51 protein-coding genes and 1 pseudogene (2 of these 52 only partly in view) are annotated in these 56,071 nt (G+C 61.7%); 23 read left to right on the forward strand and 29 right to left on the reverse strand.

The features are described 5' to 3' along the window. On the forward strand, positions 1-1,508 hold the 3' portion of the coding sequence (locus tag AC07OT_RS23775) for a lipase family protein (protein ID WP_495109191.1). The gene continues 643 nt to the left of window position 1, outside the view; the window shows 1,508 of its 2,151 coding nt (coding positions 644-2,151); its start codon lies beyond the left edge, outside the window; the stop codon is at positions 1,506-1,508. A 9-nt stretch (positions 1,509-1,517) separates the two neighbouring features. Here the strand turns inward: AC07OT_RS23775 and codA are convergent, their stop codons facing one another. The 6 genes from codA to AC07OT_RS23805 all read right to left on the reverse strand — a co-directional run bounded on the left by codA (position 1,518) and on the right by AC07OT_RS23805 (position 7,886). After that, positions 1,518-2,753 carry a cytosine deaminase gene (codA, locus tag AC07OT_RS23780; RefSeq protein WP_027603134.1) on the reverse strand — a complete coding sequence of 412 codons (1,236 nt, stop codon included), beginning with the start codon at positions 2,751-2,753 and terminating at the stop codon, positions 1,518-1,520. A gap of 27 nt (positions 2,754-2,780) precedes the next feature. Next, on the reverse strand, positions 2,781-3,986 hold the full coding sequence (locus tag AC07OT_RS23785; RefSeq protein ID WP_495109192.1) for a PucR family transcriptional regulator: 1,206 nt from the start codon (positions 3,984-3,986) through the stop codon (positions 2,781-2,783). Next, on the reverse strand, positions 3,983-5,245 hold the full coding sequence (gene codB / locus AC07OT_RS23790) for a cytosine permease (RefSeq protein WP_495109193.1): 1,263 nt from the start codon (positions 5,243-5,245) through the stop codon (positions 3,983-3,985). Before codB ends, AC07OT_RS23785 begins: the two co-directional genes overlap by 4 nt. A 190-nt stretch (positions 5,246-5,435) precedes the next feature. Further along, the gene (locus AC07OT_RS23795) at positions 5,436-6,059 is read right to left on the reverse strand and encodes an NUDIX hydrolase (RefSeq protein WP_495109194.1); all 624 of its coding nucleotides are present in this window, start codon (positions 6,057-6,059) and stop codon (positions 5,436-5,438) included. A gap of 314 nt (positions 6,060-6,373) precedes the next feature. Beyond that, complete coding sequence (queD, locus tag AC07OT_RS23800; protein WP_003237990.1) at positions 6,374-6,730, reverse strand: 6-carboxytetrahydropterin synthase QueD; 357 nt, start codon at positions 6,728-6,730, stop codon at positions 6,374-6,376. Between the two features lie 76 nt (positions 6,731-6,806). Next, positions 6,807-7,886, reverse strand: a complete 1,080-nt coding sequence (locus tag AC07OT_RS23805) for a patatin-like phospholipase domain-containing protein (protein ID WP_495109195.1) — start codon at positions 7,884-7,886, stop codon at positions 6,807-6,809. A 194-nt stretch (positions 7,887-8,080) separates the two neighbouring features. On the opposite strand from AC07OT_RS23805, the gene AC07OT_RS23810 reads away from it, so the two are divergent. Genes AC07OT_RS23810 through AC07OT_RS23825 form a run of 4 tightly spaced genes read left to right on the forward strand, consistent with a single transcriptional unit; the run spans position 8,081 to position 10,678 of the window. Beyond that, on the forward strand, positions 8,081-8,383 hold the full coding sequence (locus AC07OT_RS23810; RefSeq protein ID WP_495109196.1) for a PepSY domain-containing protein: 303 nt from the start codon (positions 8,081-8,083) through the stop codon (positions 8,381-8,383). Beyond that, positions 8,383-8,694, forward strand: coding sequence for a PepSY domain-containing protein (locus tag AC07OT_RS23815; protein WP_027603140.1), 312 nt, complete (start codon positions 8,383-8,385; stop codon positions 8,692-8,694). Before AC07OT_RS23810 ends, AC07OT_RS23815 begins: the two co-directional genes overlap by 1 nt. After that, complete coding sequence (locus tag AC07OT_RS23820) at positions 8,694-9,362, forward strand: response regulator transcription factor (RefSeq protein ID WP_027603141.1); 669 nt, start codon at positions 8,694-8,696, stop codon at positions 9,360-9,362. Before AC07OT_RS23815 ends, AC07OT_RS23820 begins: the two co-directional genes overlap by 1 nt. Further along, entirely contained in the window at positions 9,359-10,678 is a 1,320-nt protein-coding gene (locus AC07OT_RS23825) for a sensor histidine kinase (protein ID WP_495109197.1), read from the forward strand. Before AC07OT_RS23820 ends, AC07OT_RS23825 begins: the two co-directional genes overlap by 4 nt. A gap of 173 nt (positions 10,679-10,851) precedes the next feature. Here AC07OT_RS23825 and AC07OT_RS23830 read toward each other — a convergent pair whose 3' ends face one another. Together AC07OT_RS23830 and AC07OT_RS23835 are read right to left on the reverse strand one after the other, a co-directional pair. After that, positions 10,852-11,607: a methyl-accepting chemotaxis protein gene (locus AC07OT_RS23830; protein WP_371263343.1), complete on the reverse strand. Its 756-nt coding sequence runs from the start codon at positions 11,605-11,607 to the stop codon at positions 10,852-10,854. A 102-nt stretch (positions 11,608-11,709) separates the two neighbouring features. Continuing rightward, positions 11,710-13,053: pseudogene (locus AC07OT_RS23835) on the reverse strand (methyl-accepting chemotaxis protein); the annotation flags it as partial. Positions 13,054-13,237: 184 nt separating this feature from the next. Here AC07OT_RS23835 and AC07OT_RS23840 point away from each other — a divergent pair. From AC07OT_RS23840 to AC07OT_RS23860, 5 genes are all read left to right on the forward strand, one after another. Continuing rightward, positions 13,238-14,557, forward strand: a complete 1,320-nt coding sequence (locus AC07OT_RS23840; protein ID WP_193603598.1) for a Na+/H+ antiporter family protein — start codon at positions 13,238-13,240, stop codon at positions 14,555-14,557. 61 nt (positions 14,558-14,618) lie between these two features. Then, positions 14,619-16,298 (forward strand): methyl-accepting chemotaxis protein CtpM, encoded by a 1,680-nt coding sequence (gene ctpM, locus AC07OT_RS23845; RefSeq protein WP_115488752.1) that lies wholly within the window; start codon positions 14,619-14,621, stop codon positions 16,296-16,298. A gap of 101 nt (positions 16,299-16,399) precedes the next feature. Beyond that, positions 16,400-17,068: an RraA family protein gene (locus AC07OT_RS23850; protein WP_495109198.1), complete on the forward strand. Its 669-nt coding sequence runs from the start codon at positions 16,400-16,402 to the stop codon at positions 17,066-17,068. Next, positions 17,065-17,724, forward strand: a complete 660-nt coding sequence (locus AC07OT_RS23855; RefSeq protein WP_115488750.1) for an RraA family protein — start codon at positions 17,065-17,067, stop codon at positions 17,722-17,724. Before AC07OT_RS23850 ends, AC07OT_RS23855 begins: the two co-directional genes overlap by 4 nt. Further along, positions 17,721-18,929: a pyridoxal phosphate-dependent aminotransferase gene (locus tag AC07OT_RS23860; RefSeq protein ID WP_495109199.1), complete on the forward strand. Its 1,209-nt coding sequence runs from the start codon at positions 17,721-17,723 to the stop codon at positions 18,927-18,929. The genes AC07OT_RS23855 and AC07OT_RS23860 overlap by 4 nt, the downstream gene beginning before the upstream one ends. Here AC07OT_RS23860 and trhP read toward each other — a convergent pair. Beyond that, the gene (gene trhP / locus AC07OT_RS23865) at positions 18,926-20,245 is read right to left on the reverse strand and encodes a prephenate-dependent tRNA uridine(34) hydroxylase TrhP (RefSeq protein ID WP_495109200.1); all 1,320 of its coding nucleotides are present in this window, start codon (positions 20,243-20,245) and stop codon (positions 18,926-18,928) included. The two genes, AC07OT_RS23860 and trhP, sit on opposite strands and share 4 nt — an antisense overlap. A 161-nt stretch (positions 20,246-20,406) precedes the next feature. Here trhP and AC07OT_RS23870 point away from each other — a divergent pair, with 161 nt between their 5' ends. Further along, positions 20,407-21,474, forward strand: a complete 1,068-nt coding sequence (locus AC07OT_RS23870; protein WP_108574784.1) for an AI-2E family transporter — start codon at positions 20,407-20,409, stop codon at positions 21,472-21,474. Positions 21,475-21,477: 3 nt separating this feature from the next. Here the strand turns inward: AC07OT_RS23870 and AC07OT_RS23875 are convergent, their stop codons facing one another. The 3 genes from AC07OT_RS23875 to AC07OT_RS23885 form a co-directional block, all read right to left on the reverse strand. Further along, positions 21,478-21,660, reverse strand: a complete 183-nt coding sequence (locus tag AC07OT_RS23875; RefSeq protein ID WP_027603151.1) for a hypothetical protein — start codon at positions 21,658-21,660, stop codon at positions 21,478-21,480. Between the two features lie 91 nt (positions 21,661-21,751). After that, the gene (locus tag AC07OT_RS23880) at positions 21,752-21,946 is read right to left on the reverse strand and encodes a hypothetical protein (protein WP_027603152.1); all 195 of its coding nucleotides are present in this window, start codon (positions 21,944-21,946) and stop codon (positions 21,752-21,754) included. A 233-nt stretch (positions 21,947-22,179) separates the two neighbouring features. Next, a complete protein-coding gene (locus AC07OT_RS23885) occupies positions 22,180-22,533 on the reverse strand; it encodes a hypothetical protein (protein ID WP_027603153.1) in 354 nt (117 codons plus the stop codon). A gap of 156 nt (positions 22,534-22,689) precedes the next feature. On the opposite strand from AC07OT_RS23885, the gene AC07OT_RS23890 reads away from it, so the two are divergent. Further along, a complete protein-coding gene (locus tag AC07OT_RS23890) occupies positions 22,690-23,508 on the forward strand; it encodes a shikimate 5-dehydrogenase (RefSeq protein ID WP_495109201.1) in 819 nt (272 codons plus the stop codon). Between the two features lie 136 nt (positions 23,509-23,644). Here AC07OT_RS23890 and AC07OT_RS23895 read toward each other — a convergent pair whose 3' ends face one another. Beyond that, complete coding sequence (locus AC07OT_RS23895) at positions 23,645-24,295, reverse strand: YceH family protein (RefSeq protein WP_065926946.1); 651 nt, start codon at positions 24,293-24,295, stop codon at positions 23,645-23,647. Positions 24,296-24,411: 116 nt separating this feature from the next. Here AC07OT_RS23895 and AC07OT_RS23900 point away from each other — a divergent pair, with 116 nt between their 5' ends. After that, the gene (locus AC07OT_RS23900) at positions 24,412-24,921 is read left to right on the forward strand and encodes a DUF1993 domain-containing protein (RefSeq protein WP_065939363.1); all 510 of its coding nucleotides are present in this window, start codon (positions 24,412-24,414) and stop codon (positions 24,919-24,921) included. A 64-nt stretch (positions 24,922-24,985) separates the two neighbouring features. Here the strand turns inward: AC07OT_RS23900 and sstT are convergent, their stop codons facing one another. After that, positions 24,986-26,206 carry a serine/threonine transporter SstT gene (gene sstT, locus AC07OT_RS23905; RefSeq protein ID WP_495109202.1) on the reverse strand — a complete coding sequence of 407 codons (1,221 nt, stop codon included), beginning with the start codon at positions 26,204-26,206 and terminating at the stop codon, positions 24,986-24,988. A gap of 232 nt (positions 26,207-26,438) precedes the next feature. On the opposite strand from sstT, the gene AC07OT_RS23910 reads away from it, so the two are divergent. Then, positions 26,439-27,596 (forward strand): MFS transporter, encoded by a 1,158-nt coding sequence (locus AC07OT_RS23910; RefSeq protein WP_495109203.1) that lies wholly within the window; start codon positions 26,439-26,441, stop codon positions 27,594-27,596. A gap of 4 nt (positions 27,597-27,600) precedes the next feature. On the opposite strand, the gene nhaR is transcribed toward AC07OT_RS23910, so the two are convergent. Next, positions 27,601-28,503 (reverse strand): transcriptional activator NhaR, encoded by a 903-nt coding sequence (gene nhaR, locus AC07OT_RS23915; protein ID WP_141157237.1) that lies wholly within the window; start codon positions 28,501-28,503, stop codon positions 27,601-27,603. Positions 28,504-28,637: 134 nt separating this feature from the next. Here nhaR and AC07OT_RS23920 point away from each other — a divergent pair, with 134 nt between their 5' ends. The 4 genes from AC07OT_RS23920 to mnmH all read left to right on the forward strand — a co-directional run bounded on the left by AC07OT_RS23920 (position 28,638) and on the right by mnmH (position 31,897). Beyond that, a complete protein-coding gene (locus tag AC07OT_RS23920; RefSeq protein WP_027603160.1) occupies positions 28,638-28,889 on the forward strand; it encodes a hypothetical protein in 252 nt (83 codons plus the stop codon). 29 nt (positions 28,890-28,918) lie between these two features. Beyond that, a complete protein-coding gene (locus tag AC07OT_RS23925; RefSeq protein ID WP_065926954.1) occupies positions 28,919-29,668 on the forward strand; it encodes a TerC family protein in 750 nt (249 codons plus the stop codon). A 94-nt stretch (positions 29,669-29,762) separates the two neighbouring features. After that, entirely contained in the window at positions 29,763-30,797 is a 1,035-nt protein-coding gene (gene selD, locus AC07OT_RS23930) for a selenide, water dikinase SelD (protein WP_027603162.1), read from the forward strand. Beyond that, positions 30,797-31,897, forward strand: coding sequence for a tRNA 2-selenouridine(34) synthase MnmH (gene mnmH, locus AC07OT_RS23935; protein ID WP_495102280.1), 1,101 nt, complete (start codon positions 30,797-30,799; stop codon positions 31,895-31,897). The genes selD and mnmH overlap by 1 nt, the downstream gene beginning before the upstream one ends. Here mnmH and AC07OT_RS23940 read toward each other — a convergent pair. Both AC07OT_RS23940 and AC07OT_RS23945 read right to left on the reverse strand, forming a co-directional pair. Beyond that, positions 31,887-32,942, reverse strand: coding sequence for a permease (locus AC07OT_RS23940; RefSeq protein WP_027603164.1), 1,056 nt, complete (start codon positions 32,940-32,942; stop codon positions 31,887-31,889). The genes mnmH and AC07OT_RS23940 overlap by 11 nt on opposite strands. A 45-nt stretch (positions 32,943-32,987) precedes the next feature. Beyond that, entirely contained in the window at positions 32,988-33,689 is a 702-nt protein-coding gene (locus tag AC07OT_RS23945) for a histidine phosphatase family protein (RefSeq protein WP_065939354.1), read from the reverse strand. A 253-nt stretch (positions 33,690-33,942) separates the two neighbouring features. Here AC07OT_RS23945 and AC07OT_RS23950 point away from each other — a divergent pair, with 253 nt between their 5' ends. From AC07OT_RS23950 to hemB, 3 genes are all read left to right on the forward strand, one after another. After that, positions 33,943-34,641: a glutathione S-transferase N-terminal domain-containing protein gene (locus AC07OT_RS23950; RefSeq protein WP_495109204.1), complete on the forward strand. Its 699-nt coding sequence runs from the start codon at positions 33,943-33,945 to the stop codon at positions 34,639-34,641. Positions 34,642-34,644: 3 nt separating this feature from the next. After that, positions 34,645-35,484, forward strand: coding sequence for a PhzF family phenazine biosynthesis protein (locus AC07OT_RS23955; protein ID WP_495109205.1), 840 nt, complete (start codon positions 34,645-34,647; stop codon positions 35,482-35,484). A 118-nt stretch (positions 35,485-35,602) separates the two neighbouring features. Continuing rightward, entirely contained in the window at positions 35,603-36,577 is a 975-nt protein-coding gene (hemB, locus tag AC07OT_RS23960) for a porphobilinogen synthase (RefSeq protein ID WP_027603168.1), read from the forward strand. Positions 36,578-36,997: 420 nt separating this feature from the next. On the opposite strand, the gene AC07OT_RS23965 is transcribed toward hemB, so the two are convergent. Both AC07OT_RS23965 and AC07OT_RS23970 read right to left on the reverse strand, forming a co-directional pair. Continuing rightward, positions 36,998-37,381 (reverse strand): hypothetical protein, encoded by a 384-nt coding sequence (locus AC07OT_RS23965; protein ID WP_495109206.1) that lies wholly within the window; start codon positions 37,379-37,381, stop codon positions 36,998-37,000. 1 nt (position 37,382) lies between these two features. After that, positions 37,383-42,044 (reverse strand): RHS repeat-associated core domain-containing protein, encoded by a 4,662-nt coding sequence (locus AC07OT_RS23970; RefSeq protein ID WP_495109253.1) that lies wholly within the window; start codon positions 42,042-42,044, stop codon positions 37,383-37,385. A 332-nt stretch (positions 42,045-42,376) separates the two neighbouring features. On the opposite strand from AC07OT_RS23970, the gene AC07OT_RS23975 reads away from it, so the two are divergent. After that, complete coding sequence (locus AC07OT_RS23975; protein WP_495109207.1) at positions 42,377-43,462, forward strand: DUF1615 domain-containing protein; 1,086 nt, start codon at positions 42,377-42,379, stop codon at positions 43,460-43,462. Here the strand turns inward: AC07OT_RS23975 and AC07OT_RS23980 are convergent, their stop codons facing one another. From AC07OT_RS23980 to AC07OT_RS23995, 4 genes are all read right to left on the reverse strand, one after another. Continuing rightward, positions 43,463-44,257 (reverse strand): DUF4349 domain-containing protein, encoded by a 795-nt coding sequence (locus AC07OT_RS23980; protein WP_495109208.1) that lies wholly within the window; start codon positions 44,255-44,257, stop codon positions 43,463-43,465. A 377-nt stretch (positions 44,258-44,634) separates the two neighbouring features. Next, entirely contained in the window at positions 44,635-45,816 is a 1,182-nt protein-coding gene (locus AC07OT_RS23985; RefSeq protein ID WP_141157243.1) for an acetyl-CoA C-acetyltransferase, read from the reverse strand. Positions 45,817-45,827: 11 nt separating this feature from the next. Then, entirely contained in the window at positions 45,828-46,487 is a 660-nt protein-coding gene (locus tag AC07OT_RS23990; protein WP_032886654.1) for a CoA transferase subunit B, read from the reverse strand. A 34-nt stretch (positions 46,488-46,521) separates the two neighbouring features. Next, the gene (locus AC07OT_RS23995) at positions 46,522-47,220 is read right to left on the reverse strand and encodes a CoA transferase subunit A (RefSeq protein ID WP_032886653.1); all 699 of its coding nucleotides are present in this window, start codon (positions 47,218-47,220) and stop codon (positions 46,522-46,524) included. 133 nt (positions 47,221-47,353) lie between these two features. On the opposite strand from AC07OT_RS23995, the gene AC07OT_RS24000 reads away from it, so the two are divergent. Beyond that, positions 47,354-48,259: a LysR family transcriptional regulator gene (locus AC07OT_RS24000; protein WP_027603175.1), complete on the forward strand. Its 906-nt coding sequence runs from the start codon at positions 47,354-47,356 to the stop codon at positions 48,257-48,259. A gap of 62 nt (positions 48,260-48,321) precedes the next feature. Here AC07OT_RS24000 and AC07OT_RS24005 read toward each other — a convergent pair whose 3' ends face one another. From AC07OT_RS24005 to AC07OT_RS24030, 6 genes are all read right to left on the reverse strand, one after another. Beyond that, positions 48,322-48,651 (reverse strand): hypothetical protein, encoded by a 330-nt coding sequence (locus tag AC07OT_RS24005; protein WP_025854475.1) that lies wholly within the window; start codon positions 48,649-48,651, stop codon positions 48,322-48,324. Positions 48,652-49,115: 464 nt separating this feature from the next. Continuing rightward, complete coding sequence (locus AC07OT_RS24010; protein WP_495109209.1) at positions 49,116-49,979, reverse strand: NAD-dependent protein deacetylase; 864 nt, start codon at positions 49,977-49,979, stop codon at positions 49,116-49,118. A gap of 8 nt (positions 49,980-49,987) precedes the next feature. Beyond that, positions 49,988-50,428 (reverse strand): CBS domain-containing protein, encoded by a 441-nt coding sequence (locus tag AC07OT_RS24015; protein WP_027603177.1) that lies wholly within the window; start codon positions 50,426-50,428, stop codon positions 49,988-49,990. 119 nt (positions 50,429-50,547) lie between these two features. Further along, positions 50,548-52,497 carry a DNA topoisomerase III gene (locus AC07OT_RS24020; protein ID WP_495109210.1) on the reverse strand — a complete coding sequence of 650 codons (1,950 nt, stop codon included), beginning with the start codon at positions 52,495-52,497 and terminating at the stop codon, positions 50,548-50,550. Between the two features lie 231 nt (positions 52,498-52,728). Beyond that, positions 52,729-54,351, reverse strand: a complete 1,623-nt coding sequence (locus AC07OT_RS24025; protein ID WP_027603179.1) for an MFS transporter — start codon at positions 54,349-54,351, stop codon at positions 52,729-52,731. A gap of 113 nt (positions 54,352-54,464) precedes the next feature. Continuing rightward, positions 54,465-56,071, reverse strand: the 3' portion of a protein-coding gene (locus AC07OT_RS24030) for a GMC family oxidoreductase (RefSeq protein ID WP_495109211.1). It continues 61 nt past the right edge of the window; only the last 1,607 of its 1,668 coding nucleotides appear in the window; the start codon falls outside the window, past its right edge — the gene reads right to left on this strand; the stop codon is at positions 54,465-54,467.

The raw sequence follows: 56,071 nt of genomic DNA on the forward strand, positions 1-56,071 counted from the left end.
TGTATCAGTTGGCTTTGTTTGCAGCGTTGAGTTACTGCGATTTTGGGCAGGAACCCTCAAAGAAACCCGTTGATAAAGTCCATTTCCCGCTGGACCCCAGCGTTGGGAACCTGTTTGGCAAGCAACTGTCTGGATACCGTGAAGCCTGGCGAGTTGATCCCGAGCAAACCCGGCGATTTCTCCCTCTTTATGAAGATGTCCCTTATTCCAGGCGTTTCGAAATCCTGCCCTTCGACCCTGAGTTGTACCTGCAAAATCGCCCGGAGTTGGGCGAGAAACAGGAACATCCCGCAAGCTTGCACTTCTTTGATGACGAAAAAGACGGCACTGACACCCAGGCGTTCATCACCCATCACGATGAGGTGATCCTGATTTCAGTGCGCGGAACGTTCAGCACGACCGACGCACTACGGGATGCAAACGCCCATCAGGTTGCATTCGCCGACGGGGTCGGCAAGGCGCACGAGGGTTTCTATCAGGCTTACCGGGCTGTGCGTGACTTCGTGCTGCGTTACCTCAGTCAATTTCACATAGGCCAACGAATAGTTATTTGTGGTCATAGCTTGGGCGGCGCAATTGTGTTGTTACTGGCAGAAGCGTTACGTCGTATTCCTGAGCGTAACTACAACATCCTCCTCTACACCTACGGCGCCCCCCGCGCCGCCGACGCCGAGTTCACCGCCGGCGCTTCCACGTTGGTGCACCACCGCATCGTCAACCACAACGACCCGGTCCCCAGCGTCCCGGCCCCTTGGATGAACACCACCGCCAAACTCTGGATCCCCGGTGCCGTCACGCTATTCAGCGCCCCTACAGCGGGGGGCCTGCTGTTCGCCGCAGGCCTGGTACGTATTGGCGGCAACCCCTACCAACACCACGGCGATCAACAGCACTTCATGCCCATCGTGCTCCCGGACGGTACGCATTCCTCCGTGCTGTGGAGGCCGGGCTGCGAGTCCATTGAAGAAGCCGGCCGCAACCGAGCCTGGCAAACGCGCGGTGACATGCCTGATCGCGAAGGCCTGATCAAACAGTTGGTGCAATACAAACAGCATTTCATGACTGCCAGCTACATCCCCGCCGCCTGGGCGACGTTGCGTCGCTGGCAACAGGCTGTGGATAGCAATGGTCCTCTGGTGACCCAACGGGAGTTTGAACGGCTCGACCATGCCCTTGCGACCATGCGCAAGCAACTGCAAGACAAGCGGCGTGAACTGACTCGACAGCGCCCGGCCAACGACCGTGCCTATGAATACCATGAGCCGCTGAACGCTGAGATCGACCGCCTGCACACCAGTCGCGAACGCCTGCAAACCCTGCGCTGGCGTCGTCTTGAAGCGCGTGATGTCTACGGCAGCCATAGCCACTCCTCCAACCTGCAACCCAGTCTCAAGCGCTGGTTCCGCCATCGTGAAAACCAGGCGTTGCCTCAGGTCGCGAGCATCCCTCCCGCTGCGCAGAGTGAGCTGGGGAGGGCACAGCCGCTGGATCTCGACTCAATCGTCTGACCTGCGTGCTTAGACAAACTCCACCTGCGCCGGCTGGCGTTTCATCAACACCTTGCCGTGGCGAATCGAGTACAGCGGCAGCCCTTGGCTGCGAATCACCTCGTAGTCGCTGTCGGCCGAGAGGATCAGCAGGTTGGCCGGGCGCCCGGCTTCTAGGCCGTAACGGTCACCCAAGGCCATGGCCTTGGCGCTGTTGTCGGTCACCAGGTCGAGGGCGCTTTGCAGGTTGCGGTAGCCGAGCATATGGCAGATGTGCAAACCGGCTTCCAGCACGCGCAGGATGTTGCCGTTGCCCAGCGGGTACCAGGGATCGACGATGGAATCCTGGCCGAAGCACACGTTCATGCCGGCCTCCAGCAGTTCGTTGACCCGGGTGACACCACGGCGTTTCGGGAAGCTGTCGAAGCGACCCTGCAGGTGGATGCTTTCGGTGGGACAAGAGACGAAGCTGATCCCGGAGTGCCCCAGCAGGCGGAACAGTTTGGCGCAGTAGGCATTGTCGTAGGAACCCATGGCCGTGGTGTGGCTGGCGGTGACGCGGGCGCCCATGTCGCGGCTGCGGGCTTCTTCGGCGAGTACTTCGAGGAAGCGTGAGTGCGGGTCGTCGGTTTCGTCGCAGTGCACATCCACCAGGCAGCCGGTGCGTTCGGCCAGGTCCATCAGGAACTTCACCGAACTCACGCCTTGATCGCGGGTGTATTCAAAGTGGGGGATGCCGCCGATCACATCGGCGCCCAGGCGAATGGCTTCTTCCATCAGTTCGCGGCCGTTGCGGTACGACTCGATGCCTTCCTGGGGAAAGGCGACGATTTGCAGGTCGATCAGGTGCGAGCTTTCTTCGCGCACTTGCAGCATGGCCTTGAGCGCCGTGAGGTCGGGGTCGGTGACATCGACATGGGTGCGCACATGCTGGATGCCATGGGCGGCGAGGGCCTGGATGGTCTTTTTGGCGCGGGTCCTGGTGTCTTCCTCGGTGATGGTGGCCTTGCGTTCGCCCCAGCACTCGATGCCTTCGAACAGGGTGCCGCTCATGTTCCAGCGTGGTTCGCCGGCGGTGAGGGTGGCATCGAGGTGTATGTGCGGTTCGACGAAGGGCGGTATCACCAGGTTACCGGCTGCGTCCAGGTCATTGGGCCCCACTGCCGGCGCTGTTGTTTGTGGGGTGATGCTGGCGATCCGGCCGTGTTCCAGGTGCAGATCATGCAGGCCTTCACGGTTGCGCAGGCGGGCGTTGATGATGTGCATGGGTAAGTTCCTCTTGGCTAAAAACAATCAGGCAGACAGCCGCCAGATCATCAGGGCGATGCCGATGTCCAGGCGGTCATAAGCGTTATCCAGTGTCAGACCGCACAGGGCTTCGATGCGCTGGACACGGTGTGTCAGGGTATTGCGGTGCAAGGCCAGGCGCTGGGCGGCAGCCACAAGGTTACCATTCTCGTGAAACCAGGCTTCCAGGGTCGGCATCAGGCTGGGGCCGTGGTGCAGGTCGTGACGCAGCAGCGGGCCCAGGCGTTCATTGAGGAATTGGTCGAGCAGGGCGCGATCACGCACACCGCTGAGCAGCTTGAGCACACCCAGTTCGTCATACACGCACAGTCCGGCACGCTCGCTGAAGCGTCGTGCGGCCACCAATGCCTGGCGTGCTTCGTCCTGCGCCTGGGCCAGGCGCGCGGGTGGGTGTGCAGCGGCGCTCAGGCCGATAAACAATTTCAGCGGCGCCAGGCGCAGGTTGAGCGGGTTAAGCCAGTTGGCCAGTTGCTGGCGGTTGGCCAAGGCCGTGACGGCATCCGGTGCCGGCAGCAGCAGGGTCCATTGTCCGGCGCGCCCTAGTACCGGCAGTACCGCCGATAATTGACGCAAGCGCCGACTGATAGCGTCGTGTTGCCGCGCCAACTGCGCCTCCACCTGTGCCGCGTCCCCCTGGGCAAACAGCAGCTCACTGCCTTCCAATTGCAGTTGGGCGACCTGCCAATGCCCGGCCAGTGGCATATTCAATTGCACGGCCCGATGCAGCAGCAAATCCAGGGATTGATAATCCCCGCTCAGCAAGCGCTCCAGCACGTCGTGCCGCGAGCGTCCCAGTTGCTCGGACTGGATCAGCGCCGAACCAATCGCCTGGGTCACCAGCACCATTTTCAGCGAGTAGGGCTGCTCGATCAGCGGCATGCCGGCGGCTTCGGCGGCGTCGAGCAAGCGCTGGGGAATCGCCTGGATATACGCCGCTCCCGTCAGGATCACTAACCCAGCCACTTGGCGCTCACAGGCTTCGTCCAGCAGTTGCAGGAGGTTGGCCTCATCCCGTGGGTGGTTGATGCCGGTGACGAACACCAATTCACCGCCCAGCACCCACTCGGCGATCCCGCTGTTTTCCGCCACATAAGGCCAACGCACGACGTTATCCAGGGCGGCAGCCCCGGCGCGCAGGCGCATGGATTCCAGCCCCGGCAACGCCAGTACCTCCGCAATGGTCAGGCTCATGCCCGGGCATCAGCCAAAGGTACGCGCAGCACGGCGGAGAGCGCGACGTAGGTCAGCGACGCGGCAGCGATGCCCACCAACGGCGCGACCCACGGCGAGTTGAACGCCAGCACGGTACCCACCGCGTACGCCACCAGCCCGGCCCAGTTGAAGGCTGGCAGGCGCGCATCCGCCAGGCGCGGGTAGTGGCCGCGCCAGCGGTAGAAGAAGTCCGCCATGATCACCCCGCCAATCGGCGGAATCACCGTGCCCAGCAGGATCAGGTACGGCACCAGCATGTCGTACATGCCCAGCAACGCCAGCAAGGTGCCGATCACCGCACCCGCCAAGGTCACGGTTTTGCGGCGCTTGGTGCGCAGCAGGTTGCAACCGGCCACGGCGAAGTTGTAGATGGTGTTGTCCTGGGTGCTCCAGATATTGAGCAGCAACATGGCCATTGCCGCCATGGCGAAGCCTTGCAGCAGCAACACTTCGACCACGTCGGGCTGTTGGTAGACGATCGCGCCATAGGCGCCGATCAGCACCATCAAACCATTGCCGATAAAGAACCCGATCAGGCTGGCCAGCACCGCGACCTTGGCCGAGCGGGAAAACCGCGTCCAGTTGGTGGCCTGGGTGGCGCCGCTGACAAACGTGCCGAACACCAGGGTGATCGCCGTGGACAAATCCAGCTCGCCGGTCGGCACCACCGCCAGCAGCCCGTCCAGCCCGCCGACTTTCACCGTGGCGACCCACATCGACAGCAACAGCAACAGGCCCATGGCCGGTACCGCGATGTAGGAAAGAATCTCCAGCCCGCGATAGCCCACGTAGGCCGTGGCGCAGAACACCAGGCCGAACAGCACCATCAACACCAGCACGCTGCCCTGGCTCAGCTCGAAATACTTGCCCAGCACCACGGCCGCCGTGGCGGTGCCCCAGGCGTACCAGCCGATCTGGGTGAACCCGAGGATCAAGTCACTGAGCTTGCTGCCCACCTCGCCAAAGCAGAAGCGGCCCATCAACACCGAGTTCAACCCGCTCTTGAACGCGATGTAACCCAGGCCTGCGGCGTAGATACCCAACAGCAGGTTACCCAGGGCCACCACGCCGAGCATCTCGGTGAAACTGAACGCCACTCCGAGCTTGCCGCCGGCAAACATGGTCGCGGTAAAAAAGGTAAAGCCCAGCAGCACCATGGCGGTCGACGCCAGGCCTTTGCGCGCATGCATGGGGACTTCGCTTAAGGGGTAATCGTTGCCCGGTTCTTGCTGCGTCATGTGCGTGCTCCCTGAATGAGTGACGCAGGCCTGTTGCACCGGGCGTGCCAAATCACCGGCAGTGACAGGCGCACGGTCGCCGCTGTGCACTGTGCACAGTATTTATAGCCAAACAGGCGGGGAACGCAGGCGGGAGTGTTCGTTGTGCCCAGTCGGGCACGAAAGCGGTGCAGCAGTGATACAAATTGGATCAGTCGAACAGCGTCTGCGTGGTCTCGCCGCGATGAAAGGCGAACGCCGCCTCCAGATCACTTTCGATGGTGCGCCCACGGGACAGCGGCGGCAGCTCGTCCAGGCTGAAAAAGCCCACCCCGGTGGTCTCGAACCCGGCCACCGGCGCCAGTTGATCCACCCGTTCACACAGGAAATACAACTTGTAGAAATCCCGCACATCCGGCCGGTACAACCCCTTGGCCTTGTGGGTGACGCTATACAGTGCCCGCGCAGTCACGCTCAGCCCGGCTTCCTCGCGAATTTCCTTGATGATGTTTTCCGCCGCCGACAACCCGATATCGGCATAACCACCAGGCAGCGCCCAGCAACCGTCGGTGGCCTCGCGCACCAACAGAATCCGCTCACCCTCGATCACCGCGCCACGTACGTCGACCATCGGCGTCGAATAGCGCTGGGCGAAATCCGACACCAGCCCGGTGATGCGCTCCAGGGGCACATTGCCCAGCTGCGCCAGCATGCTGTGGGCAATCTCGGCGATTTCTTCCAGGCGTTCGCGCTCGAAATCATCGGTGCAAAAGTGCAGCCCCGTGGAGGCCAAGGCTTGCAAGCGTTTGGCCTGGGCCAGCCAGGTAGTTTCCATGGACATCTCCTCGGTCGCGAAGAAGGGCAAGGTTGGAAGGGTGCTACGGGAGGCACAAAAAAACCACCGCAAGGGTAATGCCGATCAGTTAAGAGATAGAACGGGCAAACAGTAACCTGTGGCGAGCGGGCTTGCCCCGCGTTGGGCTGCGCAGCAGCCCCAATAAGAGCGCTGCAGTGTGCCAGGCAGGTCCGGGACTGTGTTTTAGGGCTGCTGCGCAGCCCAACGCGGGGCAAGCCCGCTCACCACAGTTACAGTGTTCCTCCTTAACTGACTGGCATTAACCGCAAGGGTGGTTTTTTAACAGCGCAGGCTTACTCGCCGCGATAGATGCAGCCACTGGTGCAGGTCTCGTGGATACGGATCGCACTGAGCTCCGGCAGCAGCGGCTTGAGTTCAGTCCAGATCCACTTGGCCAGCACTTCGCTGGTGGGGTTTTCCAGGCCTGGGATGTCATTGAGGTAGTTGTGGTCGAGGCGTTCGTAGAGCGGCTTGAAAATCGCCTTGATCTCCGAGAAGTCACGAATCCAGCCGGTATGGGGATCCAGGTCGCCACTCAGGTGGATCGCCACCTTGAACGAATGCCCATGCAGGCGCCCGCACTTGTGGCCTTCCGGTACGTGGGGCAGGCGGTGGGCGGACTCGAAGGTAAACTCTTTGAAGATTTCCACAGTATTTTCAGCTCGGTCAGGTATCTGGCAGGCGGCGAGTTTAACAGCTTGATCCCATGCCGCGCATACCGCTGGGTCAAAGCGCCTGCAAGCGCTCGCCAAGGCCACCGTTATCGGCCAGTTGCAGAAACTCATCCCCCAGTCGCCGGCTCTCGCTCATCGCGGTTTGCCAGTACTTGTTGCGGCTCGGGTCGTCGCCCATGAAGCGCTTGAAGTCGCTGCGGTCCGGCAGTTTGCCGTGGGGCAGGCGGGCCAGGTAGTCCTTGGACGGCGCCAGCAGCAACACATCCTGCAAGCCGTGCGGGTTGCTGCGCCGCCATGGCAGGCCCTTGTCGAACCAGCCGGGGATGACCCGGTCGGTGAAGTGCGGGTACAGCACGATGTCGTCGCCGTGGTAGGGCAGGTCGAGGTGGTAGTCCAGCAGGCCGCCGTCGCGGTAAGTGCCGGTGCCGGCTCCGGGCAGGTCGCGCACGCCTTGCATCACCATGGGGATTGATCCGGACGCCAGCAGCGCCTGGCGCAGGTTGCCCATGTCCAGCGCAAGGAAGCGCGAGGGGAAATCCTTCAGCGGGTGCACCGGCGGTGCCTGGCGCGGGTCGTGGATGATCAGTCGCTCGAAATGCCGTGCCAGCCGTGCACGGCCGCGCAGGTTGTCGGCGATCACCGATGACAGGCCCAAACCCAGGCGCCCGCGGTGGTCATCGGCGAGCAGGCCGTGGCTTTTGACCACCATGATGTTCAGCCGGTAGTCGGGGTTGTCCAGCACCCGCGCATCGCGGCCGGCCAGCAGGTCGTCGAGCATGCGCTGGCAGCTGTGGCTGACTTCGGCCATGGTCACGCCTTTGGCAAAGCGTTGTTCGTTGTACAGGCGGCCGAGGTCCAGCAGGCCTTGCACCGGGTCGGGCAGGCAGGCGCTGGCAAACCGCCAGGAACCGATCGATGCACCGATCAGCGCCCGCTCCCGTGGCGCACGCGGCAGCCAGTCGCCGAACAGCGCCAGGTCCAGACCCTGGATCCCCAGCGCCTTGGGGCCGCCGGCCGCTCCGGGGAGTATGCCGACATCCGCAGGCTTGAGGCCCTGTTCGCGAATGCGCGCAAAGGCGCGTTTGCCGGCCTTGAGGGTCAGGGCGGGGAACTTGATGTGGATGGCTGTCATACCGGTCTCTGTTGAAGCGAGGTGCAGGCGCAAGCGTGCTCGCGAAAAACGTTAACGATACCGCGTGAATCCTGAATAAGCATCGTAGCCTGTCGCACGTGCTGGAAATTGCCATGGTGGCAATTCAGTTTCAGTTAAGTTGTAGCCGCTACCGTGGCCGGTGTAGGAAAAACATCGTGTAACGGAGACTCATCATGAAACGCCTCACTGCTCTGGTCGCCGCCGCTATCATCGCCTCCACGGCGACCCAGGCCGGAGCCGTGGACCCCGACAAACCACTGACCGTGCCCGCCACTGTTACAATTGTTGCGTTCGACCAGCTCGAAGCCACAGCCCAGGCCCTGCACCCCGGTTCAATACTGCTGGACACCGACCTGGACGAGGCTTACGGCAAGTATGTCTATGAAGTCGAACTGCAAGATGCCGACGGCATTGAATGGGAGGTCGAATTGGACGCGCTCACCGGGCAGGTTCTCAAGAATCATCAGGATACGTAATGAAGGTAAATTTACGCGCCGGCAGTCGAGTGGCGTTGGTGCTGGTGGTGTTCTGCTCAGGCTTGCAGGCCCGCGACCTCAACCAGGACGAAGCCTTGGCGCTGCGCCAGCAGGGGGTGATCCTGCCTCTGGAGCAACTGTTGCAGCAGGCCATGGCGCGGTATCCCGGCTCGCGCCTGCTGGAAGCCGAGCTTGAGAAAAAGCACGGCCAATATGCCTACGAAGTGGAACTGGTGACCACCGACGGCGTGGTGCGCGAGATCAAACTCGACGCCACCAACGGTGTACTGATCAAAGATGAGGAAGACTGATGCGCCTGCTCCTGGTGGAAGACAACGTACCCCTGGCCGATGAACTGCTGGCCGGCCTGCAGCGCCAGGGTTATGCCGTCGACTGGCTGGCCGACGGCCGTGACGCCGCGTATCAGGGCCGCAGCGAACCCTACGACCTGATCATCCTCGACCTCGGCCTGCCCGGTTTGCCCGGCCTTGAGGTGCTGGCGCAATGGCGCGCCGCCGCACTGGCCACCCCGGTGTTGATCCTCACCGCCCGCGATTCCTGGGCCGAGCGTATCGAAGGGCTCAAGGCCGGTGCCGACGATTACCTGAGCAAACCCTTTCACCCCGAAGAGCTGCACCTGCGCATCCAGGCGCTGTTGCGCCGCTCCCACGGGCAGGCCAACCAACCCACCTTGCAGGCTGCCGGCCTGCACCTGGACGAAGGCCGCCAGTGCGTGCTGCGCGATGGCGACGAGATCCAACTGACCGCCGCAGAATTTCGCCTGTTGCGCTACTTCATGTTGCACCCCGAACAGATCCTCTCGAAAAGCCACCTGGCCGAGCACCTGTACGACGGCGAGACCGAGCGCGACTCCAACGTGCTGGAAGTGCACGTCAACCACCTGCGCCGCAAACTCGGCCGCAGCGTGATCGAAACCCGGCGCGGCCAGGGTTACCGGTTTGGCGCCAGCCCTGCATGAAGTCGATTCAGCGCCGCCTGAGCCTGGGCCTGATCAGCGTGATGGTGATCGTCGGCGTGGTGCTGGCGCAAACCAGCCTATGGTTGTTCGAGGCCGGTTTGCAACGCTACCTGGAAGCCGGGTTGCGCAACGATGCCGAGAACCTGCTGGTCGCCCTGGTACGCGGGCCCAACGGTGTGCAACTGGATGAGCAGCGCCTGTCGCCGGCCTACCAGCGGCCGTTTTCCGGGCATTACTTCCGCATCGATTTTGCCGACACTCACTGGCGCTCCCGTTCGCTGTGGGACCAGGAATTGCCCCGACTGCCCGAGGCCGGGCTCAAGGGCAACCTGCAATTGGGCCCCGAAGGCCAGCAATTGCTGGTCCTGCGTTCGGACTACAAGCGCTTTGGCCAATCGATTTCCATCAGCGTGGCCCAGGACTACACCCCGGTGCGGGAAAGTTTTCGCCTGATGCGTCGGATCGGCCTGGTGCTGGGGCTGGCAGCACTGCTGCTGGTGTTGTTTTTGCAGCGAGTCACCGTACGTCGCGCCTTGCGCCCGCTGGAAAACGCGCGTAACCAGATCGCCCAACTGCAACAAGGTCAACGCTCGCAACTCGACACCCAGGTGCCGCTGGAACTGGAGCCACTGGTCGCCCAGATCAACCACCTGCTGGCCCACACCGAAGACAGTCTCAAACGTTCGCGCAATGCCCTCGGCAACCTTGGGCATGCGCTGAAAACCCCGCTGGCGGTGCTGTTGAGCGCCGCCTCGAGCGAGGCGCTCAAGGATCACCCCGAACTGAGCAAACTGCTGCGCGAGCAATTGGAGCAGGTGCAGCAACGCCTCAACCGTGAACTCAATCGCGCCCGGCTGGCCGGCGAAACCCTGCCGGGTGCCTTGTTCGACTGTGAACAAGAACTGCCCGGCCTGCTCGCCACCTTGAACATGATCCATGGCGAACACCTGGACCTCAGTTACCACGTCGCGCCGGGACTGCAATTGCCCTGGGACCGCGAGGATTTGCTGGAGCTGCTCGGCAACCTGCTGGATAACGCCTGCAAATGGGCGGATGCAGAGGTGCGCGTGAGCGTCAGCGAGACGCCGCACGCTTACCTGCTGTCGGTGGAGGATGACGGTCCCGGGATTCCCGAGGCCCAGCGTGACCAGGTCTTCAGCCGCGGTGCACGCCTGGACGAACAGATCGACGGCCATGGCCTGGGGCTGGGGATCGTGCGCGACATTGTCGAGGTGTGGGGCGGGGTGTTGCAGTTGCAGGAGAGCGAACTGGGCGGGCTCAAGGCGCTGATCGAATTACCTAAACGCCATGGCTGACACGCCGTAGATCAAAATGTGACAGGGCCTTTCTGTGGCGAGCGGGCTTGTCGAATCGTCGCACCGCCCGCGTTGGGCTGCGCAGCAGCCCCAATGGATCTCCAGTGAACCCGTCGGGGGACAAGCCCCCTCACCACAGTAAGCCCCTCCCACATTGGACTTGTCTTCGACCCTCAGACGCGGAACTGGTCCATCAACCCCTGCTGCTGATTCGCCAGGCTGTTCAATGCCTGGCTCACCCGCGCCGACTCATTGGCCTGTTCCGACAACGACTCGGTCACATCGCGAATGGTCGCCACATTGTGGTTGATCTCTTCGGCCACCGCGCTTTGCTCTTCGGCGGCGCTGGCGATTTGCAGGTTCATGTCGCTGATGACCGTGACCGCATCGCCGATCTGGCGCAGGGCGGTAACGGCCTCGCCGACCTGTTCGACGCTGCCCTGGGCCTGGCGATAGCTGTTGCCCATGGAGCCGACGACCTCTTCGGTGCCGCTCTGCAATTGTTCGATCACCAGGCGGGTTTCCTCCACCGACTCCTGGGTACGCCGTGCCAGGTTGCGGACCTCGTCGGCGACCACGGCAAACCCTCGGCCGGCCTCACCGGCGCGGGCGGCCTCGATTGCCGCGTTGAGCGCCAGCAGGTTGGTTTGCTCGGCGATGCCGCGAATCACTTCGAGCACGGAGCCGATCTTCTCGCTGTTGGCGGACAAGCCTTCGACCTGGGCCATGGCGGTGCTCATATCGGCCGCCAGTTGGCCGATGTTGGTGGTGGTGCGGTCGATCACTGTCAGGCCGTCGCGTGTAGCCTGGTCGGCATCCCGCGCGGCATGGGCCGCCTGGGCGGCGCTGCGGGCCACGTCCTGGGCGGTGGCGCTCATTTCGTGGGAGGCGGTGGCCACCTGGTCGACCTGGCGGTACTGCTGCTCCATGCCGGCGCTGGTTTGCGTCGCAATCGCGGCGGACTGGTCGGCGGTACCACGGGCGTCCTGCACCGAGCGTTTGACTTCGGCAATGATGGGTTGCAGCTTGTCGAGGAAACGGTTGAACCAGCCGGCGAGCTGGCCCAGTTCGTCCTGTTTGTCATACGCCAGGCGGCGGGTCAGGTCGCCTTCGCCGCTGGCGATGTCTTCAAGCATATGGGCCACGCCGAGGATCGGTCGGGTCACGCTGCGGGCCATCAGCCAGACCAGGATCAGGCCGATCACGGCGGCCAGCAGGCCCAAGCCCAATTCCAGCAGGGTGCCGCGGGTATTATCGGCGTCCATCTGGGTCTTCAGTGCTTCAGCCGGCCCCACCAGGACTTTTTCCGGTACATCCAGCAACACGCCCCATGGCTTGCCGTCGGGAATCGGCGCGAACGGCGCCAGCACCTTGAGTTGATGGTCGGTGCGCAGGCTGCGGGTCTGTGTCCCGCCGGCCAGGGCGCTGATCAATTGCGCGCCGCTTTGCGTATCGACCTGATCCAGGCGTTTGCTCAACTGGCTGGCGTCCGCGCTGTAGCCGGCAAGCAAACCGGTGGGGCTGAGGATGCTGACCTGGGTCTGGCCGTCATACAGCTTCTGGCTGGCCTGCTGGCTCACGGCCTGCAGGCTGTTGAGGTTGATGTCCACCGACAGCGAAGCGATCACCTTGCCATTGACCGTCAACGGAAACACGATGCTGGTCATCAGCACGTTTTGCCCGTCGATCACATAAAAGTACGGTTCGATCACACACGGCTTGAGGGTGCTGCGCGGGCAGGTGAACCAGGCGTTGGCCGGTTCGCCGCTGGGGCCGACGCGGGTGTCGGACATGTCGCTTTCCGGCAGTGCCATCGACGTCAGCGTGCCCGGCGTCGGCTGCGACCAGTACAGGGCGAAGCGGCCCTTGTCGTTGCTGCCCAGTTCGGCCTGGCCGGCGAACAACTCATCCTTGCCATCCAGCGCATTGGCTTCGAATACCAGGGACAGCCCCAGCAGTTCCGGGTTGGCCTGCAGGGCGGCCTTGACCTGGCGGGTCAGGTCTTCGCGGGTGTCGAAGGCGTCGAGGAAGCGTTTTTCGGCTTGCTCACGCAGGAACAGGACCTGGCGGGAAAACCCATGCCCATATTGGTAGGCGTCCATGAATTGCCGGCGGATGCCCGCGGCCTGCACCTCACCTTGGGCCTCGATGCGAGCCTGGGCCGCCTCATCGAGCATCTGCATGCTGGAAGCCTTGACCTGCTCGGAACTCTGCGCCATGCGGTACAACGACAAACCCACCAGCAGGGTCACGATCCCCAGCAGGCACAGGCCGGCGAGCAGGGTGATTTTCCATTGAATGGAGAGCTGTCTGAGGGACATCGGCACATCCTTACCTGAAAACACATAGAGCCCGGTTATCGGCCGATCTGGCATTTTCTTTATTCATACGATCAATTTAAACCTGAAAGCGGCGCCGCTTTTTGACATGGGGCGCGACCTGCTGCACAGTGCGCGCCCTCTAATAAGACCTCCTTCAAGCCTGCACGCCAGCTGCCATCCGATGGCTGCCCGGGCGCGGGCATGCCTGTTTTGTATGTTTCTGCTTGAGGTAACCATGATTAACGCAGTCATCGCCGCGGTCGGCACCATGCTGGTGCTCAGCCTGTCCCGCGTGCATGTGGTCATCGCCATTATTGTCGGCGCCCTGGTGGGCGGCCTGACCGGTGGCCTGGGCATCGAGGCCACGCTCAAGGCGTTCAACGGTGGCTTGGGAGGGGGGGCGACCGTGGCCTTGTCCTACGCCTTGCTCGGCGCTTTCGCCGTGGCGATTGCCAAGTCCGGCCTGGCCCACGCCCTGGCGGACAAGGCCTTGCTGCTGGTCGACCGTCAGGAAGCCAGCGGCGGCAACCACGTCAAATGGCTGCTGATCGGCCTGCTGTGGGTGGTCGCGATTGCGTCGCAGAACATCCTGCCGATCCATATCGCGTTTATCCCGTTGCTGGTGCCGCCCCTGTTGTATGTGCTGACCAAATTGCAGTTGGACCGCCGCCTGATCGCCTGCGTGATGACCTTCGGCCTGATCACGCCGTACATGTTCCTGCCGGTGGGCTTCGGCAATATCTTCCTCAACCAGATCCTGTTGGCCAACGTGGCCAAGAGCGGCGTGGACATCAGCCAGGTCAACGTCACCCACGCCATGAGCCTGCCGGCGCTGGGCATGGTGGTCGGGCTGCTGGTGGCGGTGTTTATCAGCTACCGCAAGAAGCGCGTGTATGACCTGGAGAAAATCGAGCGGGTCGAGCAAGTGGCGGTGCAGTACAACCCCCTGACCCTGCTGGTGGCGGGCCTGGCGATTGCCTCGGCGTTCATCATCCAGTTGTGGCTGGACTCGATGATTATCGGTGCCCTGGCCGGGTTCCTGATCTTCTCGATCTCGGGCATCGTGCGCTGGCGCGACACCGACGACCTGTTCACCGAAGGCATGAAGATGATGGCGATGATCGGCTTCATCATGATCGCCTCGTCAGGCTTTGCCGAAGTGCTCAAGGCCACCGGCGACGTACGCTCGCTGGTGGAAACCTCGGCGGCGTTCATCGGCCATAGCCGTGGGGTGGGGGCGTTGTTGATGTTGCTGGTGGGGCTGCTGGTGACCATGGGCATCGGCTCGTCGTTTTCCACGGTGCCGATCCTGGCGGCGATTTTCGTGCCGCTGTGTGTGCAACTGGGCTTCAGCCCGCTGGCCATCGTGTGCATTGTCGGCACCGCCGGGGCGCTGGGTGATGCCGGTTCGCCCGCCTCGGACTCCACCCTCGGCCCGACCTCCGGCCTGAATATCGACGGCCAGCATCACCATATCTGGGACACCGTGGTGCCGACGTTCCTGCACTACAACCTCCCATTGCTGGCGTTTGGCTGGTTGGCGGCGATGACGCTCTGATCTACAGATTCACCGGCGCTGGCCGATAACCTCTCAAGTCGCCCAATAAGAGAGAAAAGCCATGCGTCTGAGCCTGAAGGCCAAAGTCCTGTCCCTCGCCGTTGTGCCGGTGTTGCTGTTCGCCGTGGTCATCAGCCTGACCACCGTGTGGATCCTCCAGGGCCAGGCGCGCAACGAGGTGGATGAAACCCGCCAGCGTCTGCTCAACGACGCCAAGGCCACCCTGCAAAGTTATGTGGAAGTGGCCATGACCACCATCAAGCCGCTCTATGACGCCGCCGCCCCCGGCGATACGGCGGCGCGGGCCGAGGTGGTCAAGCTGCTGTCCAACACCAGCTATGGCAAGGACGGTTACTTCTTCGGCTACGACTCCGAGACCATCCGCCTGTTCAAAGGCAACAGCCCCGACGGCGTGGGCAAGAGCTTCAAGGACAACCGTGACCCCAACGGTGTCTACGTCAACCGCGACCTGGTCAAGGTCGGCAAGGACGGCACCCACTACCTGCAATACAGCTCGACCCAGCCCGGCCAGACCGAACTGGTGCCCAAGATGGGCTACACCGAATACCTGCCTAAGTGGGACATGGTTATCGGCACCTCGGTGAACCTGGATGGCATCGAAGCCCAGGTGGCGGTGGTCGAAGCCAAAGTGAAAACACGCATGGAAGGCGTGCTGCTGAGCATCCTCGGCGTGGCCGTGGTGGTGTTGCTGGTGATCGCCGCCGTCGGCATGCTGCTGGCCAACACCATTTTGCGCCCGCTGCATTTGATGAAAGCCAACCTCGACGACATCGCTGCCGGTGAAGGCGATTTGACCCGCCGCCTGGCCATCACCAGCCAGGACGAACTGGGCGACCTGGCCGGCGCGTTCAACCGTTTTGTCGACAAGATCCACGGCCTGGTGCGCCAGATCACCGAGATGACCACCCAACTTACCGGCCTGGTCAGCCAGGTGTCCGACCAGGCCCAGCGTTCTGAGCAGGCCATGGAGCGCCAGCGTCACGAGACCGACCAAGTGGCCACCGCCATCAACCAGATGTCCTCCGCAGCGCAAGAAGTGGCGCGCAGTGCCCAGGGCGCCTCCGTGGCCGCGCAACAGACCGACGCCGAAGGCCAGGCCGCCAAGCGCGTGGTGGACGGCAGCATCGCGCAGATCCATGCGCTGGTGAATGACATCCGCAGCAGCGGTGTGTCCCTCGACAGCCTGCAGCAGGACGTGTCGTCGATTGTCAGCGTGCTCGGCGTGATCCGCTCGATTGCCGAACAAACCAACCTGCTGGCCCTCAACGCGGCGATCGAGGCCGCGCGGGCAGGGGAGGCCGGGCGCGGTTTTGCCGTGGTCGCCGACGAGGTGCGTGCCCTGGCCAGCCGCACGCAAACCAGCACCCAGGAAATCCAGGGCATGATCGACCGCCTGCAAAAAGGCACCGAGGCGGCCGTGGATGCGATGCGCCGCTCCAGCGATGCTGGCGATGGCACCTCGGCCCAGGCCAATGAAGCCGGGGCGTCCCTGGACACCATGGCCCAGTTGATCGGCACCATCAACTCGATGAACGCGCAGATTGCCAGCGCCGCCGAAGAACAGACCGCCGTGGCCGAAGAGATCAACCGCAGCGTGCATCAGATTGCCGTGGCGGTGGACAGCGTGGCCGATGAAACCCAGTTGGGCGCCCAGACTTCGCGCAGTCTGGCGGACCTGGGCCAACGCTTGGGCCAATTGGTCGGCCAGTTCAGGATCTGATCCTCATAGGTTGAGCGTATGGTTATCCACCGTTAATACGAATATACCTATCACCGCCCCTCAGTGAGACTTGAGCCCCACTCACCACAGGGGCTCACCTCATGCCACTTCCCGACCCGCTTCAGCGCCTGGCTGAACTCGACACCAATACGGTCTCCGACGCACTGGATTTCCTGCAGCTGCCGGGGGCGGTGGTGGGCATCCGCCCGTTGTGGGACTGCCCCAAGGTGGTGGGCCGGGCCAGCACGGTCAAGCTGGCGCCCAAGACTGACGCCGCGCCCGCCGTGCACCTGATTTCCCCGGTGATCGACGCGATCACCACCGACGACCGTGTGCTGGTGATCGTCGGTGGGCTGGAGGGTATCTCCTGCTGGGGCGACATCATCGCCAATGCCGCCGTGGCCAGGCGCATTCGTGGCTCGGTGATCGACGGTTGCAGTCGCGACATCGACGGCAGTGCGTCCATCGGCTACCCGGTCTATGGCCGTGGGGTCACCATGATCAGCGCGCGCAACCGGGTGGTGCAGGTCGATTCCGGCGTCACTGTCAGCGTGGGCGGTGTGAACGTGTCGGAGGACGACTTCGTGATTGCCGACCGCTGCGGCACGGTGTTCATCCCCGCTGCCGTTATCGAGCAGGTGCTAGACCTGGGTGAGCGCATCGCCGCCCGTGAAGCCGGCATGGTCGAGGCCGTGCGCAGCGGCCGTTCGGTGGCCGATGTGATGCACGACAGCCACTTCGAAGCCATCCGCGTGGAGCCTGCCCGATGAACGATCAACACCTTGTCGCCCTGTTTGCCGGGCTCGATACACCGGGTGTGTCGGATGCCATGGATAAACTCGGGATTGCCGGCCAATGCCTGGGCATCGCGCCGCTGGATAACTACCGGGGCACCGTGGTGGGCCCGGCGTTTACCGTGCAGTACGTCCCGGCGAGCACGCCGCCGGGCTCGGTCGGTGACTTTATCGAAGACGTGCTGCCGGGGGATGTGGTGGTTATCGCCAACGCCGGGCGCAGCGATTGCACGGTGTGGGGCGACATCATGACCCAGTACGCAGGCAGCCGGGGCATTGCCGCTACGGTGATCGACGGGGTGTGCCGGGATGTCAGCAAAGCCCTCGGCGATGGCTATCCGTTGTTCACCAAGGGCCGCTATATGCGCACCGGCAAGGACCGTGTGGAAGTGCTGGCGGTGAACCAGCCGGTGGCGATCAGCGGCGCGCGCGTGTGTGCAAGGGACATTGTGGTGGCCGACGCCAATGGCGTACTGGTGGTGCCGCGTGCCCGTGCCGAGGAGGTCGCGCGTACGGCCCGGCAGATCGAGGCGGTGGAAGCCCGGATCCGCGCGCAGATCGAGGCCGGCAGGACACTCAGGCAGGCGCGTGAGTCTCTGGGCTATCACACCTTGCAGAGGAAGGACGCATGACCATTGAACGCCTGAACACGCGCCTGGCCCAGGCCCGACCGTCTGCCACCTACCGTATCATCGACCGCGTGGCCGCACGCCGCGCCGAGGGCGCAAGCATCATCTCGTTGTGTGCCGGGGAGCCGGATTTCGACACCCCGGAACACATCCGCCGGGCAGGTATCGATGCGATCCGCAACGGCCATACGCGTTACACCCAGGTCGCCGGAGTGCGAGCGTTGCGTGAAGCGGTGGCGCAGAAGTTCCGTCGCGAAAACGGCTTGGACGTCACCTGGCAGGACACCCTGGTCAGCAACGGCGGCAAGCATGTGATCTACAACGCCCTGGCCGCCACCTTGAATGCAGGCGACGAGGTGATCGTGCCCGCGCCGTATTGGGTCAGCTACCCGGAAATGGTCGAACTGTGCGGCGGTACCGCAAGGATTTTGCCGTGCGCCGCCCAGCAGGGGTTCAAGCTGACCGCGGCAGCCCTGGAGCAGGCGATCACCCCCCGCACGCGCTGGCTGATCCTCAACTCTCCGTCCAACCCGACCGGCGCCGTGTACAGCCGGCTGGAATTGCAGGCCCTGGCGCAGGTGCTGTTGAAACATGCCCATGTGCTGGTGCTGGCGGATGATATCTACGAGCACTTGCTGTTCGGCGGGCAAACCTTCCACACCCTGGCGCAAGTCGAGCCGCGCCTGGCGCCACGGGTGCTGACCATGAATGGCGTGTCCAAGGCCTATGCCATGACCGGCTGGCGCATCGGCTTCGCCACCGGCCCGTGCTGGTTGCTGGCCGCCATGGAAAAACTCCAGGGCCAGCAGACGTCGGGGGCCAGTGCGATTTCCCAGCAGGCCGCGATTGCTGCATTGACCGGCCCGCAGGACTTTATCCAGCAGTCACGGGCGGTATTCGAGCAGCGCCGTGACCTGGTGGTGGCCTTGCTGAACGCCAGCCCGGGGCTGGAATGTATGAACCCGGACGGTGCGTTCTATGCCTTTGCGTCCTGCGCCGGTCTGCTGGGCCGCACCACGCCGGCCGGCAAGCGGCTGCATACCGACGAAGACGTGGCCGATGCCTTGCTCGACGAAGCCCATGTGGCCGTGGTGCCCGGCAGTGCGTTCGGGCTGGCGCCGTACTTGCGCATCGCCTACGCGTTGGACGACGCCTCGTTGCGCCAGGCCTGCGAGGCGATCCACCGGTTCTGCGCTGCGACCCGTTAGACGTCGCGCATCAGCAAACCGAAGCGCAGGTCCATTTCGGTCGGCAGGGGCACATATACCGTGTGCCCATCTCCCGGCGCCACATCGATGGCTTCGCCCTTGGCGTTGTGCAGGCTGGCCAGGTCAAAGTGGAAGTTGCCGGCGGGGGTCATCAGTTCCAGGTGATGACCCACGGCAAAGCGGTTCTTCACCTTGACCTCGGCCAGTTCGCCGCGGCGCTCGCCGGTCAACTCGCCGACAAACTGCTGGCGCTCGGACACTGAGCTGCCGTTCTGGTAATTCTGGTATTCGTCGTGCACATGGCGGCGCAGGAAACCTTCGGTGTAGCCGCGCTGGGCCAGGGATTCCAGGTCGGTCATCAAGTTGCGGTCAAACGCACGGCCGGCTACCGCATCATCGATTGCCTGGCGGTACACCTGGGTCGTGCGGGCGCAGTAGAAATGCGATTTGGTGCGGCCTTCGATCTTCAGCGAATGCACGCCCATGTGGGTCAGGCGCTCCACATGCTGCACGGCGCGCAGGTCCTTGGCGTTCATGATGTAGGTGCCGTGTTCATCCTCGAAGGCGGGCATCTGTTCGTCGGGGCGGTTGGCTTCCTGCAGCAGGAACACCTGGTCGGTGGGCGCGCCGATCCCCAGTGTGGGTTCCGGTTGATACACCTGGACTATATCGCCCGTGGCGTTTTCCACCGCCGGGGTGGCCTGGTATTTCCAGCGGCAGGCATTGGTGCAGGTGCCCTGGTTGGCATCACGTTTGTTCATGTAGCCCGAGAGCAGGCAGCGCCCGGAATAGGCCATGCACAAGGCACCGTGGACGAACACTTCCAGCTCCATGGCCGGCACCTGCTGGCGAATCTCGCCGATTTCTTCCAGGGACAGCTCCCGCGACAGGATCACCCGGCAAATCCCTTGCTGCTGCCAGAACTCCACGCTGGCCCAGTTCACCGTATTGGCCTGCACCGACAGATGGATCGGCATCATCGGGAAGTGCCGGCGCACCAGCATGATCAGGCCCGGGTCGGACATGATCAGCGCATCCGGGCCCATGGTGATCACCGGGGCGAGGTCCTTGAGGAAGGTCTTGAGCTTGGCGTTGTGTGGCGCGATGTTTACCACCACGTAGAACCGCTTGCCCTGCGCGTGGGCTTCCTGAATGCCGAGCGCGAGGTTGGCGTGGTCGAACTCGTTGTTGCGCACCCGCAGGCTGTAGCGCGGCTGGCCGGCGTAGACCGCATCGGCGCCGTAGGCGAAGGCGTAGCGCATGTTTTTCAGGGTGCCGGCGGGGGCGAGCAGTTCGGGGGCAAGGACGAGAGGCATGGGGATCGGGTCGCAAAAGGCCGCGAGCGTAGCCCAATGTGTGCAGGGCTTTATTGATCTGGGTCTACGCTTACCGCAACAAAGATGGCACTCCCGGGATTTGCGGTGGACTAAGCAGCTGGACGCACACGCGCGGCCTGCTTTTCTGACATGGATCGGACATGAATCAAACCAACCTGCAATTCAAGACCCTGCTGCTCCTGCTGGCCCTGGTGACCATCGCCTTTATATGGATATTGCTGCCGTTCTACGGTGCAGTGTTCTGGGCGGTGATCCTCGGCATCATCTTTGCGCCGATGCAACGTCGCCTGCAGCAGCGCTTCGGCTGGAACCGCAACCTGACGTCCCTGGCCACCTTGATGGTGTGCCTGGTGATCGCGATCCTGCCGGTGATCATTACCAGCGCGTTGCTGGTGCAAGAGGGCGCCACGCTGTACAAAAACGTCGAGAGCGGCAAGCTGGACGTGGCCGGCTATATCGAGCAGTTCAAGAACTTCCTGCCGCCGTACTTCCAGCACCTGCTGGACCGCTTCGGCATGGGCAACCTGGAAGGGCTGCGCGAGAAGATCGTCAAGAGTGCCATGCAGGGCAGCCAGTTCTTTGCGACCCAGGCGTTCAGCTTCGGCCAGGGCACGTTTGATTTCCTGGTGAGTTTTTTCATCATGCTGTACCTGCTGTTTTTCCTGCTGCGCGACGGCCCGGAACTGGTGCGCAAGGTCCGCACGGCGGTGCCGTTGGCCGAGCCGCAGAAGCGTCGGTTGCAGCTCAAGTTCAATCGGGTGGTGCGCGCCACGGTCAAGGGCAATGTGCTGGTGGCCGTGACCCAGGGGGCGCTGGGTGGTTTGATCTTCTGGTTCCTGGACATTCCCAGTGCGTTGCTCTGGGCGGTGCTGATGGCGTTTCTGTCACTGCTGCCGGCCGTGGGCGCGGGCATTGTGTGGGGGCCGGTGGCCGCCTACTTCCTGTTGAGCGGTTCGATCTGGCAGGGTGTGGTGCTGGGCCTGTTCGGCGTGTTTGTGATCGGCCTGGTGGACAATGTGTTGCGCCCGATCCTGGTGGGCAAGGACACCAAGATGCCGGACTACCTGATCCTGATCTCGACCCTGGGCGGCCTGTCGGTATTCGGCCTCAACGGGTTCGTGATCGGGCCGCTGGTGGCGGCGCTGTTCATGTCCAGCTGGGCGTTGTTTGTCGAGAGCAAGCCGCGGGTCAAGTTGCCGTTGCCTTGAGTCTCAGGCGTGCAGGCGGAAGTTTGAGGCTTGCTGCAGTTGTTTTTCGGCGTCAGACAAGGACGTCAGCGGGCCGCTGATGGCTTCGCCGTCGCGCACCACGTACCAGCAAGCCAATAAACCCAGCTCTCGAAGCGGGGCAGGGACGGCGCTGCCGATGACGGACATGATTTGAACAGTGGGCATAAGGACCTCCAATCGCTATGGAGGTCACCTTACGGGGCACGGGCGCTCAGGAAAAATCATCTGGCTCGATAGTCGACATCAACAAAATGCCTCAGTCGACCACTTGATCGAGCATGCTCACCACTTCCTGCTCATTAAGCAGGCCTTTGTGCACCAGGTTTTCCGCCAGCAGCGCGAGGAACTTGGCGCTGCGGTGGCCTTCCAGGTGCTTGAGCTCCGTGAGCGCGCTGTAGACCTTGCTGGACGTACACAGGCCAGCGGTGCGGTGCGGATTTTGTGTGGGCATGGTCAGTCGTCCTTGTTGTTATGGAGTGGACAGGATTGATAGTGGGAGTGTGGCGTGACACAAACATGACAGCGTGAGCCCCGTTCGGGCAAGTAGACTTTCGACCTTAAGCATGTGGGATTGCAGCCCGGCCATTGTCCTCAGAGCGACCTTGGCAGGATAAATCCGGACGTTACCCACAAGAAAAGGCCCCGCGGGTGGGCGAGGCCTGTTGCATAGCTGACGGTTTAGACTTACCAGCCGCGGCGGTAATAGCCGTGGGGCGGGCCATAGTAGCCACGCGGTGGGCCGTAATAGACCGGCGCGGGGCGGTAATAGACCTCCTGCTGCACGTACACCGGTGGCGGTGGTGCGTAGTAGACGGGCGGCGGCGCGGCATACACCGGCTGCGGTTGCACGTAGACCGGCTGCTGCACATAGACCTCACGGGGCTGGCTGGCCACCACGGAGCCCACTACGGCGGCGCCGACCAGGGCACCCAAGACGGCTGGGCCACCCCATCCACCACCATGGGCGGAGGCTTGGCCTGCCATAGCGAGTGCACCTACCAGCAAGGCGATCTTGGGGATTGTACGAATCATGGTCATTCCTCGGTTAGCCCCTGCGCTTGTGGTCTGCAATCAATAGACTCAAGTAATGTCGCGGGGATACTTTTAAGACAACGTATTTCTGAAAAACAGCACGGCCGCTAGGTAAAGGTTGTGTAAGGTCTGTACCGATTTGCTTACTCAAAGGAGTTATCCATGCAGATGCACCCCAACAAGGACACCCAACTGTGCATGTCGCTGTCGGCCCGCCCTGGGAATTTTGGCTTGCGTTTTCATAACCACCTGTACGAACAGCTGGGGCTGAACTTCTACTATAAAGCCTTCAGCAGCCAGGATTTACCCGGCGCGATAGGTGGTATCCGCGCGTTGGGCATCCGGGGTTGCGGGGTGTCCATGCCCTTCAAGGAGGCCGCCATTGCATTAGTGGACGAACTGGACGATTCGGTTCAAGCCATCGACTCCTTGAATACCATCGTCAATACCAATGGCCATCTCAAGGCCTACAACACCGACTACATCGCCGTCGAACAATTGCTCAAGAAACACGCCGTGCCGCAGAATTCGACCTTCGCCCTGCGTGGCAGCGGCGGTATGGCCAAGGCCGTGGCGAGCGCCTTGCGGGATGGCGGTTACGCCAATGGTGTGATCGTGGCGCGTAACGAAGCGGCAGGCCGGGCGCTGGCGCAGAACCTGGGGTATGAGTGGCATGCGGAACTGGGCGATTTGCGCCCACAGATGCTGATCAACGTCACCCCCATCGGCATGACCGGCGGGGCCGAGGCGGATGCCCTGGCGTTCGACGCGGATGCCGTGGATGCCGCGCACACTGTCTTCGATGTGGTGGCGATCCCCGCCGAAACGCCGCTGATCGTGCGTGGACGGGCCAAAGGCAAGCGGGTGATCACCGGGTTGGAGGTGATTGCGATCCAGGCGTTGGAGCAATTCGTTCTGTACACCGGCGTGCGGCCTACGGATGAACAGTTCCAGGCGGCCGTAGCCTTCGCCCGCAACTGAAGGCCACTGCGGCTCTAAATGTGGGAGGGGCGGTGCGACGATTCGACTTGCTCCCGATAGCGGTGTATCAGGCAATGAAAGTGTTGACTGACCCAGCGCTATCGGGAGCAAGCTCCCTCCCACATGTTTGACCGTGTCAGGCCTGTTCCAGCTGCGCCAATCGCTCTTCCAGAGCTGCAATTCGTGCTTCAAGTTCTTCGATACGATCCAGCGAGACTGCGCCGGCAGAGCGCTCCACCGGGCTTCCCCGCGCCGCGATAATCACCTCGATGTCCGCCGGATCGCCCAGCGCATGGGTATAGCGATCTTCCCGCTGCCCCGCCTGGCGCGGCACCAGCAGCGCCAGCCCGCGGGCAATCAGGCGCTCCAGTTGGTGCACCACCTGCTCGGCATCCTCGAAGTCATGCATGCGCCCGCTGCGGGTCAGCAGTTCGTTGACCGTCTGCGGCCCACGCAAGAACAGCAGCCCGGTCAGGATCACCTGGGCCGGTACCAGTTCCAGCGCCTTATCCACGCGATGCTCCCACCGGTCTGCGCGGCTGCCCATCACCAGGCGCGTGAAGCCTTGGCCTTCCAGCGCACGCAGACTCTGGCCAACCTGGCCCTGGCTCAGGTTCATCACCGGCTCGCGGCTGGTCTTCTGGTTGCAGGCCAGGACCAGGGCGTTGAGGGTCAGGGGATAGGTTTCCGGGTTGGTCGCCTGTTTTTCGATCAGGCAACCCAGGACGCGAATTTCCGTGCTGTTCAGGCGCGGCTCAGGGGTGTCGGTGTCGTGCTCGGCGGTCATCGCGCTTTCCCTATGCAGTGAACGCACTAGCCTAAGCCGGAAAAAATAAAAGACAAGCGCCTGGCGTGTCTATAATCGCCGCTGGTTCCAACCCTGCCACTACCCATGAGACTGCCATGACTATTTCCCTGTACGCCGCCTCCATCCCCGTCTTCAAGCAAATGCTCACCGCCCTGAGCGATGTGCTGAACAAAGCCGAAGCCCACGCCACCGCCAGGAACATCGAACCCAACGCCTTGCTGCAAGCACGCCTGTTCCCGGACATGTTCCAACTGGTGCGCCAGGTGCAGATCGCCGTCGACTTCGCCAAGGGCGTTTCCGCACGCCTGGCTGAGATCGAAGTGCCGAAATACGAAGATACCGAAGTCACCTTCGCCGATCTGCAAGCGCTGATCGCCAAGGTGCTGGCGTTTGTCGACACCATCAAGCCCGAGCAAGTCGACGGCAAGGAAGGCATCGAGATCATCACCCGCCCCGGCACGCCGAAAGAGAAGCGCTTCAGCGGCCAGTCCTACCTGCTGACCTACGGCCTGCCGCAGTTCTTCTTCCACGTCACCACCGCATACGCCTTGCTGCGTCACAACGGTGTGGAAGTGGGCAAGCGGGACTACATGGGCGCTTTCTAAGGCTCGAAAAAAAGCCCGGGGTGGTTCATTCCTGAACCACCCCGGGCTTTTTTACGCCTGGCGCTTAAGCCGACTGCTCTTCCTTGCCCAGGCACGCGGCCGCGGTAAACAGCACATCGGTGGACGAATTGAGTGCGGTTTCCGCCGAATCCTGCAACACACCGATGATGAAGCCTACGGCCACCACCTGCATGGCGATCTCGCTGGGGATACCGAACAGGCTGCATGCCAGGGGAATCAGCAGCAGCGAGCCGCCGGCTACACCCGACGCACCGCAGGCACAGATCGCCGCGACCACGCTGAGCAGCACGGCGGTCGGCAGGTCCACGGCAATGCCGAGGGTGTGCACGGCCGCCAGGGTCAACACGGTGATGGTGATCGCAGCACCGGCCATGTTGATCGTAGCGCCCAGTGGAATCGACACCGAGTAGGTGTCTTCATGCAGGCCCAGGCGTTTGCTCAAGGCCAGGTTCACCGGGATATTCGCCGCCGAACTGCGGGTGAAAAACGCGGTGATGCCGCTTTCGCGCAGGCACATCAGCACCAGCGGGAACGGGTTGCGGCGCAGTTTCCAGAACACGATGGCCGGGTTGACCACCAGTGCCACGAACAGCATGCAGCCGATCAGCACCACCAGCAGGTGGGCGTAGCCGAGCAGGGCGCCGAAGCCCGAAGTGGCGAGTGTCGAGGCCACCAGGCCGAAGATACCCAGCGGGGCGAAGCGGATCACCACGCGCACGATCAGGGTCACGCCGTTGGACAGGTCGTCGAGCACCGTGCGGGTGGTCTCGCCGGCATGGCGAATAGCAATGCCCATGCCGATGGCCCAGGCCAGGATGCCGATGAAGTTGGCGTTCATCAGTGCGCTGATGGGGTTGTCCACCACGCTCAACAGCAGGCTTTGCAAGACCTCGCCGATGCCGCCGGGAGCGCTCACGGTGGCGTCATGGGTAGCGAGCACCAGCGATGAGGGAAACCACATGCTGGCAATCACCGCCACCACGGCGGCGGCAAAGGTGCCCAGCAGGTACAGGAACAGGATCGGCTTGATATGGGTTTCCTGGCCGTGTTTATGGTTGGCGATCGACGCCATCACCAGTACGAACACCAGGATCGGCGCCACGGCCTTGAGCGCGGTGACAAATACCTTGCCGATAAACCCGGTGGCCTTGGCCGCCTCCGGCAAGAGCAGGGCCAGCAGGATGCCGGCGATCAAGCCGATGACGATTTGCGTGACCAGGCTGATGCGGGCCAGGCGTTGGAAAAGGGAAGGGGCAGCAGTCATATAAAGGTTGTCTCTAGTTTTTTTAAGGGCGCGGCAATGCAGGCAGAAAGGTCTGTAGGAAGCAGGTCGCGAAGTCTAGCATGCCGCTGGACCTGTCCCGGCCGCTGCGGCATTGGGTCGCCGGGGCTTCGCAAAAGCCGGACATACTCTGTTAAGATTCTGCCCTCTCACCTTTCCTCTCCGTCAGCGGGCCCTTCGGGCTGTCGTTGATGTCGCCGTTTCTGGAGTTTTCATGCTGTTTCCCATCCTGCTGCTGTCGGCCGCCGGTTTTACCGTGCTGACCACAGAATTCGTTATCGTCGGCCTGTTGCCGTCCATTGCCCGGGACCTCAACGTCAGCGTGTCCCAGGCCGGCCTGCTGGTGACCTTGTTTGCGTTTACCGTGGCGGCCTTTGGTCCGTTTCTGACCGCGTACTGCGCCCGTTTCCCCCGCAAGCGTCTGTTTATCAGCATCCTGCTCCTGTTCGGCGTGGCCAATACCGTGGCCGCATTGGCGCCGAGTATCTGGGTGATGGCATTGGCGCGCTTGATCCCGGCCCTGGGCCTGCCGGTGTTCTGGGCCCTGGCCAGTGAAACCGCGGTGGATATTGTCGGCCCCGAATACGCCGGGCGCGCCATCGAAAAGATCGGCTTCGGCATCGTCTGCGCCACGGTGTTCGGGATTCCAGTGGGCACGCTGATTTCCGATATGTTCGGCTGGCGCGCCGCGTTTGCGATCCTCGCCGTGGTCGCGCTGGCCAAGGCCTTGCTGCTGTTCATCTACCTGCCGGTGACCCAACCGAAGAACGACCAGGTGTCGTTGCGCTCGCAGTTCAAGATCCTGCGCAACCCGCTGATGCAAGGCCATATCCTGTTGTCGGTCCTGGTATTCAGCGGCATGTTCACGGCGTATACCTACCTGGCGGATATCCTTGAGCGCCTGGCCGGTTTCGACGGCACGCTGGTGGGCTGGTGCCTGATGGGCTTTGGCGCAGTGGGGCTGATCGGCAACTTCCTGGGCGGGCGTGCGGTGGACCGTCACCCGCTGATCGCCTCGATGGTGTTCTGCGGTTTCATGATCGCCGGCATGGTCGCGCTGGTACCGGCGATCCATTCCACGGTCGGCCTGGCGGCGGCGATGGCGGTGTGGGGCGTGACCCAGGCGGCGCTGTTCCTGGTCAGCCATGTGCGGTTGATGAAGGCCGCCCCCCATGCCCCGGCGTTTGCGGCGTCGTTGAATATCGCCGGGGCCAACCTGGGCATTGGCCTGGGGGCCATGGTCGGCGGGCATGTGATCGACACCCTCGGCCTCGGCAGCCTGGGCTTCGCCGCTTCCGGGTTTATCCTGGTGTCGATCCTGCTGGCGCTGTGGCTGATGACCGCCAGGCAAGCGGTCGCGTCCAACGCCTGAACGCTCAGGGCAGGGCGGTAAACAACTCTCGCCGTGCACCTTCGGTAATCGCCACGATGCCGGGGTGCTTGACCTTGCGTTCCACCGAGATCGCGTAGAACGACTCGGTGACGGCATCGGTCTGGCCAATCAACGCCACGCCGTACTGGCGCACTACTTCATCGGCGATCACGCTGGGCGCGATAAAGATCCCGCTGCCGGATTGGCCAAAGGCCTGCATCAAGGCGCTGTCATCGAACTCGCCGATGATCCTGGGTTGGATCTGCTGCTCGGCAAACCAACGTTGCAGGCGGCTGCGCACCACGGTTTCCGCGCCGGGAATCAACAGGGGCGCGCCGTGCAGGCACTGTGGGAAGTCACCGGCGTACCTGTCAGCCAATGCCTGGGTGGCGAAAAAACTGATGCCACATTCCCCCAGTTTCTGGCTGTAGCCCTTAATGTCCAGGTGAGAGGGCATGGGGCTGTCGGAGATCACCAGGTCCAGGCGCTGGATCGCCAGGTCGGCCAGTAAACGCTCCAGTTTGTCTTCCCGGCAGGTAATGCGCAGGGGCTCGCTCAACTCCATGGTCGGCGCGATCAGCCGGTACACGATGGACTTGGGCACCACATCCGCCACACCGACCCGAAACAGGATCTGTTGCTCATTGGGCTGCGCGCGCAGCATCGCCTCCAGTTCATTGCCGGTCTGGAACATCTGTTCGGCATAGGGCAGGGCCTGGCGCCCGGCTTCGGTGAGTTCAAGCTGGCGGCCTACCCGCTGAAACAGCGCAATCCCGTAGGTTTGCTCCAGCAGGCTGATCTGCCCGCTGATGGTCTGGGGCGTGAGGTTCAACTGCTCGCAGGCGCGCACGATGCTGCCGGTCTTGGCCACTACCCAGAAGTAATGCAACTGTCGGTAATTGAGCATGATGATCGTCACTTCGTAAAAACCGAAGTATACGCGAGAAAAATACGAATTTTCCTGAACTGTTTGCCTGCATAGAATGCCTCGCTATCGCGGGGCCACTATTTGGACCCAATGGTTCTAACGAGGAAGACATGATGAAACTCAATTCCCTGGGCGCGGCATCGTTGCTTGCGCTTTCATTGGTGATGATCAGCGGTTGCGATCAGGTCGAAAAAAGCGCGCAACAGGTCATGGGCAAAGCCACCGAGTCGGCCAAGCAAGCCATCGATGACACCCAGAAAGCTGCCGAGCAGGCGTTGAGTGAAGCGACAAACGGCCTGATCAATCCACAAAAAAAGGACGATCAGGAAGAAAACGAGTCTGAATCGAACACCAAAGAAACCTAATCTCCCCAGCACAACGTCAGGACTGACCTATGGATTACCTTTTACAACTGGCCGCCAGCCCTACCGCCTGGATTGCCCTGGCTACCTTGATCGTGATGGAAATCGTGCTGGGCATCGATAACCTGATCTTTATCTCGATCCTCACCAACAAATTGCCCGAGAAGCATCGGGCCAAGGCGCGGCGCATCGGTATCAGCATGGCGCTGGTGTTGCGCCTGGGCCTGTTGAGCACCATTGCGTTTATCGTGCAATTGACCACTCCAGTGTTCGAAGTGCTCGGCCAGGCGTTCTCGTGGAAGGACATGATCCTGATCGCCGGTGGCCTGTTCCTGGTCTGGAAGGCCACCACCGAGATCCATCACAGCATGGACCCTGAGCCCGAAGAGAAGACCAGTACCGGCAATGTCGTGGCCATCGGCTTTGCCGCAGCCATCGGGCAGATCCTGTTGCTTGACCTGGTGTTCTCCATCGACAGCATCATTACCGCCGTGGGCATGACCGAGCACTTGCCGATCATGATCATCGCCGTGGTGACCTCGGTGATCGTGATGCTGGTGGCGGCCGAGCCGTTGGCCAAGTTCATCAACGACAACCCGACCGTGGTGATGCTGGCCCTGGGCTTCCTGATCATGATCGGCATGACGCTGATCGCCGAAGGCTTCGGTGCCCATGTGCCTAAAGGCTACGTCTACGCGGCCATGGCCTTCTCGGCCGCCATCGAGTGCCTGAACATCGCTCGGCGCAACCGTCACAAGCGTCTGCTCGCTGCCCGGCAGTAACGCTGCAACCCCAAAGGCCGGCTGTGCTCACAAGAGCCCAGCCGGCCTTTTGCTGTCTGTTAGAATCCGCCCACTTGATAGCTTGAGGTCCACCATGAACGAGCCGATTCGCCTTACCCAGTACAGCCACGGCGCGGGTTGTGGCTGCAAGATTTCGCCCCAGGTGCTGGAAGTGATCCTGGCGGGCAGCGGCGCGCAGAACCTTGACCCCAACCTGTGGGTGGGCAACGCCTCCCGCGATGACGCGGCGGTGTATGCCATCGACGATGAGCGCGGCGTGGTCTCCACCACCGATTTTTTCATGCCGATTGTCGATGATCCCTTCGATTTCGGCCGCATCGCCGCCACCAATGCCATCAGTGACATCTACGCCATGGGCGGCGACCCGTTGATGGCCATCGCCATTCTTGGCTGGCCGGTGAACGTGCTGGCGCCGGAGATCGCCCGTGAAGTGATCCGTGGTGGCCGCTCGGTGTGCGACGAAGCCGGCATCCCGTTGGCGGGTGGGCACTCCATTGACGCGCCCGAGCCGATCTTCGGCCTGGCCGTCACCGGCATCGTGCAAAAGCGCCATATGAAGCGCAACGACACCGCCACTGTGGGGTGCCGTCTGTATCTGACCAAACCGTTGGGCATCGGCATCCTCACCACCGCCGAAAAGAAGGGCAAGTTGCGTGAGGCGGATATCGGCCTGGCCCGTGACTGGATGTGCACCCTCAACAAACCCGGCAGCCGTTTCGGCAAGCTGGCCGGTGTGACGGCAATGACGGATGTCACCGGTTTCGGTCTGTTGGGCCATTTGGTGGAGATGGCGGACGGCAGCGCTGTGACCGCACGTATCGAATACGACAAAGTCCCACGTCTGCCCGGGATCGAGGACTACCTGGACCAGGGCTGCATGCCGGGTGGCACCTTGCGCAACTTCGACAGCTACTCGAGCAAGGTCGGGCGTCTGCAGGAATTGCACAAACGCGTGCTGTGCGACCCGCAGACCAGCGGCGGCCTGCTGATCGCGGTCACCCCTGAAGGCGACGCCGAGTTCCGCGCGACGGCGGCTGAATTGGGCTTGAGCCTTGAGCCGATCGGCCAATTGGTTGAGCGACAGACCCACGCGGTAGAGGTGGTTTGATGGCAACTGACATCACCGATTACCGCGACATTTTCCTCAACGACCGGCCGATGATGGATACCCGCGCGCCGGTCGAGTTCGCCAAGGGCGCGTTCCCCGGCGTGATCAACCTGCCGTTGATGACCGATGACGAGCGTCAGCGCGTCGGCACCTGCTACAAGCAGCAGGGCCAGCAAGCCGCGATTGTGCTGGGGCATGAGCTGGTATCGGGGGCGATCAAGGCTGAACGCATCGAACAATGGGCACGGTTTGCCCAGGCCAATCCTGATGGTTACTTATATTGCTTCCGGGGCGGGCTGCGTTCGCAGATCGTGCAGCAATGGTTGAAGACCGAAGCCGGCATCGAGTACCCCCGGGTCGGCGGTGGCTACAAGGCCATGCGGACCTTCCTGCTGGATACCCTTGACCAGGCGGCAGCTCAATGTGATTTCGTGTTGCTGGGCGGCATGACCGGCACCGGCAAGACCGAGGTGCTGGGCCAGTTGCGCAACGCCCTGGACCTGGAAGGCCATGCCAACCACCGCGGTTCCAGCTTCGGCAAACGCGCCACGGCGCAACCTTCCACTATCGATTTCGAGAACCGCCTGGCGGTGGACCTGCTGAAAAAACGCGCGGGCGGTATCGAGCAATTCGTGGTGGAGGATGAAAGCCGCATGATCGGCAGCTGTGCGCTGCCGTTGCCGTTGCACAAGGGCATGCAGACCTTTCCGATGGTGTGGCTGGAAGACAGCGTCGAAGGCCGTGTCGAGCGCATCCTGCGCGATTACGTGATTGACCTTTGTGCAGAATTTATCGCGGTGTTTGGTGAACAGGGCCAGGCGTTGTTTGCCGAACGCCTGACCCAGGGCCTGGCCAATATCCACAAGCGCCTGGGCGGCGAGCGTTTCCAGCGGTTGCAGGCGATCATGCAGGATGCCCTGGCTGAACAGCTGCGCAGCGGCGCCGTGGACCTGCATCGCGCCTGGATTGAAGGGCTGTTGCGCGAGTATTACGACCCGATGTACGCCTTCCAGCGTGAAAACAAAGGCGCACGCATCGAGTTTGCGGGAGAGCAGGGCGCCGTCACGGCCTATCTGCGCGAGCGCGCCCTCAGAGGATAAGCGCGCCGATCAACCCGCACACCACGCCCACCAGCATGGTCAGCCCGGCCACCGTCACCAGTACCCGCGCATCGAAATCCTTGCGCAGCATCAACAGCGACGGCAGGCTCACGCTGGGCAGGGTCATCAGCAAGGCCACGGCCGGGCCGGTGCCCATGCCCAGGGTCATCATGGTTTGTACGATGGGGATCTCTGCCGCTGTAGGAATCACAAACAGCGTGCCGACAATCGCCAGGGGCACCAGCCACACCAGGCTGTTGGCCATGGCGCCGTCCACGTGGGGGAACAGCCACACCCGTGCGGCACCGAGCACCAGCACCGCCAGGATATAGATCGGTATGGTGCTCCAGAACAGCTGCCACAGGGTACGCAGCCAGCGACTGAAGAAGGGTTGTGCTTCGACCTGGCTGGCCTCGGCCACCGCGTCCAAGGCAACTTCCGGCACCTGGTCCGGCCGTGCGATGCGTTGTGCCACCAGTGACACGCCGACCACCAGCACAATGCCCGCCACCAGCCGCAAGGCGGTAAAGCCCCAGCCCAGCACAAAGCCCATGAACACCAGCGTGGCCGGGTTCAGCACCGGGTTGGCAATCCAGAAGGCCAGTGCCGCGCCCACCGACACCTGCTGGCGGCGCATACCTGCCGCGACGGGGGCCGCGCAGCAACTGCACATCATCCCCGGCAAGGCGAACAGCCCGCCGCGCAAGGTCGAGCCGAGGCCGGCACGGCCAAACAGGCGCAGTAACCAGTCGCGGGGGATCAGCACTTGCAGCAACGAGCCGAGGATCACCGCCAGTACGGCAGCTTTCCAGATCGCCAGGAAATACACCTGGGCGTAGGCCAGCGCTGCTGCCAATGGCGAGCTTTGTTGATCGTTGAGGATCGAGGCGCCGATGCTGTGGTTGTCAGCGGCAACAAACGCCTTGAAGTAGTAGGGCGACCACTTCACGTAGTAGAGGCCCACGCAGGCCACCAATAGGAAGAGGGCAGGTTTCCACCAGAACGACCAGCCCCGGACGGGCTGGGTGGAGGCGAGGTTGGGCATGGGGGAGGGTCCGCAGATGAGTCAATAGCGGTGCATCATACGCCCTCAGCTATCGGCACTCACCTGTGTTGGCTGCGGGCAGGTTTCTTCACCGTCGTTCAGGCCCTGCTTGTAGTTGCGGCTGAGCAGCGAGGCTTTGCCGTTGTGCCAGGTCAGCGTCAGTACGTACAGCGTGTCGTAGTCGCTGCCGGACCAGTCGTCGGTAATCGTGTGTTTTTCGCCGGAGGCCTCACTGGCCACCTTGTTGATCAACTCCGGCAGGTAGCCGTGGGACCACGCGGTGTAGATGGTGGCATTGTGGTATTTGTCTTCCACCAGTTCGTCGGCCAGGTCGCTGGTGTCGTTGGCCGAGAACTTGATGTTCACCGGCAGGCCCAGCTTGATAGCGCTGGGGCTGATGGTCATCAACGGGCGAATATAGCTGTAGGAATTGTCCAGCTCACCTTCCTCGACATTGCGCGTCGGGTTGGCGGCAAACACGAAATTGGCCTTGCCGAATTTTTCCGGCAGCAGGGTGGCCAGGTTCATTGCTCGGTTCAACCCCTGGCAATTGAGTTGGCCCAGGCCGCCGGCCGGTTTCTCGGCGTGGCGCAGGAACACCAGGGTTTGCACGCCGTCCACCGGTTGGGCACGGCTTTCCCGGGCGTCGAGGGCGGCAACCATGGCGCCGCTCACCAGCAAAAGGGGCAGCAGGATGTAGGCGTAGTGTTTCAGTCGTTGCACAAGGCGCAGAGGCTTGATCGTCATTATGGGTTCGAGTCTTCGTGCGTCACGTTAAGGCGGACAAGCCTGGCCCCAATGACGCCTGGGGCGTCCTGCGGGTGTTCCGTGTCGGTATAGCGAGGTGCCTCCATTCACCGTTTGAGCGCACTTAAGAGTGCACGCGGGCGTATTGGTTCGCCCACGGGGGATAATAGCCCGCTGATGTTGCGCATTGATGACCCATGCAGGACGTGGGACAGATGATTATCATGGGGGCTTTCCGCCAGGGAGTTTCCCGATGAACCCGATCGCCGCGTTCCCGATCAACAGCAAATGGCCCGCCCGGCATCCGGAGCGCCTGCAACTGTACTCGTTGCCCACGCCCAACGGGGTAAAAGTCTCGATCATGCTCGAAGAGCTGGGCCTGCCTTATGAGGCGCACAAGGTCAGTTTCGAGACCCAGGACCAGTTTTCCCCCGAGTTCCTGTCCCTGAATCCCAACAACAAAATCCCCGCGATCATCGACCCCGACGGCCCGGCGGGTCAGCCGTTGGCGCTGTTCGAGTCAGGCGCAATCCTGATCTACCTGGCGGAAAAATCCAGCCAGTTGCTTTCCGAAGATCCGGCGACACGTTATGAAACGATTCAATGGCTGATGTTCCAGATGGGGGGCATCGGTCCGATGTTTGGCCAACTGGGCTTCTTCAATAAGTTCGCCGGCAAGGACTACGAAGACAAGCGCCCCCGCGACCGTTACGCCGCGGAATCCCGTCGCCTGCTGGAGGTGCTGGAAAAGCGCCTGCTCGGCCGCACCTGGATCATGGGCGACGACTACAGCATCGCCGACATCGCCACCTTCCCCTGGATTCGCAACCTGATCGGTTTCTATGAATCGGGCGATCTGGTCGGCATTGCCGACTTCCCTAACGTAGTGCGCGCGCTGGACGGCTTTGTCGCCCGGCCGGCAGTCATCCGTGGCCTGAATATTCCGAGCTGAAGCATGCCGACTTTCGATTTCAAACAACTGGATGTATTCAGCAGCGTGTCGCTCAAGGGCAATCCGCTGGCCGTCGTGCTGGGTGCCGACAGCCTCAGCGACCAACAGATGGCTGACTTCGCCAAATGGACAAACCTCAGTGAAACCACGTTTTTGCTGACACCGCGCGATGCTCGGGCGGACTACCGGGTGAGGATCTTTACCACCTTGCAGGAGCTGCCGTTCGCCGGGCACCCGACGCTGGGCAGTTGCCATGCGTGGCTCAAGGCCGGTGGGGTGCCCCAAGGCGAGGAGATTATCCAGGAGTGTGAAATCGGCCTGGTGCGTATTCGGCGTCAAGGCGATGAACTGGCGTTTATTGCACCGCCGTTGATGCGTGCCGGCGCTGTGGACTCCGCGTTGCTGGAGCGTGTTCGCCTGGGGTTGGGCCTGGCGCCGGGGGCCATTGTGCGCAGCCAGTGGGTTGACAATGGCGCGGGATGGCTCGCGGTGATGTTGGCTGACCGTGATCAGGTCCTGGCCTTGCAGCCGGACTATTCGCAGCTGCTTGGGCTGGCCGTCGGGGTGATTGCTCCTTGCCGCCCGGCTGACGACGTGGACGCGCAGTTTGAGGTGCGTGCCTTTGTCGCAGGCGACGGGGCCCAGGAAGACCCGGCCACCGGCAGCCTGAATGCCGGCGTCGCGCAATGGCTGCTCGGCGAAGGACTCGCGCCGGAGTGCTACGTGGTCAGCCAGGGCACGGCCATGGGGCGTGCGGGGCGTATTCGGGTCGAGCGTCAGGGCGATGAAATCTGGGTCGGTGGCGCTGTCGCGGTGTGCATCGACGGGCGTCTACAGCTCTAGATCAATACATTATTACGGCCCCCGCAATACACTGTTGGCCCCTGGGCATTTGTGCTGCCGGGGCCATGGGGCATAAGCTTTCGCCCCAAAGATTTCCCGCCACTTTTTCAGGACAGCCATGACCAGCCAGTTCCCCCAAGCCCGTCCACGCCGCCTGCGCCGCTCCCCGGAGCTGCGTGGCTTGTTCCAGGAAACCGAGTTCACCCTCAACGACCTGGTGCTGCCGATTTTCGTCGAAGAAGACATCGACGACTTCGTGCCGATCACCAGCATGCCCGGCGTGCAACGCATCCCGGAAAAGAAGCTGGCTGCCGAGATCGAGCGCTATGCCCGTGCCGGTATCAAGTCGGTGATGACCTTCGGCGTGTCCCATCATCTGGACGCCAACGGCAGCGACACCTGGAAGGAACGCGGCCTGGTCTCGCGGATGTCCTCGATCATCAAGGACGCGGTGCCGGACATGATCGTAATGTCCGACACCTGCTTCTGCGAGTACACCGACCACGGCCACTGCGGCGTGATGCACGGTGCCCATGTCGACAACGACGCGACCCTGGTCAATCTCGGCAAACAAGCCGTTGCCGCTGCCCGCGCCGGGGCCGACGTGATCGCCCCCTCGGCCGCCATGGACGGCCAGGTCCAGGCCATCCGCCGTGCGCTGGATGAAGCCGGTTTCACTCACATCCCGATCATGGCCTACTCCACCAAATTCGCCTCGGCCCTCTACGGCCCCTTCCGCGAAGCAGGCGGCAGCGCGCTCAAGGGCGATCGCAAAAGCTACCAGATGAACCCGATGAACCGCCGCGAAGCCGTGCGCGAATCGCTGCTGGACGAACAGGAAGGCGCGGACGCACTGATGGTCAAGCCGGCCGGTGCCTACCTCGACATCATCCGCGACATCCGCGAAGCCTCGCGCCTGCCGGTGGCGGCGTACCAGGTCAGCGGCGAATACGCGATGATCAAGTTCGGCGCCCAGGCGGGAGCGATCGATGAGGATCGGGTTGTGCGGGAAACGTTGGGGTCGATCAAGCGTGCGGGGGCGGATTTGATCTTTACTTACTTTGCTATGGACTTGGCGTTGGCTGGGATCTAAGGGCAACGTAACCCCCCTGGTGAGCGAACACTTGTGGTGAGCGAGCTTGCTCGCGTTGGGCTGCGTAGCAGCCCCATGCCCACGATCTACCTTAAATACTTCATCTGCCTGACTAACTGCATTCTGTGAAGTTTGAATTGTGTGATTGGATGAAGGTGGTGTAATAGCTGGTCTGAATTTTATATATTTTTCCTGGCTTTTGAATAGAAGGCTGCGGAGGATTGAAAGTTTAGGTTGATGTTTCGTTTCAATAATCCGTGCAGGCGGTGATTGGGTTTCCGTCTGTATCTAGTATTGCTGTTGATTTTCTTTATGTTACATATTCAAAATGTGTATTTTTATAGCTCTCTCCGATTGAGTTCCGCTGGTTGAGCATTTTTTTATATGTAATTGATGGCTGTAGAGTAAGTGAATTTATGCTCAGACATTTGTTGGGTGAAGAAGAATGTCAGTTGCTATCACTTCAACAAAGCTGGGCTTGCCGGTGATTGGCTTTTCAATTTCAATCAAAATTACTGAATCGCCGATTTTTAGTATTGAGCAACTTTGGTCTGCATCTTGGATAAGCTCGCCGATAATTTTATGAGCCCCATTCGCAGAAGCGATCTGTGGTGTTTTTACAGATGAGGGCATGATGTTTTGTCCCCATGAAAATATTTCATCAAGTTCTAACTCTACATCCAGAGTTTCACCAGTTTTTAACTTGGTCCCGCTCCATAAAGCTGTGGCATTTCCAAAAGGTGAGTTGAATTTTACTCTCACAGTGCCTTTGTCAGAAAAGATATCAGTTATTTGTATCTTCATTTCACTTCTTCGTCAGGGGAACGCGTACAACAGTATTGTCAACGTTCATGGTGTTGGTTTTTATCTCGAACGTCCATGTCTCCTCATGATAGTGAAGCTTGCTTGGCTTGCTATTCATTTCATGAGCCCCGTAACGAATACTTCTTTTTGTGTCGCTGGAAACAATTCTGTCGCGGTCGGGCTTCCCAGTTCGTGGGTTGGTGTTTGTGTGAGGGCCAGGTCCTAGAAATTCATCCCATTTCTGAATGGTTTCTTCCGGCTTTACAGGTTTATTGGCAAAGGTCTCCTTATGGTAGCCCAGTGTAGGTGGAGAGTTGGAGCTTGTGGGACTGAGTGGGCTGCCTTCATTAACCTGTGCTTTTCCCGCTGGATCTTCAGCACTTGGGTTCGGCTTGCATTTATCCCCGCCTGGACAAGTACTCAGACCTAACGGATCTACCCATCCGGTCGGGTTAGGCACGTACTGGTACGCGTTGATCCCACCCGCCAACTTCACCGGGTCAGGCGTCAGGTAACACCCAATATCCGGATTGTAGTAGCGATGGCGGTTGTAGTGCAGTCCGCTTTCCTGATCGAAGTACTGACCCTGGAAACGCAGCGGGTTGTCGATTGTGCCTTTGTCGAGTCGGCTGATCTGGCCGTAGGCGCGGTAGTGGGCGGACCAGACGATTTCGCCCTCTGGGTCTGTCAGTTCCTGGGGCGTGCCGAGGTGATCGAGTTGGTAGTGGAAGGCTTTGGTGTTTTTTGGGCCGAAGCCCTCCAGCAGTGCCAGCGGACGGAAACTGTCGGGTTCATAGAGATAGCTGCGATGGCGATCCGCATGGTGCTCGGCAATCAGCCTGTCGCCTTGCCAGAAAAACTCCGTGGTGATGCCGTCCACGGTTTTGCTGATACGCCGCCCAAACGGGTCGTAGCGATAGCTCGCGGTTTGGCCGTTGGGCTGGGTAATGCCGATCAGCCGATGCTGGCAGTCGTAGCGGTATTCGGTGACGAGTTGATGGCCTTTGCCGCGCCGCTCGCGGATGAGGTTGCCGAAGGCGTCATAGTCGTAGTGGCGGTCGCCCTGGATCATCAGGCGGTTGCCGGCAACGATGTCGGGGCCGGGGCGGTCTTGCATCAGCAGGGTGCCGGCCGGGGTGTGGCCGAAGCGTTCCTGCAGGTCTTGGGAGTGGTCTGCGCGGGTGAGGCGGCCTAAGGGGTCGTAGTGGTAGTGGTGTTCGCCTTTGCAGGTGTCGAGCAGGCGGGTGAGGTTGCCGGTTTTGTCGTAGTCGTATTGGCGTTGGTAGAGGTGGTCTTGTTGCTGGGTGATTGCGTGAGCGTGCAGGCGGTGTTGGTCGTCGTAGTGGTAGTGGCTGAGGAGTTGGCCTTGTTGGCGCTGGTGTTCCTGGCCTGCCTTGAACAGATGAGAGGTCAGCAGCGTGCCGTTTAATTCGACGGTGGCGAGGTGGCCGCCTTTCGCGTGATTAAAAACCAGCCGGTTGTTATCGGGCAGGCGCAGGTGTTGAAGCTGGCCGCAGGCGTCGTAGCCGTAGCGCAAGGTGCCCCAGCCCTGGTGTTCGGCGGTGAGGCGGTTTTGGCGGTCGTATTCGTAGGCCAGCGCCCAGTGGCCGTCATCGACGCTGAGGAGGTTGCCCTGACGGTCGTAGGCGTAATCGACGGTATTGCCATCAGGCAGGGTTTTTCGTACGAGGCGCCCGGCGTGATCGCGCTCGTAGCGAGTAACCAGCTGACTGCCATCGTCACCGTGTTCGGTCTTTTCCTGCAGGTTGCCGTTGAGGTCGTAGACGTAGGCGGTGCGCTGCCCGTCAAAGCCGATTTCCTGCTGGATCAGGCCGTTGGGATGGTAATCAAGTCGGTAGGTCTCGCCGACCTCTTTTTCGATTTCGGTCAGCAATAACCGCACGTTGTCGTAGCGGTAGTTGACCTGAGTGCCATCAGCGTTGATACGGCGACTGATCAGGTGCAACCCGTCGGCGTATTCGTAGCGGATGACGTGGCCCAGTTCGTCGCGTTCGGCGGTGATTTTTCCGTAGGGGTTGTAGCTGTATTCCCGACATGCACCGCCTGGTAATACGACGCGAACCAACCGACCCACGCTGTCCCACTGATACTGGGTCAGCGCGCCATGCTCATCCTCGCGCGCCACCTGCCGGCCAAGATCGTCATAGCGATAACGCTTGATCCCGCCATTCGGCAGTTGCTCTTCAAGCAACTGTCCGCGCTCATTCCACACCAGCCGCTGACAACTGTGATCCGGGTACCAAACCCCAACCAGTTGCCCGTATTGGTCGTAGCTGTAATCCGTAACATGACCATCGGGATCGATCTTGCGGATGACATCGCCCTGGTCATTGCGCTCGTACTTCCAGACCGCCTCACCACGGCGCATAACCCGTACGAAGCCGTTGTCATGCTCGTAGGACGTTGGTTCATCATCCCCGGGAAACAACGCCACCAAGCGTCCGGCTTCGTCGTACTGATACGCCGTCACCGCCCCCAGCGGATCCTGCTCAACCGTCAGTCGGCCTTTGGCATCGTAGGATTTGAAATGCTGGGCACCGTCCGGATCAATCCGCTGCACCAGCCGCGCCCGGTCGTCATGGACGTACACTTCCTGACTGCCATCGGCGTTATGCAGCGTGACTCGACCGTCGTCCCCCCAGGCATACCGCGTGTCCATCTGGGAAAAACTGGCCCAATGCCGCACACATCGCGCGGCCTTGCCAGCCCGTTCCCACGCCCAGAAGAAACTCGCCCCACCGGCCAAGCCCCGCTCAAGAATGACGTGCTGATCGTCGTAGCGATAAACCTCGCTTTCGCCTACTGCATTGGTCGCCGAAACCAACCGTCCCAGGTCGTCATAGGCGTAGGAAACAACGGTCTGCTCGGTCACCCACTCGAAGGGTTCATGCCCCTTGGCGCGCTGGACCTGATAGTCCACCGCGACGATGTGGCCGAACGCATAGCGCAGGAACAGCGAACGCCCGACACCGTTATCCAGCCGCTCAATCCGCCCCAAATAATCCCGGGAAATCCGCAGCCGGTTGTCATACGCATCGCTGATGGAGACCAACACCCCGTCGCGAAAGTGATAGAACCGTGATGCCTGGGCCAGCACCAGTTCATCCGGCGACGCGCCCAGATAGATCGCGGCTTCGGCCAGGCTATTGGTGATGGCAGGTCGAGCAACAGTCGGCAGTGGAAACTCAATCGAGCGGTTCTCATGGTCCGTCCACACCACCGAATCGCCCGACACCACCAGCCGATGCGCCAGCGAATGACTCCAGCCAAACCCCAACCCGCCATCCACTTCCACCGCACTGGTGCGATACAGCCGGGTCCACTCGAACGGCAAGATCCCATCCAACATGCCATCGGTGAGAGTGAGCAATTCCTCCCCGGTAACCATCGACACGGGGCAGCCGTTGGTGACGGTCTTATCCGAAGGGGCCGCCGCATCCCCGTTCGGGTTTTTCCCCGAAACAGGCACATCATCGACAGGCTCCTGCCTGACCAACACGGTCTTCTGTGTCTTGTTACGAACCGCCGACACCGGGTTCGAAACCACATGCTCCCCAACCTTCAACGGCGCAACCGGCACAGTCTTGATCGCTGTCGCGGGGCCACCGAGCAGCAAAGGCTTCACCGCTTCGACATGCGGCGCCAACCCCGGCTCTACAAGCTGCCTGGCCAGCAACTCCAACAACTCCCGCGCGCGCTTGGATTTGATAGCGCTCAGCACTTGAGCCCCCAGCCGCGCCACCACCCCCATCGCCCCCAATACACGAATCAACAGCAAATTGATCAGGACCTCGCCAGTGATCTCACCCCACAGTTCATTCATCTGCGGCGGTGGCAGCAGGCGCATCCAACTGACCATCGCCGACAGGTAGATAAACAACAGCGGCTCATCGCTGAGCACCAGCAAACTATTGGCAATCGTGTCGCTGCCGAGCTTCAGCAGTTCATCGAGTTCGGCCTGGGAGAGGTAGGCCAACAGCTTTTCGCTGTTGGGCTTGAGGTCCGCCAGCAAATCAGACAGCTGCGTAATGTTGTCCCACAAGGAGAAGAGGGCTTTTCCAAGGCCGCTGAAAAACGCTGCTTCCAGCATTCGGCGCCGATCGAGCGGCTTGGCTTCGGCATAGTCTTTCCACTGATCCTGGAAAGTGCGGGTCCACTCTTCACGCAGGCGCGCCTCCAACCCCACGATCACCGACTGATAAGACCCATACAGCGCCTTGACGTGATCCCTGGAAACGTTGGGGTAGAAACTGATTCGGTACGGCTGGTTGCGATCACACTCGGTGATTTCGAGGAGGCCGCTGGGGCCGATGGTCTTGTGGATCGGCTCGCCCAACGGGCCGCCATTGGGATCGACGCGCTGCAGCATCACCGGCGTGTCGCCGATGGGCACGAAGCGCGTGCTTTGGAACATATGCACCAGCGTCAGGGTGCCATTGGCCGGGCACGTGGCGACGGTGCTGCTGGGGATGATTGAGCGATTGATCGGCGCAACCAGCGCCACCTCATCGCCGACCTTGAAGACCTGCTCGACCTCCAGCGCCGAGAAGCGCCAGAAGCTTTGCGCCCAGTCATCGAACGTATTCAGGCATTCGCGAAAGTCACGGAAGACGCTTTCAACGTCGACCGTCTTCACATCCATCGGGGTCAGGGCCAGCCTGCCGATGGCCGGGTTCAAGAGGCCGCCCCTTCAACCGGGGCTTTAACGAAAACAACCATCTGCAATCCCTCGCACTGTGTATTCAGGCGAGGGACTTTGCAGCGGTTTTCAGGCTGGGGCTGTAGAGCTTATCTTGCCGTTACGTGGGAGCTTTCAGCGGCTATCGTCCCTTTTTGGCGACGTATCAAAAAGCCTTCAGCGCTGCGCGAACGCCAGGTCCAACCTTGGCCGGCGACAAGGCGAATCGTCGAACCCGCGTTAGACTTACCGGTCCATATCCGCAACGCCTGGCCCATCGTCCTCAAGGAAGCCCCATGTCCCCACGCTGCCTGATCCTCTGCCTCACCTCATTGGTGGTGCTGGCCGGCTGTTCCACGTCACGCGGCCCGCAGCAACCAGCGCGCAGCGAAGCCGAGGTGAAGGCCGAGATCGTGCGTTTGCTCCCGGCGAAGGTTCCAGACCGCAACGGCTGGGCCCAGGACATCTACACCGCCTTTGACACTCAAAAGATCTACCCCAGTACCGAGAATATCTGTGCCGTATTGGCGGTGACCGAGCAGGAGTCCACCTATCAGGTCGACCCGCCCGTGCCCAACATGGGCAAGATCGCCCAGGAAGAAATCCTGCGCCGTGCCGCCAAGGTGCATGTGCCCGCTTTTGTGGTGCGCAGCGCCCTGCAACTGCGCTCGCCCTCCGGCAAGTCCTATGCCGACCGCTTGAATGCCGCGCGTACGGAGAAGGACTTGAGTGGCATCTTCGATGATTTCATCAGCATGGTGCCGTTGGGGAATACGCTGTTTGGCGGTTTCAATCCGGTGCACACCGCCGGTCCCATGCAGGTCAGTATCGACTTCGCCCAGAAACAGGCGCGGGGTTATCCCTACACGGTGGATGGCACGATTCGTCGGGAAGTCTTCACCCGGCGCGGCGGCATGTACTTCGGTATCGCCCATTTGCTCGGTTACCCGGTGAGCTATGACCAGCCGCTGTACCGCTTTGCCGACTTCAATGCGGGTTGGTACGCCAGCCGTAATGCGGCGTTCCAGGCGGCGGTCAGCCGCGCGTCGGGCACTGAGTTGGCGCTGGACGGGGATTTGATTCGCTACGGCTCATTGCTGCCAGGCACCACCGAATTGGCGGTGCGCTCATTGGGCGCGAAGCTGGACATGCGCAACCCCAGCATTCGCAGCCAGCTGGAACAGGGCGAACAGCTGGATTTTGAAGACACCACCCTCTACAAACGCGTGTTTGCCCTGGCCGACCAAGCCGCCGGCAAGCCGATGCCCCGTGCGATCCTGCCGGGCATCGTGCTCAAAAGCCCGAAGATCACCCGCAACCTGACCACGGCGTGGTTTGCCAAGCGCGTGGATGAGCGGTACCAGCGCTGTATGAAGCGCTGATCAGCTGCGGCGCCGGACAAATTTGCGCCACAGCCACACCCACAACCACACCACCGGAAACGCCAGGATCACGAACGGCAGCACATAGCTGGCGCGTTCCAGGGCGTCTGCGGTGCCGTCCACCAGGTTAGTGCCCAGGTTGCTGAACATCCGGCTGAAGCGTGACGGTTGGTTGGCGCCGTCGGAAGAGCGGAAGTTGAGGGTGACGCGGTTGGTATCCAGGCGACGCTGCTGGCCGGCGGCAACCTGGGCGAGTTCCTGCAGTTCGTTTTCAATGCCCGCCTGCTCCTTGCTCAGGGCGATCAGGTCGCTGATGCTGATGTCCTTGCGCTTGGCCAGTTCATCGAGGCGCTGTTGCTGGGCTTGCAGGCGATCCTGGCGGCGACGCACATCGGCGACCGCGTCGGCCAGGTCTTCGGCGGTGGTGATGCGCTGGCCGAGTTTGCCGCCTTCAGCGGCCATGGCGACCATCGGTTCGACCCCGGTGGGCGCGATCCGCAGGATGATCTCGCCGCCGTTGCTGTCTTCGGTGATGCCAAGGATATTGCACGCGCCAAACCGCGCCGACTCACAGGCCTCGCGGGTGGCCTGCATGCGCGGCGCGAGTAGGGCGCCGGGCAGGGCCAGGGTCAGTTCGTGCTCATAGGCCAGTTGCGCACCGGCCCGGCCTTGTTCGCCATTGATCACCGTGGCACGGGAGTGGTCCTTGGGTGAACAGCCGACCAGGGCCAGGCCGGCCAACAGGATCAACAAGGGCGTGCGCAGCGATTGAAGGGTGCCGTCCGGATGGCGCATTGCAGTTCCTTGAGATGTGGCGGGACATTGGCGGCGATTAAAGCGGGTCCGGTGAATTAACGCAAAGTATCGTGCAGGATTTGCAGGGCTGATGGTGGTCGCGGAGTGGATTACCGTGCGCCTAAAGAAGAACGCGGTGTATCAGGCACTTTGTAGAGGCTGGTTTTGGGGCTGCTTCGCAGCCCAACGCGGGACAAGCCCGCTCGCCACAACAGCCCTTTCTGCCGGGGGAGGCAGCGTTTAGACAAAGTTGTGTAGATACCTATGCTCATCGGGGACAAGCCCCCACACATTTGGACTGTGTTTGTTCAGGGAAACCGCATAAAGAAAAGGCCTGGCTTTTCGTGGAGCCGGGCCTTTTCCGTGTTGCTCGTTTATCAGCTGCGTTCGAGGGCCAGGGCTACGCCTTGGCCGCCACCGATGCACAGGGTCGCCAGGCCTTTCCTGGCATCGCGCTTGATCATTTCATGCAGCAGGGTGACCAGCACGCGACAGCCTGAGGCGCCGATGGGGTGGCCGATGGCGATGGCGCCGCCGTTGACGTTGACCTTGTCCGCATCCCACTCCAGCTCTTTACCTACCGCCAGGGATTGCGCGGCAAAGGCTTCGTTGGCTTCGATCAGGTCCAGGTCGGCCAGGCTCCAACCGGCTTTGTCCAGGCAGCGGCGGGTGGCTGAGACCGGGCCGATGCCCATGATTGCTGGGTCGACGCCCGCGTTGGCGTAGCTGGCGATACGGGCCAATACCGGCAAGCCGAGGGCCTTGGCCTTGTCGGCACTCATCAGCAGCACCGCAGCGGCGCCGTCATTCAGGCTGGAAGCATTACCGGCGGTGACGCTGCCGTCTTTCTTGAACGCCGGCTTGAGCTTGGCCAGGGACTCGGCGGTGGTACCTGCGCGAGGCTGCTCATCGACGGCGAAGGCAATCGGGTCGCCCTTGCGCTGGGGAATCAGGATCGGCGTGATCTCGTCGACAAAACGCCCGGCCTCGATGGCGGCGGTGGCTTTCTGCTGGGACGCGGCGGCGAAAGCATCCTGGGCTTCACGGCTGATACCGTATTTGTCCACGAGGTTCTCGGCGGTGATGCCCATGTGATAGTCGTTGAACGCATCCCAGAGGCCGTCGGTGATCATGCTGTCGATCATCTTGGCGTGGCCCATGCGCAAGCCCGTGCGCGCAGCAGGCAGTACGTACGGTGCCAGGCTCATGTTCTCCATGCCGCCGGCGATGATGACCTCGGCGTCACCGCAACGGATGGCCTGGGCGCCCAGGTGCAGGGCTTTCAGGCCCGAGCCGCAGACCTTGTTCAGGGTCAGGCTCGGCACGGCGTGGGGCAGTCCGGCGAGGATCGAGGCCTGGCGTGCAGGGTTCTGGCCGGAACCCGCGGTGAGTACCTGGCCGAGGATGACTTCATCCACTTCGGCCGGGTCCAGACCGGTCTGCTCCAGCAGGCGACGGATCACGGCGGCGCCCAGCTCCGGTGCCGGAATGGTGGCCAGTGAACCTTGAAAGCTGCCCACGGCGGTGCGGGTGGCAGCAACAATCACGACGTCTTGCATGGAATCTGTCCTCACTGGAAGTGCATTTCTGGAACGTGGTCCGGGACGATCAGTTTACCGGCGGTCTTGCTCACAATCTCTTCAACGCTGACGCCAGGTGCGCGTTCCTTGAGGACAAAAGCGCCATTTTCGATTTCCAGGTACGCCAGGTCCGTCAGTACGCGCTTGATGCAATTGGCGCCGGTCAGCGGCAGGCTGCATTGGCTGAGCAACTTGGACTCACCGTCCTTGGAGGCGTGGGTCATGATCACGATGATGTTTTCCGCACCGGCCACCAGGTCCATGGCGCCGCCCATGCCCTTGACCAGTTTGCCGGGGATCATCCACGAGGCGATGTTGCCGTGTACGTCCACTTCAAAGGCACCGAGCACGGTGAGGTCGACGTGGCCGCCGCGAATCATCGCGAAGGATTCGGCGGAGGAGAAGATCGAGGCGCCGATGCGCGCCGTCACGGTCTGTTTGCCGGCGTTGATCATGTCGGCATCGATGGTTTCTTCGGTAGGAAACGGGCCCATGCCGAGCAGGCCGTTCTCCGATTGCAGCATGACTTCCATGCCTTCGGGGATGTAGTTGGCCACCAGGGTCGGAATGCCGATGCCCAGGTTGACGTAGAAACCGTCCTGCATTTCGCGGGCGACGCGTTGAGCCATTTGTTCGCGGGTAAGAGCCATTTTAGGAGTCCTTATTGTTCGGGCTGGGAGCGGATTATTTGCGCACGGTGCGCTGTTCGATGCGCTTCTCGAACGTGCCGCAGATGATCCGGTCGACGTAGATGCCAGGGGTGTGGATCTGCGCCGGGTCCAGCTCGCCCGGTTCGACGATTTCCTCGACTTCGACCACGGTGATCTTGCCGGCGGTGGCGGCCAGCGGGTTGAAGTTCTGGGCGGTGTGGCGATAGATGACGTTGCCGAAGTGGTCGGCTTTCCAGCCTTTGACGATGGCGAAGTCGCCGGTGATGGATTCTTCCATCAGGTACGGGCGACCGTTGAATTCGCGGGTTTCCTTGCCTTCGGCCACCGGAGTACCGACGCCGGTGGCGGTGAAGAAGGCGGGGATACCGGCGCCGCCTGCGCGCATTTTTTCCGCCAGGGTGCCTTGGGGGGTGAGGACCACCTCGATTTCGCCGCTGAGCAATTGTTTCTCGAACAGGGCGTTCTCACCGACGTAGGAAGCGATCACCTTGCTGATCTGCTTTTCTTCCAGCAGCACGCCCAGGCCAAAGCCGTCGACGCCGCAGTTATTGGAAACCACGGTGAGGTCACGGGTGCCTTTGCGCTTGATCTCATTGATGAGGTTTTCCGGAATGCCGCACAGGCCGAAACCACCGGAGAGCACGGTCATGCCGTCTTCCAGGCCTGCCAGTGCTTCCTCGTAGGACGCCACGCGCTTATCGAAACCTGCCATATGCACCTCTTTTATTGTTTGTGGGCCAGCCAATGAATCGAGTGTTGCGCCGGCGGATTGATTTGTTAAGTTGTTTTTTAAGGTTGATTGATTTAGAAAACAGCATAGTCGACCCGCCGCCCGGAGTAGCGCCATGACCGTTAAACAGATGCGTGCCTTTCTGGCCGTGGCCCAAAGCCTGAGTTTTGCCGCCGCCTGCGAGCGCCTGCACCTCTCTCAATCGGCGTTGAGCCTGACCATCAAAGGCTTGGAGGAAGGGCTGGGCGGGCGCTTGTTCAGCCGCAATACGCGCAACGTGGCGCTCACGCCCGAGGGCGAATCCCTGCTGCCCCTGGCCCGTCGGCTGATGGCCGATTGGGACAATGCCGAGGACGAGCTGCGTCAGCTGTTCACCCTGCAACGCGGGCGGGTGACCGTGGCGGCGATGCCGTCGTTTGCCGGCAACCTGCTGCCGCCGATCCTGAAGATATTCCGCGCCCGTTACCCCCAGGTGAACGTGACGGTGCATGACTTGATCAACGAGCAAGTGCTGGAGATGGTTCGCGACCGCCATGTGGAACTGGGCGTCGCGTTTGAACCCTCGGAAGGCTCGTCGCTGGCCTTTACGCCGTTGTACCTGGACCGCTTCATTGCGGTGGTGCCCGGTGATTCACTGCTGGCACAGTGTGCCGAGGTCGACTGGAAAACCTTGCTGGAGCATCCGTTTATCACGTTGCAGCGGCCTTCCACGGTGCGGGTGATGCTGGAGGAGCACCTGGGGGCCTTGAAGATGAAGTTGCCGGTGGCCTTGGAAAGCCATCAATTGGCAACCGTGGGCAAGATGGTCGCCAGCGGCCTGGGTGTCAGCGCCGTACCGGCCTTGTGTGCGCAGCAGATGCAGGAGGCGGGGGCGCATTGCATCACCTTGACCGATCCGGTGATCGAGCGGCCGATTGGCGTGCTGACCAAGCCTGGGCATGAACTGTCAGCGGCGGCGCAGGTGTTGTTTGATATTTTTCGGGATGAGGCGGGGAAGGGCAGGTTTCCGGCGGTGTTATAAAACAGGTATTAAAAAGCCCGCTCGAATAAACCAGCGGGCTTAAATTTAAAGGTGCGCTGTTATCAGCAGTATCTATCAATCACTTTAACTTGCGATTGGCCTTTGAGGTTCTGCCATTCGGTATTAAGTGTGTGGAATACTTGCTCGATAAAGTTGCGATCGGCCGCGGCCTTCTTGCCGACATAACCCTGGCCACGGCGGTACATCTTCAGGCGCGCCGCCAGTTCACGGTTATTGCGGTCGAACTCGGCTTCTTCGGTGTGGGGCGCCAGGCAGTCGATTTGCACTTCGCCCGATTTGCCAATCCACAGGATATGGTCGTCGAGTGTGTCTTTCTGCGCTGCGAACATCTCAGCCAATTCATCGATAGTTGGTTGGTTGTTCAGATTCATGTGTAAGCCCCTTGACCAGTTGGCGATCTATCAGTTGATTCCGTTAAAACTGCTTAGTTGTCTCCGGCTTGGAAAACCGGGCGTCAGTGACGGTCTGCCGAATACGGGCAGGGTCTTGAACCTGATGCATGTAGTCTTGCTGATGAACTGCTACGCAATGGTTTCATAACGAAGACAAGCCGCATTTGAGCGCCTTGTACCGATCCTTACGGGTCGGTCAGCTTCATCAATCTGCCTTGTGGGCAGTGCACATCCGGAAAAAACAGCTCGGCGGTCAGACGAGCTTGTTCAAAACGCTTGTTACCAACGCTCCCGATCCGGGAGACGTCTAGATCATGCAAGGACAAAAAGGCTACGTCAACGATTATGTAGTGATTATTTTTGATCACTACATAATTCGTCGTGGCTATGGGGAGATACGGCAAATGCGTGACTTGAGCGTCATTTTTTGCGCTGGACGGTCGCTATGGCTGAGAAGGGGTTGACTGCAGGCGGTCTGCCAACAAGGGCAGAAGCTGTTCGCACGAGGTTTCGATCTTTACCTGCAACAACTCATCACCCCGGGTCTTGCCCAGGTTGATGGCGATCACCGGTTTGCCCTGTTCGACCATTGCCTTGCACAGGCGAAATGCGGAGTAAGCCATCAGCGATGAACCCACCACCAGCAGCCCCTCGGCATGCGCTACCGCCGCCATCGCCCTGGCTGCCGTCGCCGGTGCGACGTTCTCGCCAAAAAACACCACGTCCGGTTTCAGTCGCTCCCCCTGACAATGGGGGCAGCGGGGGACCTGGAAGCGCTCTTCAAACGCGGGATCAAGCAGGGTGTCACCATCAGGCGCCTGTACCGCATGGACTTGCGCCAGGTATGGGTTATCGATTTCCATCTGGCGCTGGATCAGGTCGCGGGTGCTGTGCAACTGGCAATCCAGGCACAGCACTCGGTGCAGGCTGCCGTGCAATTCAATCACGTCATGGCTGCCGGCCTGGTCATGCAAGGTGTCGACGTTTTGCGTGATCAGGCCGCTGATGTGCCGGCGTTGTTGCAAGGTCGCCAGTGCCCGGTGAGCGTTGTTCGGCTGGGCGATACGTACCCTCGGCCACCCCAGCATCGCCCGTGCCCAATAGCGCCGCCGCGCCTGGGCTGTGGCGAGGAACTCCTGGTACATCATCGGCGCCTTGCCCCGGCGCACGCCTTCGCTGTCGCGGTAGTCGGGGATGCCCGACGAGGTGCTGATGCCCGCACCGGTCAATACCAGGAAGCGCCGTCCGGCCATGGCGCGGTGCAGGGTGTCGAGGTGGTCCTGTTGATGTTCCAGGGTATCGAGCATGGGGTCCCCTATTCGCCGCGGATGTACTGCTCCAACTGCTTGATCAGGTCTGCCTGTTCGGCGATGGCTTCCTTGACCAGGTCGCCGATGGAGAGCAGGCCCAGCAGTTTGCCGTCTTCGACCACCGGCAGGTGGCGCAGGTGACTGTCGGTCATGATGTTCATGCACGCCTCGACACTTTTATGGGTATCGACGGTGATCACCGGCGAGCTCATGACCTCATGGACCTTTGTAGTGACCGACGACAGGCCCTTGAGCATGATTTTGCGTGCGTAATCGCGTTCGCTGATGATCCCTACCACCGTGCCTTCCTTGACCACCGGCAAGGCGCCGACGTTTTTCTCCGACATCCGCACCAGCGCCTCAAACACAGTGTGGTCCCATTGGATGGTGTGGACGTCCTGGTTTTTCTGGTCCTTGGCTTTGAGCAATTGTGCGACGGTTTTCATGGCGGCCACTCCGGTGTTGTTGTTATCCCCTACAGAATCCTAGACGGCCCGCGTCGGGGCAAGGTCCAATGCGGCGTTAAACCCGTCGAAAAACGTCATTCGCCGGTTTTTTTCGCCTTTCACCCGGTTTTTTTCGGTTTCCTGGCGCGCTCTGGGCCAGTGGCGGTCTTGCGAGGGGCCGCCTTGCGCTTCTTTTTCCACGGCGCAGCACCTCGGCCTGCCGGGCTGGCCGGCCCGGTGATGGTCATGCGCATGCCGTTGCAACGCGCCACTTGCTTGCTCATCCACGCCGCCTGCTTGGCGACGAACTCTTCCAGGCTCATCTCGCCGCTTTGCACCATGTCCAGCGCCTGCTCCCAGATCGCGGTGGTGCCGGGGTCGGCAATGGCACGGGGCACCGCGTCGATCAGGCTGAAGGCTGCCGGGGTGGCCGACAGCGCCTTGCCGTTCTTCACCAGGTAACCCCGGTCGAGCAACCCCTGGATAATCCCCGCACGGGTGGCTTCGGTGCCGATGCCGGTGGTGTCCTTGAGCTTTTGCTTGAGCAGCGGGTCTTCCACCAGCTTGGCGACGTTTTTCATCGCCTTGATCAGGTCGCCCTCGGTGAAGGGCTTGGGTGGTTGGGTCCACAGGTCCTTGAGGTTGACCTTGGCCACGGCGTAATCCTGGCCCTGCACCAGTGTCGGCAAGGCCTGGGGTGCCGGTGCTTCACGGCCCTTTGCCGGGGCCAGGGCTTCGGGCAAGGCACGTTTCCAGCCCGGCTCGATCACCACTTTGCCCACTGCACGCAACGCCTGGCCCGCACAGTCGAAATCCGCCTGGGTGCGATCGTATTCATGGTTGGGCAGGAACTGCGCCAGGTAACGCGCGCGAATCAAGGTGTAGACCGCACGGTGCTTGCCGTTGAGTTGGCCGACGTCCTTGCCGGCGCCGGTGGGAATGATGCCGTGGTGCGCGCTGACCTTGGCATCGTTCCAGGCCCGTGAGCGGCGTTGGGGATCGATATGGGGCATCAGCTCATGGACTGCCGCATCCCCACGGCCCAATGCGGCGAGAATCTTCGGCGCCTCGCTGTGCTGGCTCAATGGCAGGTAACCACAGTCACTGCGGGGGTAGGTGATGACCTTGTGGGTTTCGTAGAGGGATTGGGCGATATCCAGGGTTTCCTGGGCGCCGAGGCCGAGTTTCTTCGAGCAGATCTCCTGCAGGGTGCCGAGGTCGAAGGGCAGGGGCGCCACCTCGCGCATGCGTTCGGTGCGCAGCTTGATCAGGCGTGCGCCGGCGGCGTTGCTCATGGCGTCGGCAGCGTCCCGGGCCAATTGCGGGTTAAGGCAGCGGCCCTGGTCGTCACAGGCATCCTCGGTCGCGCGCCATTGTGCGGTAAACGTCATGGATTGGTGGCGCAGGTCCACATCGATGGCCCAGTACGCCACGGGCACGAAGTCGGCGATGCTGCGGTCGCGGTCCACCACCAGGCGCAAGGTCGGTGTTTGCACCCTGCCCACCGGCAGCACGCCCTGATAGCCGGATTGACGCCCCAGCAAGGTAAACAGGCGACTCATGTTCATGCCGATCAGCCAGTCGGCGCGGGAGCGGCCCAGGGCCGAGTGGTACAGGCTGAAGGTTTCGGCGCCGGGCTTGAGCGCCGCCAGGGCCTTGCGGATGGAGGCATCGTCCAGCGCCGACAGCCATAGCCGCTGGATCGGCCCGCGATAGCGGCAATGCTCGACCAGTTCGCGGGCGATCATTTCGCCTTCACGGTCGGCGTCGGTGGCGATCACCAGTTCCTGGGCTTCCCCCAGCAGGCGCTTGACGGCCTTGAACTGGCTGGCGGTCTTGGGCTTGACCAGCATCTTCCATTTTTCCGGGACGATCGGCAGGTCGGCCAGTACCCAGCGTTTGTATTTGGCGTCGTAGGCGTCGGGCGGGGCGGTTTCCAGCAGGTGGCCGATGCACCAGGTGACGGTGGCCCCATTGCCCAACCAGCAACCGTCGCCGCGGCGACTGGCGCCGAGCACCGCCGCAATATCCTTGGCCTGGGAGGGTTTTTCACAGAGGTACAGCCGCATGGTCAGCCCATTCGTTACACAGTTGAATGCAGAGCAGGATGGGCAAAAGAAGGGAATTGAGCAACTATTATCTGTATGGATGTACAGCAATTCGTGTAAGCATTGCGGAAATAAATGTGGGAGGGGGCTTGCTCCCGATAGCGCCATATCAGTCAACGCAACTGTGACTGAACCACCGCTATCGGGAGCAAGCCCCTCCCACAAGGGATCTCCTGTGTTCAGGCGATCGTTTTAATTGTTGTCGAGATCCACATGCCGCGTTTCTTTAAGGCAAAACAATCCGACAATCAGGCTCACTCCTGTCACCACCACCGGGTACCACAAGCCATAGAAGATATCCCCGGTGTACACCACCAGCGCAAACGACACGGTCGGCAGGAACCCGCCAAACCAGCCGTTACCGATGTGGTAGGGCAGGGACATCGAGGTGTAGCGAATACGCGTTGGAAACAGTTCCACCATCAGCGCCGCCAGTGGGCCGTAGCACATGGCGGCGATCAGGATCAGCACCACGATCAGCACCACCACCATCACCTTGTTGACCTGGGCCACATCCGCAGAAGTCGGGTAGCCGGCCAGGGCCACTGCACCGCGCAGCGCTGCCTCGTCGAAGCCGTCGATGCGCACTTCACCCACGCTGACCTGCACCGGGCTGCCGGCCGGGGCGGCGGCACTGCTGTACGGCAGGCCTTGCTTGACCAGGAAGGTCTTGACCTTGTCGCACGGGCTGTCAAATTTTGCCTTGCCTACCGGATCGAACTGGAAGGTACAGGTGGCCGGGTCGGCCAGCACGGTGATCGGTGCCTGGCGGCTGGCCTGGTCCATCGCCGGGTTGGTGTAGTGCGCCAGGCCCTTGAAGATCGGGAAGTACAGCGCAGTGGCCAGCAGCAAGCCAAGCATCAGCACCGGCTTGCGACCCACCTTGTCGGACAGCCAGCCAAAGAAGATAAAGAACGGCGCGCCGATCACCACGCTGATAATCAGCAGCATATTGGCCAGGGCAGGGTCCATCCGCAGGAACTGCGTGAGGAAGAACAACACGTAAAACTGCGCCGCGTAGAAGGTCACCGCCTGGCCGCCGTTGATGCTGAACAAGGCGATCAACACGACCTTGAGGTTTTCCCACTTGCCGAAGGATTCACGGATGGGCGCCTTGCTGGCCTTGCCTTCCTCTTTCATCTTCAGGAACGCTGGCGATTCATGCAGGCTCATGCGGATCCAGGTGGAGATGCCCAGCAGCACGATGGAAAACAGAAACGGGATACGCCAGCCCCAGACTTCGAACTGATCGCCGGTGAAGTACCGGCATGCCAGCACCACCAGCAACGACAGCAGCAAGCCCAGGGTCGCGGTGGATTGAATCCAGCTGGTGTTGAGGCCGCGTTTGCCGGCCGGCGCATGTTCGGCCACATAGGTGGCCGCACCGCCGTACTCGCCGCCCAATGCCAGGCCTTGCAGCATGCGCAGCACGATCAGGATGATCGGCGCCGCGATGCCGATGCTGGCGTAGGTTGGCAGCAGGCCGACGCAGAAGGTCGCCACGCCCATCAGGATGATGGTCACCAGGAACGTGTACTTGCGCCCGATCATGTCGCCCAGGCGGCCGAACACCAGCGCACCGAACGGGCGTACCACAAAGCCGGCCGCAAAGGCCATCAAGGCAAAGATAAACGCCGTGGTGTCGTTGACCCCGGCAAAGAACTGCTTGCTGATCACCGCCGCCAGGGCGCCGTAGAGGAAAAAGTCATACCACTCGAACACCGTCCCCAGGGACGAGGCGAAGATGACTTTTCTTGATTCGTTACCGGTGCTCGCGTTGGTGGCCGAGCCCAGGGTTTGAGCATGTTCTGACATCGGGAAGCCCTCACAGTGATTATTTATTGTTGTTCCACTGTCGGCGCCAGGCTCAGCGCCGCTATTTCTCAGTTCCTTGCAGGAGCGAGCTTGCTCGCGAACGTTGTCAACAATTACGCGGGAAACCCGGAGGGCAGCGGCGCTTTTGCGTTTTTCGCGAGCAAGCTCGCTCCTACAGTGTTCGGCGAAAGGATCAGCTGCGCGGCTTTTTCCGCGATCATCAGCGTCGGTGAACAGGTATTGCCGGAGGTAATGCGCGGCATGACCGAGGCATCGGCGATACGCAGGCCGGGCACGCCATGCACGCGCAACTGGGCGTCGACCACCGCGTCTTTATCGCTGCCCATGCGGCAGGTGCCGACCGGATGGAAGATCGTCGTGCCGATACGCGCAGCGGCTTCGTGCAGTTGTTCTTCGGTTTGCAGCGAATCACCCGGCAGGTATTCCACCGGCTTGAACTGGCTCAGGGCCGGTGCGGCGACGATGCGTCGGGTCAGGCGAATCGCGTCGGCGGCCACCCGCAGGTCCTCCGGGTGGCTGAGGTAGTTGGGCCGGATCAGCGGCGCATCCGCCGGATTGGCCGAGCGGATATCGATGCGGCCACGGCTTTGCGGGCGCAGGTCGCAGACCGAGGCGGTAAACGCCGGGAACCCATGCAGTGGTTCACCAAAGCGCTCCAGGGACAGCGGCTGCACGTGGTATTCGAGGTTGGCCGAGGTCTGTTCCGGGCCCGAGCGGGCAAATGCGCCGAGCTGGCTGGGCGCCATCGACAGCGGACCGCTGCGGTCGTACAGGTAGCGCAGGCCCATGCCCATCTTGCCCCATACGGTACCGGCGATCTGGTTCAGGGTGCGGGCGTTTTCCAGCTTGTAGATCAGCCGCAGCTGCAGGTGATCCTGCAGGTTGCCGCCGACGCCCGGCAGTTCATGCCGCACGTCGATGCCCAGCGGCTTGAGCACGCTGGACGGGCCGATTCCCGAGCGTTGCAGGATGCCCGGCGAGCCCACGGAGCCGGCGCACAGCACGATTTCCTTGCGCGCCTTCCAGCTCACTGGCTGGCCGTTTTGACGCCCGATCACGGCCGAGGCGCGGCCGTTTTCCAGGACCACGCGGTCTACCTCGACCTCGGTCAGCACGGTGAGATTGGGCCGCTGGCGGATCGGCTTGAGAAACGCCTTGGCCGCGTTCCAGCGCACCCCGGCCTTCTGGTTGACCTGGAAGTAGCCGCAGCCTTCGTTATCGCCCTGGTTGAAGTCGCTGATGGTGGCAATGCCGCTTTGCGCTGCGGCGTCCCGAAAGGCGTCCAGGAGCGGCCAATGCAGCCGCTGCTGCTCGACTCGCCATTCGCCGTCGTCACTGTGGAATTCCGAGCTGCCGGCAAAATGGTTTTCGCTCTGCTTGAACAGTGGCAGCACGTCTTTCCAGGCCCAGCCATCGTTGCCTGCCGCCGCCCAGCCATCGTAGTCCTGGGCCTGGCCGCGCATGTAGATCATGCCGTTGATGGACGAGCAGCCGCCGAGCACCTTGCCCCGTGGGTAGCTCAACGCACGGCCTTGCAGGCCTTCCTGTGCTTCGGTCTTGAAGCACCAGTCGGTGCGCGGGTTACCGATACAGAACAGGTAGCCGACGGGGATATGGATCCAGGGGTAGTTGTCGCGGCCACCGGCTTCAAGCAGCAGCACGCGGTGGGCGGGGTTGGCGGACAGTCGATTGGCGAGCA

The sequence above is a fragment of the Pseudomonas sp. GW821-FHT09C10 genome (assembly GCF_059418085.1).

Excerpts from the sequence above, each read along its gene's own strand:
- AC07OT_RS23940 (WP_027603164.1), bottom strand. The coding sequence starts at position 32,942 with ATGCCCAACCTCGCCTCCACCCAGCCCGTCCGGGGCTGGTCGTTCTGG.
- AC07OT_RS23895 (WP_065926946.1), bottom strand. The coding sequence starts at position 24,295 with ATGACCGCCGAGCACGACACCGACACCCCTGAGCCGCGCCTGAACAGC.
- AC07OT_RS24000 (WP_027603175.1), top strand. The coding sequence starts at position 47,354 with ATGACCGTTAAACAGATGCGTGCCTTTCTGGCCGTGGCCCAAAGCCTG.
- AC07OT_RS23855 (WP_115488750.1), top strand. The coding sequence starts at position 17,065 with ATGAACGATCAACACCTTGTCGCCCTGTTTGCCGGGCTCGATACACCG.
- AC07OT_RS23785 (WP_495109192.1), bottom strand. The coding sequence starts at position 3,986 with ATGAGCCTGACCATTGCGGAGGTACTGGCGTTGCCGGGGCTGGAATCC.
- AC07OT_RS23825 (WP_495109197.1), top strand. The coding sequence starts at position 9,359 with ATGAAGTCGATTCAGCGCCGCCTGAGCCTGGGCCTGATCAGCGTGATG.
- nhaR (WP_141157237.1), bottom strand. The coding sequence starts at position 28,503 with ATGCTCAATTACCGACAGTTGCATTACTTCTGGGTAGTGGCCAAGACC.
- trhP (WP_495109200.1), bottom strand. The coding sequence starts at position 20,245 with ATGCCTCTCGTCCTTGCCCCCGAACTGCTCGCCCCCGCCGGCACCCTG.
- AC07OT_RS23810 (WP_495109196.1), top strand. The coding sequence starts at position 8,081 with ATGAAACGCCTCACTGCTCTGGTCGCCGCCGCTATCATCGCCTCCACG.
- AC07OT_RS23860 (WP_495109199.1), top strand. The coding sequence starts at position 17,721 with ATGACCATTGAACGCCTGAACACGCGCCTGGCCCAGGCCCGACCGTCT.
- AC07OT_RS23815 (WP_027603140.1), top strand. The coding sequence starts at position 8,383 with ATGAAGGTAAATTTACGCGCCGGCAGTCGAGTGGCGTTGGTGCTGGTG.
- AC07OT_RS23885 (WP_027603153.1), bottom strand. The coding sequence starts at position 22,533 with ATGACCATGATTCGTACAATCCCCAAGATCGCCTTGCTGGTAGGTGCA.
- AC07OT_RS23880 (WP_027603152.1), bottom strand. The coding sequence starts at position 21,946 with ATGCCCACACAAAATCCGCACCGCACCGCTGGCCTGTGTACGTCCAGC.
- AC07OT_RS23985 (WP_141157243.1), bottom strand. The coding sequence starts at position 45,816 with ATGCAAGACGTCGTGATTGTTGCTGCCACCCGCACCGCCGTGGGCAGC.
- ctpM (WP_115488752.1), top strand. The coding sequence starts at position 14,619 with ATGCGTCTGAGCCTGAAGGCCAAAGTCCTGTCCCTCGCCGTTGTGCCG.
- hemB (WP_027603168.1), top strand. The coding sequence starts at position 35,603 with ATGACCAGCCAGTTCCCCCAAGCCCGTCCACGCCGCCTGCGCCGCTCC.
- AC07OT_RS24025 (WP_027603179.1), bottom strand. The coding sequence starts at position 54,351 with ATGTCAGAACATGCTCAAACCCTGGGCTCGGCCACCAACGCGAGCACC.
- AC07OT_RS23995 (WP_032886653.1), bottom strand. The coding sequence starts at position 47,220 with ATGGCAGGTTTCGATAAGCGCGTGGCGTCCTACGAGGAAGCACTGGCA.
- sstT (WP_495109202.1), bottom strand. The coding sequence starts at position 26,206 with ATGACTGCTGCCCCTTCCCTTTTCCAACGCCTGGCCCGCATCAGCCTG.
- selD (WP_027603162.1), top strand. The coding sequence starts at position 29,763 with ATGAACGAGCCGATTCGCCTTACCCAGTACAGCCACGGCGCGGGTTGT.
- AC07OT_RS23990 (WP_032886654.1), bottom strand. The coding sequence starts at position 46,487 with ATGGCTCTTACCCGCGAACAAATGGCTCAACGCGTCGCCCGCGAAATG.
- AC07OT_RS23910 (WP_495109203.1), top strand. The coding sequence starts at position 26,439 with ATGCTGTTTCCCATCCTGCTGCTGTCGGCCGCCGGTTTTACCGTGCTG.
- mnmH (WP_495102280.1), top strand. The coding sequence starts at position 30,797 with ATGGCAACTGACATCACCGATTACCGCGACATTTTCCTCAACGACCGG.
- AC07OT_RS24015 (WP_027603177.1), bottom strand. The coding sequence starts at position 50,428 with ATGAAAACCGTCGCACAATTGCTCAAAGCCAAGGACCAGAAAAACCAG.
- AC07OT_RS23925 (WP_065926954.1), top strand. The coding sequence starts at position 28,919 with ATGGATTACCTTTTACAACTGGCCGCCAGCCCTACCGCCTGGATTGCC.
- AC07OT_RS23870 (WP_108574784.1), top strand. The coding sequence starts at position 20,407 with ATGAATCAAACCAACCTGCAATTCAAGACCCTGCTGCTCCTGCTGGCC.
- AC07OT_RS23955 (WP_495109205.1), top strand. The coding sequence starts at position 34,645 with ATGCCGACTTTCGATTTCAAACAACTGGATGTATTCAGCAGCGTGTCG.
- AC07OT_RS24005 (WP_025854475.1), bottom strand. The coding sequence starts at position 48,651 with ATGAATCTGAACAACCAACCAACTATCGATGAATTGGCTGAGATGTTC.
- codB (WP_495109193.1), bottom strand. The coding sequence starts at position 5,245 with ATGACGCAGCAAGAACCGGGCAACGATTACCCCTTAAGCGAAGTCCCC.
- AC07OT_RS23875 (WP_027603151.1), bottom strand. The coding sequence starts at position 21,660 with ATGCCCACTGTTCAAATCATGTCCGTCATCGGCAGCGCCGTCCCTGCC.
- AC07OT_RS23795 (WP_495109194.1), bottom strand. The coding sequence starts at position 6,059 with ATGGAAACTACCTGGCTGGCCCAGGCCAAACGCTTGCAAGCCTTGGCC.
- AC07OT_RS23965 (WP_495109206.1), bottom strand. The coding sequence starts at position 37,381 with ATGAAGATACAAATAACTGATATCTTTTCTGACAAAGGCACTGTGAGA.
- AC07OT_RS23980 (WP_495109208.1), bottom strand. The coding sequence starts at position 44,257 with ATGCGCCATCCGGACGGCACCCTTCAATCGCTGCGCACGCCCTTGTTG.
- AC07OT_RS23850 (WP_495109198.1), top strand. The coding sequence starts at position 16,400 with ATGCCACTTCCCGACCCGCTTCAGCGCCTGGCTGAACTCGACACCAAT.
- AC07OT_RS23970 (WP_495109253.1), bottom strand. The coding sequence starts at position 42,044 with ATGGATGTGAAGACGGTCGACGTTGAAAGCGTCTTCCGTGACTTTCGC.
- AC07OT_RS23820 (WP_027603141.1), top strand. The coding sequence starts at position 8,694 with ATGCGCCTGCTCCTGGTGGAAGACAACGTACCCCTGGCCGATGAACTG.
- AC07OT_RS23900 (WP_065939363.1), top strand. The coding sequence starts at position 24,412 with ATGACTATTTCCCTGTACGCCGCCTCCATCCCCGTCTTCAAGCAAATG.
- AC07OT_RS23950 (WP_495109204.1), top strand. The coding sequence starts at position 33,943 with ATGAACCCGATCGCCGCGTTCCCGATCAACAGCAAATGGCCCGCCCGG.
- codA (WP_027603134.1), bottom strand. The coding sequence starts at position 2,753 with ATGCACATCATCAACGCCCGCCTGCGCAACCGTGAAGGCCTGCATGAT.
- AC07OT_RS23945 (WP_065939354.1), bottom strand. The coding sequence starts at position 33,689 with ATGACGATCAAGCCTCTGCGCCTTGTGCAACGACTGAAACACTACGCC.
- AC07OT_RS23830 (WP_371263343.1), bottom strand. The coding sequence starts at position 11,607 with ATGGAGCAGCAGTACCGCCAGGTCGACCAGGTGGCCACCGCCTCCCAC.
- AC07OT_RS23975 (WP_495109207.1), top strand. The coding sequence starts at position 42,377 with ATGTCCCCACGCTGCCTGATCCTCTGCCTCACCTCATTGGTGGTGCTG.
- AC07OT_RS24020 (WP_495109210.1), bottom strand. The coding sequence starts at position 52,497 with ATGCGGCTGTACCTCTGTGAAAAACCCTCCCAGGCCAAGGATATTGCG.
- AC07OT_RS23805 (WP_495109195.1), bottom strand. The coding sequence starts at position 7,886 with ATGACAGCCATCCACATCAAGTTCCCCGCCCTGACCCTCAAGGCCGGC.
- AC07OT_RS23890 (WP_495109201.1), top strand. The coding sequence starts at position 22,690 with ATGCAGATGCACCCCAACAAGGACACCCAACTGTGCATGTCGCTGTCG.
- AC07OT_RS24010 (WP_495109209.1), bottom strand. The coding sequence starts at position 49,979 with ATGCTCGATACCCTGGAACATCAACAGGACCACCTCGACACCCTGCAC.
- AC07OT_RS23920 (WP_027603160.1), top strand. The coding sequence starts at position 28,638 with ATGAAACTCAATTCCCTGGGCGCGGCATCGTTGCTTGCGCTTTCATTG.